Source organism: Sporosarcina sp. G11-34 (assembly GCF_026931025.1).
Genome location: NZ_JAHNZW010000003.1, coordinates 346029 through 403699, shown reverse-complemented (window position 1 = coordinate 403699; position 57671 = coordinate 346029). Strand labels below are relative to the sequence as shown.

The following is a 57671-nucleotide window of genomic DNA, read 5'->3' as shown; positions in this document are numbered from 1 at the left end:
TTTGTTCCCATAGCTTGATTCTATTTTGTTAACTTCCATTCAATCCGCCCGGCCAAAACTCTTGCTGATTAAAGGTGTAATTGTATTTCATACTTACATTAAATACACATCATCCTTCCTATTTTTTTAAACAAAAAAGAGCGTAAATTAATACGCTCTTCGTTAAATTTCTTTACATGTAACCTTTTTCTTTAAGTGATATAAACTGATGATTCCCTATAATCACATGGTCCAACAACTCTACGCCCATCATACTACCTGCCTCAGCCAGTCTTTTCGTCACTTCAATATCTTCCGTTGAAGGATTGGGCTGACCGCTAGGGTGATTATGTACACAAATTATAGATGCCGCACTATGTTTCACAGCTTCCTTGTACACTTCCCTTGGATGAACTATTGATGAATTTAACGAACCTATGAAAATGGTCTTTTTATGAAGCACTTCATTTTTCACATTTAGATACAAGACTACAAAATGCTCCTGTGTTAATGATGTCATTTCTGCCATCATATACGACGCTGCGTCCTCCGGGGATCTAATCGTATAACGGGTTTCATTCTTGCCAACGTTCCGTACCTTTTTAGCGAGAAGCATTCCCGAATGAACTTTCAAAGCTTCATTATGCGTCATACCTTCCTTTTCAAATTCCGAAACTGTCATTTCTACTAATGTCCTCAAGCCATGTCCTGCTAAACGGCCTGTAAATTCAGGTGTTGAAGATGGTCCGATTAAGACAGCAAAAATGTCTTGTAGCTCTATGACCGCTTCTGAACCAATTGCATTATATGTTGCGACTGCTTCACGAGCAGATGTAATATATTTTTTAGTATTCATTTTAATTGTCCCTTCTCACACAAAGCTAGCGCCGAGTGGCACTAGCTTTCATGTGCCACTCTTTCCTACCCGGTGGAGGGTTTTTTATGATATAATTAACCTACATTGTTTTAAAGATTTACTTTTTGCGAGACGAGAATCTTCTTGTCTCTTTTTTTTCGCCCATTTTTTCTACAACTGCATCATCCCAGCCCAATTTCCTTAGATTAGAAGCTTTAATGTTTAATAATTTCCATGGATTAACGCCTTCAAGTACCATGTTCTGCGCTAGTTCTTTAAGTCCCTCCTCATTGAAACTCCATGATGCGGATATGCTGTAATCCCAAATCACATCACCAGTATCAACAGAGCCGTTTACATCAACGAAAGACTTCAATTCAGCTTTCATTGCTTTCAATGCTGCTTCAACCCGTTCAATTTCTTTACCTAAGCTTATTGCGTGATCCATGCTTTTAACTTCTTCTGTTTTTGCGAGTACCATAATTAAACTCCTCCTTTAGATTCCTATATTTCCGCTTCCAATAACCTTTACATCACCTTTTTCAATGGCTAAGAAAATGTCCTGAATATCGGTAAGCAAATCTAGCTTTTCAACTTCTCCTTTACCATCCAGTTGGTAGATACCGCCAAACTTAAAGACAAGGAATTTCCTCTCCTTCTTTTCATCTACATAACAGATGAATGATTTCTTTATACTGCCTGTTTTAACATTGGAAATAAGACTTTCTAAATGTTTTCCAACCATTTCAATCACTCCATTTCCTTTTTATTTTTGAAAACAAAAAAAGCCGACGTCATCCCGAAGGAATCAATCAGCTTTTAATATATATCACGCAAAAATGCGGAAATACCCATATGAATATGCTCGAAAGCAATTTTGTGACGTACAATTACATCTGCCTATCTTTTCCCGAAACGAGAATGCAAAGGCTGAACATTTGTGTCGAATCTCCTTTTGTAAATTGAAAAGGCATTACGACTTTCATCAAAATACGATGACTTGGGAACTAATAAAATATATCTTAAGTTTATCAAATCAAAGTAGGCGTCGCAACACTTTGGGAAACGTGTATATAATCAGTCCGTTTTTTCAGAAATGGAGTTTCATGGTAACTCTGATATACTAAATTTAGAATAAGTATTTGAATAGTTGTGGTAAGCGAACGAAACGCAATGAACTGAAAACTCTCTTAAAAGCAATCCTAATGTAAAGGGGTATATAAAATGAGCCAAAAACTAAAAAATAAAATTGAAGCATCCGACACAACGATAAATAGTTTAATGAAAGATCAAAAGTTTACGATTGACTATTTTCAACGTGAATATCGTTGGCAATCAAAACATATTAAACTTTTAATAGAAGACTTAACATCCACATTTTTAAAATCCTATAGTCCAGAAGATAAAAGAAAAGACGTTGTTAATTATCAAAGTTATTATTTAGGTCCAGTAGTTTTCAGTATTAGCCCGGATAGTGGTAAAAAATCAATTGTAGATGGACAGCAATGCATTACATCTATTACGCTGTTGTTGATTTATTTAAACCACCTGCAAAAAAACAGTGATCATAAAGTTTCTATAAGCGAACTCATATTTTCAGAGAAATTTGGGGAGAAGTCTTTTAATATGACTGATAAAATGAGAGAACCATGCTTAAAATCATTGTTTGAAACAGGTGAATATACATTAAGTGAAAATGATGATGAGACTGTTCAGAATATGTTAAATCGATATGAGGATATTCAACAAACGTTTCCAGATGAATTAACCCGTGAGATATTGCCGTTTTTCATTGACTGGTTAATAGAAAATGTGGTTATTGTTGAAATAATAGCCTATTCAAATGAAAATGCATACACTATTTTTGAAACGATGAATGATCGGGGCTTAAACTTAACGGCGACAGAAATGCTTAAAGGATACGTTTTATCTAATATTGAAAATAAAAACCAACGATCAGAAATAAACGATTTATGGAAAAGAGAAATTCAAAAGCTCCACCAATATAATGACAATGCAGACTTAGGATTTTTTCAAGCTTGGTTTAGAGGTAAGTACGCTGTATCAATAAGACCAGGAAAAGTAGGATCTATTGATCAAGATTTCGAGCTAATTGGGTCACGTTTTCATAACTGGTTTAAGGACAATCATAGAACATTACTAAATTTAAACTCATCGGATGAGTTTTACAATTACTTCAAAAATGAATTTCCCTTTATGGTTAAATGGTATCTAAAGATGTGGGACGCGCAAATAAAATATACCCCTACAATCCCTCATGCAACCTATATTAATAACTGGGGCATCGCAGAATCATTACAAGATCCCTTGTTATTAGCATCTATTAATTTCGGGGACACAGATGCTACAATTATGAAGAAAATTGATTTCGTTTCCAGATATATAGAAACGTTTACAGTTAGACGCGCCATTAACTATCGCAAATTTGGACAAACATCTATAAAATATACAATGTTTAATATTATTAAGCTGATCAGGGGCAATAATCTCGATTTATTAGGACAAAATTTAACTAATGAAGTTAATAAAATTCAGGAAGACTGGCAAGGCGTTCTGGAGTTTGGACTACATGGACAAAACAGGAAGTTTGTAAAACACTTACTTTCACGAATATCTAGTTATATAGATAATATAGTAGGCAAAGATACTACTTATGTGTCATACCATCATCCTAGCGGTAAACAATTTGAAATTGAACACATTTGGGCGAATAAGTTCCAAGAGCATTCTGATGAGTTTGATCAAGAAAATGACTTTCAAAGGTGGAGAAATTTAGTAGGTGCACTCATTCTTTTACCTTCTGGAACAAATCAATCCTTTAGTAGTGATAAATACGATGATAAAGTGAAGCATTACATCAAAGAAAATACGTATGCACAGACATTAAATTCAGCTTATTATGCTAAGAACCCTAATTTTTTAAAATCGGAAATTATCAAGGATTTAAATTTCAAAGCCCATAATGATTTTAAAAAAGATGATATTGAAGATAGGCAGCAACTTGTTCAACGCATTTGTGAAAAGCTATGGTCTGTTGATTACTTTAATAACTAATATCTACAACTTTTCTCAATCCCTTATAAAATAAAGAAGAATTAGACGGCCGTCAGTTCTAATAACTCAATTCAGTTAAGTGATAGAAAAAGTTGAACATTAAAAGAGACCTAATTCGCATATGAATTAGATTTCTTCGTTTTGTCTATGAAAAATTCATTCTTCAAAGACCTTGTGCAAATGAAGGGCAACTTTTTTGCCATAACTGCACCTGATGTCAATTAAATGAAAATAAAGTTTCAAATAACAATATATAAATATTAGTTTGATTTACCTTTGGTTAGTAACTCTAATGCTGCTTTTCTAATTTCGGGGCTTTTAACTAAAGCTACACCACTTACACCTACTCCAACCAAAGCAATCATCCATTTTTTGTATTCAGTATCTTTTTGATAAGATTTTTCAACCATACGCTCAATTCGATCATTAAGTTTATCTCTATATTCTTCACTTAAATTTGGGTTCTTTAGTTGATCAGCAAATATATCTATTGCCTTTTGAATTGTGCTATATGCTTTTTCTTGAGATTTCAAACCCAACTCTCCTATACCATTAATTGCATTTATGATTCCAGGAGTATATTTTAGTAAGTTTTCATATTCTGCTGGATTAAATTGAGTTAGGTCATAATTTTCCCTCTTAAGTTTTATTAAGTTTTTTGAAATATCTTCTTTTTCATTCATGGCTACACCCCTAATTTGGATATTTTATATTGCTTGCTTTATGATAAATGAGATTTTAAATATTGTATTTTGATAGAGTTTTTTTATTAAACCAATCCACTTCATTAACTTCAATAGATTCAAAGAAATTACGGAACAATAAATCGTGCTAATTGTTGAACTGTGAGCTTAAAATCACCTTACCAATAGTATAGCAGAATTATTCCTGAAATTTTTTGAAAAATCAAATGACACTTTTAAATCTAATGCCATTCGAAGTTCTAATTCGATGTTAATTAGTTTGTTATTTCAGCTTTTGAACTACACGATGTAGCTGTTGTCTAGTTTTCTTCGTATTTTATGACTCAAAACCGAAAGTCTAGGTTCTTTACTCAAAGTGTATTTGCCTTCCTTCCTTGATTTAACCCAACCAAATAAGACAGAATAGCAATGCCGCCACCTGTACCTATAATTGCGACTGCTTCCATTATTGTTAACAATTTCTACAGACTTTAGTTTTGAAAAACACTTTGTCGCTTCCCCCTTCCGTAAAAAAGGCAAGAAAAATAACACGTTTCATTCAACGGTTGAATGAAACGTGTTTTGTGTGATTATAAACAAAGTTATTTTATTTGGTCTCTAAAATAGCAACAATGTTGTTTACATACTAAATCGTTGTACAAGTAAAGCACCCGTCAGTGCAATAAGTTCAAATGAATAAAGGGTTATTTTTTCTTACAAATGCGTAAATGTCTTTTCTCAGCTGCACTCAATATAAATAATGTGGCAATACCAAAAACAATGCCCTCTATAATCACCGCGGTCCAAATACCAATAGGGAACAAAAGTGAATACAAGAATAACAATAATCCAATAGCTAATATTAAAGTTAAACCTATAGCGAATGCTACCTTTTCAGGCAATGCTTTAATTTTATCTAACATTATTTTCCCCCTTCCTGGTTCTTTGAATGACAAAAGTACTTTTTTCTTACTCCTTGTTTTTATACCAGAATTACTTTGAGGTTCTTATCAAATAATCCTGCCACTTTAGTTGAGGAAGTATTTATAACTCTATTATAAATTAAATACCGTAAATGGTAATTTGATAACCTAATTATCAAAAATTATTCTCTTTATAAACAACGAGATCAAATGGAGCATGCTCAGTAAGTGGATTCAATATTAAATAGCCCTTTTGATGTAAATCGACTTGGGCTTTTAAAACTCCTAAATCGCCCTTATTCTTAGTGTGATGATACAATGTTGTTCACCTCTTCCCTATAACTATACTAACGTCGAAATTTTTTTATTTTCCATCTAAGGGTTCATTGGACATAAAACAAGGAAAATTATCAAGCACATAACAATCAGTCCCCAATTAGAAGTATATCTATTATGAATGATTGGAATAAATATCTCCAACCTTAACAAATAATCTACCAATCGGAACTTCTATCAAAACATAATTCTCTAACTCATTAACTAGCGAATCGTGTGTAAAATTTGTGTATTTACTTTTCAAAATCAGTCCATTTTAATCAAATTCTCTACAACACAAAAACACCCAAAACGTTGAAGTGACAACGTTTTGGGTGTTTTAAACAAACCTAACTTATTCCAACTTTGTTACATTACGTCCCAGGCAGGATTCGAACCTGCGACCGACGGCTTAGCTTACCACCATGGCTTTCGCCACCAGTAAAGTACTGTTTGTAGTCTGGACTATAACTTCACCATTTCAGGTGCGACACGTTTAGTCTCTACGGAACCTCACGATAATCAAATGATTATGTTTCGGATATTCTACCCTCAATTTACATTGAGCCTTCGTACATCCTAAATCTTTATGTAACTAAAGATCGTAAGTTTCCTCGGTATTGCCATCAGCATTATCTGTTAAGGTTTCACCGATACGGTGTCGTTCACTTTATAAGTTCTCTTTCCTCATAAAGGCTCCTATTGTTGAAGGCCGTTGCTCTATCCAGCTGAGCTACTGAGACATGCTCTAGAATCAATCACTTGTATGTGACGACAGTTATTAGTATAGAACGGATTGGTAAAAATGTCAACACTATTTCTAAACATTTTTTATTTCTATTGAATCCACCACTTCACGGCCCATGTTTTTAAACGTTACACGTATCGTTTCATCCCACTCAACTACAGCGTACGTAGGCTTTTTTCCGCCCCTCGGCTGTTTTGTACTGCCCGGATTAACGAATAAAATTCCATCAATTATTTCGGCGCCGTATAGATGTGTATGGCCAAATAGCACAATATTTGCATGTTTTTCCATTGCACTATACTGAAGAGACATAAGTGATTGGTTTACGTTATGCTCATGCCCATGTACCGCCAAAATCGTTTTACCTTTCACATTTGCAAGTACCTCATTTGGAAAACTTGAATCTATATCGCAATTTCCACGAACTTTATACATGTCCCCAAAAATCGCGTCGTTAAATAATAGTTCGCTATCTCCACAATGAAAAATTGCATCGCCGGATTGTGAAGAAACGGTTTTCACCGTTTCCAAATCTCCGTGCGAATCACTCATAACAAGTATTCTCATTCTACATTCCCCACTTCTGTTACTAATTGAGGAAGTTTCGCTTGTAGTTTAACAAGTGCCGCTCCCCGATGAGAAATCGCATTTTTTTCTTCTGCCGATAATTCCGCTAGCGTACATTCTTTTTCAGCAACATAAAATATAGGATCATATCCAAATCCATTTTTTCCGTGTCGCTCATTCGTAATTCGTCCTTCACAACTACCAGAAAACGTTTCGGTTTTAATATTTGGTCCCGCTACAGCTAAGACACATCTAAAACGCGCTGTGCGCTCTTGTTCAGGCACGGCGTTCAATTCCGCCAACACTTTATCGATATTCGCTTCATCGCTCTTATTAGCGCCTGCAAAGCGTGCCGAGTAGACCCCAGGCGCACCTTGCAACGCATCAATTTCAAGTCCGCTATCATCAGCGATTACGACTTTACCAAGTAATGCCGCGACAGTTTCTGCTTTCAAAATTGCGTTCTCTTCAAATGTCTCGCCTGTTTCTTCGACGTCGATGTCACCTTCTATATCATTCAATGACAAGACGTTAAATCCAAGTGGTTTAAGAAGTGTTATAAAATCATTTACTTTACCGGCATTTTTTGTTGCGATAAGTATTTCTTTCATAAAGAATCGCCTTCGTCTGTCCCGATTAACCCTGCAATATCTCCTAGTGCTTCTGTTTGCATCTTGAATAACTCTTCAATTCCAACTTCTGCAAGCGATACGAGATTATTCATTTCATCGCGCGTAAATGTCGCTTCTTCACCAGATCCTTGCAATTCAACGAATGCACCTTCTCCTGTCATGACAACGTTCATATCGACAGCTGCTGAAGAGTCTTCGATATAATTCAAGTCAACAATTAGCTCGTCCTCTATTGTTTTACCTACACTTGTTGCAGCAAGGAATGTAGAAATGGGAAACTTTTCAAACGGTTTTTCAGTGTGGAGTTTTGCTATCGCAAGCGTCATCGCGACAAATGCACCTGTAATCGATGCCGTTCTTGTCCCACCGTCTGCTTGAATGACATCACAGTCAATCCAAATTGTGCGTTCACCAAGTGCTTCTAAGTTCACTACAGCACGTAGCGCTCGTCCAATAAGACGTTGAATTTCCATTGTACGACCGCCAACTTTACCTCGTGTAGCCTCACGTTGTGTTCTTTGACCCGTTGCACGCGGTAACATCGAATACTCAGCTGTTACCCAACCTTTTCCGCTTCCCCTTAAGAAATGCGGCACACGCTCTTCTACAGTAGCTGTACAAATTACTTTCGTATCACCAACTGAAATAAGTACAGAACCTTCCGGGTGTATTAAATACGCTGTTTCTATCATTACAGGTCTAATCATATCATTCGTTCTTCCATCGTTTCTCATATAGGATACCCTCCACAATTCTAATTCCGCATTCATCTTATCATAACCCATTTAACATACGCAAAAACCCAGAATGTCTTTATCCGACATTCTAGGTTCTTTACAATTCGATATGCCTTACATCAGGTTCTTCGATTGACAACCAATCGACAACAATTTCAAGAAAGTCTTCAGGCGATCCTGTCGTAAAAAAAACAGGTTTCTTATGGCTTTTCGAAAGATTTCCAATCCCATTAACGAGCAATGTCTGCTCTACATCGCGCGCTGTCTCTATAGCAGATGAAATGATTTTCACATGATCCGGCAAATGGGTCTGAATGTAACTTTCCAACAGCGGATAATGCGTACACCCTAATATCGCAGCGTCAAAATCCTTATCTACAATTGCATGAAGTGTGCGTTTAACAACTTCACTTGCAAATTCCGATTTATATTGACCGCTTTCGACAATAGGAACAAATTCAGGGCATGCGAGTGGAATTATTGTTGCATCGGGTAATAGATTCAACACTTCTTTATCATACGCACTGCTTTTTATTGTACCGATTGTACCAAGAACAGCAATTTTACCCGTTTTAGTCGCATTGACTGCCGCACGTGCCCCAGGGGTAATAACACCGATGATTGGAAAACTAAAAAGCTTTCGAACCTCTTCAAGTGCTACTGCTGTCGCTGTATTACAAGCGATCACAAGCATTTTTATGCCCATTTTGGAAAGTGCCGTAGCCATTTCTATCGTATACTCTCGAACTTCTTCAGCTGGCCGCGGCCCATATGGACAGCGTTCCCGATCTCCAATATAAATAACTGATTCTGTCGGTAGCCGTTGCAAAATTTCCTTCGCTACAGTTAAACCACCTACACCCGAATCGATAATACCAATTGAACCACGCAATTTAATCCCTCAATCCTCTTTCATCTCTCTATGCAGCTTCGTCAATAGATAAGAAAAGTTCTTTTTTTCATCTTGATCAAAATCAGACAACACCGTATTTAAGTAGTCGCGACGTTTCTCGATTACTTCTTCAATTACACGTTCCCCTTCGCTTAGAAGATGGATACGAACGACACGACGATCTTGCTCATCTCTTACTCGTTTAACAAGATTGTTTTTCTCCATTCGGTCGACAAGGTCTGTCGTTGTGCTGAATGCGAGATACATTCGGTTCGACAAGTCACCGATTGTCATGTCTCCATGTTCAAATAACCACTGCAGCGCAATGAATTGTGGTGGGGTTATTGTATAATTCTTTAGAATTCTCCGCCCTTGTTGCTTGATAAGCGCGGAAATATATCTTAGTTCTTTCTCCATATGCGCAACATCATCATGTTTTTCTGGCGTCGTATGGTCTGTCAAGTCGATCAGCTCCCTGAAAACAATTACTACTTTCTATTGTCCCCCTTTTCACTGAGTAAGGCAATATCTTTTTAGCGCAACTTTAACTCGTCAAGCCGTAATAACTCGATAATCGCTTGCGCTCTACCCGATACCCCAAGCTTCTGGATGGTGTTTGAGATATGATTTCGGACAGTTTTCTCGCTAATACCGAGCCGTCCTGCGATATCTTTAGTCGTGTTATCGTCAACGAGCAGATTAAAAATTTCTCGCTCCCTTACCGTAAGCAATGAACGGTGTTTTGATTCATCTGTCAAGACGCGCCCCTCCTATCACTTTCACCTTAAAATATGTGAACGAGGCGAAAGCTGTGACGGCTACTTAACGAATTCATTGACAAAAAACGACTTTTCTTCCTCCGTCCATGGTTCCCCTTTTCCAGTGACCTTATTAATTTGTACAATTGAACCACGACCCGTGAAGACAATTTCGTCTTTGGCGTCGGTCGCCATATAATGAATATCACCAGAAGAAGTCCCAACAGACGCCATTTTCACATTGATTCTTAATGATTCATCGAAGAATACTTGCTTCAAAAAATCACATTGTAAGTCTGCCACAACTACCATTTTCTCGCTGCTTTCGTGCAACCAATTATTCATTAGCCCCAAATGTTTTAAATATTCAATTCGGGCGAATTCGAAATAAGTAAACGGCACCGTATTATTCAAATGTCCAAACATATCTGTTTCCGAAAACCGAACCGTCACCGGAACTGAAAAACTAAATTCGGATGCCCACGTCGATGCTTCTGTTATGTAATTTGCTCTCATAATTATCCCCCACCATTCCCTATATTTAAATGAATAACTATTCACATCTTCATAATACCAAAGATTTCCGTGAAAATGAAATACTTATTCTGATTGACAACGAAAAAATCCTGCCCATGCACTAATGCAAGGACAGGATTTTTTAGACTAATTAGTCTACCATATGGTCGCTTCCGAAGAAGTTTTTGAACAGTTGAACAGATGTCGCACGGTTCATAGCAGCAATTGAAGTTGTTAGTGGAATTCCTTTTGGACAGGCAACTACACAGTTTTGTGAGTTCCCACATTCCGCAATTCCGCCGTCAGTCATCAATGTAGCTAGACGCTCGTCTTTGTTCATCGCTCCTGTTGGATGCGTGTTGAATAGACGTACTTGTGAAAGAAGTGCAGGACCCATGAAGTTTGTCTTGTCGTTAACGTTTGGACAAGCTTCTAGGCACACACCACAAGTCATACATTTTGAAAGTTCGTAAGCCCATTGGCGTTTGCGTTCTGGCATACGAGGACCTTCACCAAGATCATACGTACCGTCAATCGGAACCCATGCTTTAATCTTTTTCAGCGAGTCAAACATAAACTCTCTGTCAACGATCAAGTCACGGACGACAGGGAATGTTTTCATTGGCTCAAGGCGAATCGGTTGTGTGAACTGATCCACTAACGCTGTACACGACTGGCGCGGACGACCGTTAATAACCATTGAACATGCTCCACAAACTTCCTCAAGACAGCTCATGTCCCAGTTAACTGGAGTTGTTTTCTGTCCTTCAGCATTCACCGGGTTACGGCGAATTTCCATCAGGGCAGAAATAACGTTCATATTTGGTCTGTATTCGATTTCAAATTTCTCCCAGTATGAATCTGAACTGGATGAGTTTTGACGAAGAATTTCAAATTTGACAGTCTTTTGCGCAGTAATATTTTCGCTCATTTACGTCAATCTCCTTTCTTCGCGGAGTAATCGCGTTTACGTGGCGGAATTAGAGAAACGTCAATGTCTTCATAATGGAAGATTGGTGCTGACTTTCCGTCAAATTTCGCCATCGTTGTTTTCATAAAGTTCTTATCATCACGTTCCGGGAAATCCGGTTTGTAGTGTGCGCCCCGACTTTCGTTTCGGTTTAGAGCACCCAAAGTGATTACCCTTGCTAAGTATAACATGTTTTTAAACTGACGAGTAAACGTTGCACCTTGGTTAGACCAAAGTTGTGTATCGTTAATGTTAATGTTTTCGTATCTTTCAAGAAGTTCAAGAATTTTTTCGTCTGTTTTTTCCAAACGATCGTTGTAACGAACAACTGTAACGTTATCCGTCATCCATTCGCCAAGTTCTCTGTGCAATACGTACGCATTTTCATTTCCGTCCATTTTCAGTGTATTATCCCACTTCTCTTGCTCTTCTTTAATAGCAGAGTCAAAGATTGATGAAGGAAGATCTTCTACAGAACGTTTTAAGCCTTTCATATAATTAACGGCATTCGGTCCTGCGACCATTCCACCGTAAATAGCTGAAAGAAGTGAGTTTGCACCAAGTCGGTTTGCACCATGCTGTGAATAATCAACTTCACCTGCTGCAAAGAGTCCTGGAATATTCGTATGCTGATCATAGTCTACCCATAGTCCACCCATTGAATAGTGAACTGCCGGGAAGATTTTCATTGGAACTTTACGTGGATCGTCACCCATGAACTTCTCATAGATTTCAATAATTCCACCAAGTTTAATGTCTAGTTCTTTAGGATCTTTATGTGAAAGGTCAAGATATACCATGTTTTCCCCGTTAATACCAAGCTTTTGGTTAACACACACATCAAAGATTTCACGTGTTGCAACGTCGCGTGGTACAAGGTTTCCGTAAGCCGGATACTTTTCTTCAAGGAAATACCAAGGTTTTCCGTCTTTATATGTCCAAACACGGCCACCTTCACCACGTGCAGATTCACTCATGAGGCGAAGTTTGTCATCCCCAGGAATTGCAGTCGGGTGAATTTGTATGAACTCACCGTTTGCGTAGTATCCACCTTGTTGGTAAACGATAGATGCAGCAGAACCTGTATTAATAACAGAGTTTGTTGACTTACCGAAAATAATTCCAGGTCCGCCTGTTGCCATAATTACTGCGTCGCCTTTGAATGCTTGAATTTCCATCGTATGAAGGTTTTGGGCTTTAATACCACGACAAACACCTTCATCATCAAGAACTACACCAAGGAATTCCCAGTGTTCGTATTTTGTTACAAGTCCGTCAACTTCAAAGCGACGAACTTGTTCGTCAAGTGCATATAGAAGCTGTTGTCCAGTCGTAGCACCTGCAAAAGCCGTACGGTGATGTAATGTTCCTCCGAAACGACGGAAGTCAAGAAGCCCTTCCGGTGTACGGTTAAACATGACACCCATGCGGTCCATTAAGTGAATAATTCCAGGAGCTGCGTCAGTCATTGCTTTAACAGGTGGTTGGTTCGCTAGGAAGTCTCCACCGTATACAGAGTCATCAAAGTGGATTGCAGGCGAGTCGCCCTCCCCTTTTGTATTCACTGCACCGTTGATGCCGCCTTGGGCACATACTGAGTGGGAGCGTTTAACCGGGACAATAGAGAATAAGTCAACCGGCGTACCTTCTTCCGCCGCTTTGATGACTGCCATCAATCCAGCGAGTCCGCCGCCGACAACAATCAATCTGCTTTTCGTCATTATTTGTTCACTCCTCAATTATTAGCTGATCTTTTTAGTACGTTTACAATTCAATTATTTAAAATCAAACAAATGCAAGAAGTGCTTGTACACCGATTACTGAAAGTACTAGGAATACTCCAAGCGAAACATAAGTAACAATTTTTTGTGAACGTGGCGATTGTGAAATTCCCCAAGTTACAAGGAATGACCAAAGTCCGTTTGCCAAGTGGAAAGTAGCTGCGATGACACCAGCCATATAGAATACAAGCATAAATGGACTAGATAGGATGTCAGCCATCATATCGAAGTTCACGTCCGCACCAAAAGCTTTCTGTAATCTAGTTTGGTAGATATGCCATGCGATAAACACAACTAAAAATACACCCGTTATACGTTGGAACATAAACATCCAGTTGCGGAATGTTCCGTAACGTTTAACGTTGTTTTTCGCCGTGAAAGCTATGTAGAGACCGTAAAACGCATGTAGCATTAGTGGGATGTAGATGATGAACCATTCCAAGAATAACACAAATGGCAAATTCCCCATAAAATCGGATGCTGCATTAAACGCCTCTGGTCCGCGTGTTGCAAAGTGGTTAATAACCAAGTGCTGGGCAACAAAAAGCCCAACCGGGATAATACCAAGCAACGAATGAAGACGACGAATATAAAAATCTGATTCTCTCGACAAGTCTTTTACCCTCCCTTATTACTGAGATAGTAGTCAGCGTCCGACATCGTTTTGACACGATAATACCGTTGACGACATACCTCTTCATGGTACAATATTAGAACATGTCTATTGTACTCCTCCATTTTGGGGAGGTCAAGACGAGTATAGTTAAATTGTGAATTCTGATGTCTCAGGAATCCGCAATATCGTTATCTATTATTTCTTCGGAAGGGCTGCATAATCCAGTGGAAAAAGTTACATACGGAACACCGACTCGGTTCGGTTATGAACTACTACGAGATCACGTGTTGCCAAGCATACTTGGGACACATGAAGAAGATATCCTTTATTGGTTAGGGAAAGAACTCGCAAGAAAGTTCCCTATTTTTAGTTTAGACGAGTTGTCATCCTTTTTTGCTGAAGCTGGATGGGGTTTATTGTTAATCGAAAAAACTTCAAAACACGAATCTTTTTATACGTTAAAAGATGATGATGAACATTTGAATATACAAGAAAGAAACTTTCAACTTGAAGCAGGTTTCATCGCCGAACAGCACCAAAAAATCAATGGCGTACTCACCGAATGTTTCGGAGAGAAGCAAGTAAAATCAGCAGGTTCACACGTACTATTCCATGTGAAATGGGATTTAAAATCAAAAATTTAACATACTTGGAAGATGCATGAGCACCATGCATCTTTTTTGTTATTTCTTCGATTGCTCTTCTTCCAAGAAATACTTCGCAACTGACTCCGCAATGGCTATGGGGAGTCCCGCTTCTTGTAGTTCTACCGAAGTGGCTTCACGAATCTTTTTTACAGATTTAAAGTGTTTTAATAGTAGGCTTTTTCGTTTGGGACCTACCCCGGGTAGCCCATCGAGTACGGATAGGAATGTATTCGCCCCACGTTTTTGCCTGTGAAACGTTATCGCAAATCTATGCACCTCATCTTGAATGCGTTGCAATAAATAAAATGCTTCACTCGTCCTTTTTAGCGGAATTGCCTCTATTGGATTGCCATAAAGCAGTTGTGAAGTTTGGTGCTTGTCATCTTTTGCAAGTCCCGCAATCGGGATGGACAATCCAAGTTCATCTTCAACGATTTCACGAGCAACTTCCATATGACCTTTCCCACCATCAATGACGATTAAGTCCGGGAGTGGTAAGTTCTCTCTCAAAACCCTTATATAACGCCTTCTAACTACTTCGCGCATTGCCCCGTAATCGTCATGGGCGGCAGCCGTTTTTGTTTTGTACTTCCGATAATCTTTTCGATTTGGTTTGCCATCGACAAAAGATACCATAGCGGACACCGGATCTGCGCCATGCGTATGTGAATTATCAAAAGCTTCAATACGAAGCGGGATGGAAATATTCATCGCTTCCGCGAGTTCCTCACATGCACCAACAGTTCGGAGTTCTTGACGTTCAACTAAATGAAATTTTTCTTTTAAAGAAATCCCCGCATTTTTACTTGCCAAATTCACAAGGTCTTTCTTTTTTCCCCGCTGCGGAATAAATACGTCCACATTAAGAAGTTGCCGGACAATTTCTGCGTCAATGCCGGGTGGCAATAATATTTCTTGCGGTATTAAATGTTCGGATTTCCCATAAAACTGCCCAATGAATGTTAGCAGTTCTTCTTCCGGATCTTGGTAAAGAGGAAAAATAGACACATCCCGTTCGATTAGCTTCCCTTGCCGAACAAAAAAGACTTGAACACACATCCACCCTTTATCGACCGAATACCCAAAAATATCCCGATCTGTAAAGTCGTTCATGGACATCGATTGTTTTTCCATGACGAGTTCAATATTCGTAATTTGGTCACGGTACTCTTTCGCACGCTCAAACTCTAACGTTTCGGCGGCCGCTAACATTTTCTTTGTTAAGTCGTTTTTCACTTGTTTGTATCCGCCGTTTAAAAACCGGGTAATATCATCAACCATCTTTTTGTATGTAGCATCTTCAATTTCCTTTACACAAGGTGCAAGACATTGACCAAGATGATAATACAGACAGACACGGTCCGGTAATGTGTAACACTTCCGATACGGATAAATCCGGTCAAGTAGTTTTTTTGTTTCACTAGCTGCAAATGAATTTGGATAAGGGCCAAAATACTTCCCTTTGTCTTTTTTCACTTGTCTCGTAATGATAAGTCTTGGATGACGTTCCGCAGTAATCTTCAAATAAGGATACGTTTTATCATCTTTCAGCATAATATTGTACTTCGGATCATGTTGTTTAATTAGATTGAGCTCAAGAATAAGGGCTTCAATATCTGAAGAAGTGATAATTGTTTCAAAATCTTCTATTTCTCCAACAAGACGTTGCGTTTTTCCATCATGGGATCCAGTAAAATAACTTCGAACGCGTTGTTTAAGTACTTTCGCTTTTCCAACATAAATAACCGTTCCTTGCCTATCTTTCATTAAGTAACAACCTGAATCCTCCGATAGGATTGACAATTTCTGTTCGATTAGGTCATTCATCAATTTCACCTGCCAAAAAAACCGGGCGCCAATTAAGGTTCCCGGTTCAGATTAATTTCAATTTACTTACTTATTACGCGTGTTTTTCAATTAGTTGTGAAAGAGCTTCTTTCGGTTGGAAACCAACAACCTTATCAACAATTTCGCCATCTTTGAAAAGAAGAAGTGTAGGGATAGACATTACACCGTATTTTCCAGCTGTTTCCTGGTTATCGTCAACGTCAAGTTTCACAATAGTCGCTTTTCCGTCAACTTCGCCACTTAGTTCTTCAAGAACTGGAGCGATCATTTTACAAGGACCACACCACGGTGCCCAAAAGTCCACAAGTACTACGCCTTCTTTAATGTTTTCAGCAAAATCTTTATCAGTTGCATTAATAATTGTCATTGAATAATTTCCTCCTTAATAAATAACTATGTTCATATTGTACCATGCACCTAAACCTTCAGCGAAAAATATGCTTATGAACCTCCCACGACTAAAGTCACGGGTGTTCTCGGCTTAATCATAAAGACGGGCAAAGTAAAGCCCCCTTAAAAGGGGGCTTTACTTTGCTAAATTAGTTTGCTTGAATTTTTTTAACTTCTTCAATCATCATCGGGATGACTTCGAACAAGTCTCCTACAATACCGTAGTCAGCTACTTTGAAAATGTTCGCTTCTGGGTCTTTGTTAATGGCAACGATAATTTTCGAGTTAGACATTCCAGCCATATGTTGGATTGCCCCCGAAATACCGACCCCAATATAAAGGTCAGGTGTAATTACTTTACCCGTTTGTCCAATTTGTAGTGAATAGTCACAGTAATCCGCGTCACAAGCACCACGAGAAGCACCAATCGCTCCACCTAATAGGTTGGCAAGCTCTTGGAGTGGTTCGAAACCTTCCGCACTTTTCACGCCACGCCCACCCGCAATAACAACTTTCGCTTCGGACATATCAACACCTTCAGTCGTTTTACGAACGACTTCAGAAATGATTGTGCGCAGATTTGTAATGTCTACTTGTACTGAAGAAACATCACCTGTGCGACTTGCATCTTGTTCGAGCGTCGCGATATTGTTTGGACGTACTGTGATAAATAGTAAGCCATCTTTGTTTTTCACTTTTTCAAATGCTTTTCCAGAATAGATTGGGCGGATGAATAATGCGTCATCGCCTTCTCCATCAATATCTGTCACGTCGGAAATTAGACCCGATGCAAGTTTGCTAGCAATTTTTGGTGAAAGGTCCTTACCAAGTGCCGTATGTCCAAAGACAATCGCTTCTGGTTTTTCCTGTTCAACAATTGCCATAAACCCTTGACCAAAACCGTCAGATGTATATTGTTTCAAGTGTGGATGCTCGACTGTAAGTACACGGTCTGCTCCATACTGAATCATTGTTTCTCCGAAAGATTGAACCGAATCGCCAAGCAATACGCCGACGACTTCTCCACCTCCGGAAACTTTTTTCGCTGCTGCAATCGCTTCAAACGAAACGTTACGTAACGCACCTTCACGAACTTCACCAAGTACCAATACTTTCTTAGACATGAATTGTCCCTCCTAATATACGATATCGATTTAGATTACTTTAGCTTCATTTTTTAGCAAGTTAATAAGTTCTGTTACTTGATCAGCAATGTCGCCTTCTAGAACACGACCAGCTGCTTTTGTTGGTGGCAAATAAATATCAACTGTTTCTGTTTTTGCTTCTACATCGTCTTCGTCAATGTCTAAGTCATCAAGCTCAAGCTCTTCAAGAGGCTTTTTACGAGCTTTCATGATACCTGGTAGCGATGGATAACGCGGTTCGTTAAGACCTTGCTGTGCAGTTACTAGAAGCGGTAGTGACGTTTCGATAGACTCTGAATCGCCTTCCACATCACGCACAATTTTAACGTTCGTTCCGTCGATTTCTAGTTTTGTAATTGTAGTTACATAGTTTATGTTTAGAAGTTCGGCAACACGTGGTCCTACTTGTCCAGAACCTCCGTCGATTGCAACGTTACCAGCAAGAATTAGATCTGCATCTTTGTCTTTCAAATATTCAGCGATAATTTTCGCTGCTGTAAATTCGTCCATCTCATCCAAATCATCTTCGGTGTTAATAAGTACTGCTTTGTCTGCACCCATTGCTAGTGCTGTGCGAAGTTGCTTTTCGGCTTCTTCATCACCAAGTGTAATAACAGTTACTTCGCCACCGTGTGCATCACGTACTTGAATTGCTTCCTCAATCGCGTATTCATCATATGGGTTAATAATAAATTCTGCACCATCGTCGGCAATCTTTCCACCACTAACAGTAATTTTCTCTTCTGTATCAAATGTACGTTTCACTAAAACATAAATATTCATAATACAAACCTCCTCGACTTTTTTAATTATTTCCCTTTAAAATTAGGTTCGCGCTTTTCTAGGAATGCTTGGATTCCTTCTTTCGCGTCCTCGGAGACGAAAACTTCTCCAAATGAATCTGATTCTGCTTTCACACCTTCATAATACGAAGATGGTTTAGAATATTGAAGCATTTCAAGAGCTGCTTTTACCGCAACAGGACCTTTTTTCGCAATTTTCTTAGCAAGTTCCATCGTTTTCGGGAAAAGTTCCTCTTCACTATATGCTTTGTTTGCAAGACCGCAGCGTACTGCTTCTTCACCAGATATCGGCTCGCTTGTAAGTAGCATTTCCGCCGCTTTCGGCATACCGACATATCGTGGAAGACGTTGCGTTCCCGCAAAACCTGGAATCAATCCAAGTTGTAATTCTGGCAAACCAAGTTTTGCATTTTCTGTAACAAGCCTCATATGGCATCCCATCGCAAGTTCAAGGCCCCCACCGAGTGCTGCACCATGAATGGAAGCAATTACAGGTTTACTAAAGCGTTCCAGGCGTTCGAAAACTGCCTGACCACTTGCGGAAAGTTTTGAAAACTCTTCACCCGAAGTGACTGAAGTAAATTCTTTAATATCAGCACCCGCGGAGAAAAACCTTCCCTCGCCACGTAAAACGATTACACGAACAGAGTCATCATTTTCCACTTGATCCATAAGTTCATCGACTTCTAAAATCAACGCTCGTGATAACGCATTTGCAGGTGGCCTATTTATTGTTGCAATAGCTACACCATCTTCAATTGATACGTTAAGAAAATCCATCTTTTCCCACTCCCCGTCTAGCTTCTATACTTATAATCGGTCCCCTTTTGTACATACTCTACTAAGCTTTTAATCCATTCATCAAAAGTCTATGTATTTCTGGCGACAACTTCATTAAATCATACTTTTGATCATTCATCACCCATGAAGTGATTGTTTCGTCAATTGTACCAAACACCATTTGACGTGCCAAACGAATATCGAGGTCTTTTTCTAGCTCTCCATTTTCAATACCTTCTTTTAAAATAGCATCTAGGAGCCCGAGATATTCTTTCAAAACTTCGTTAATTTGTAGTCTTAGTTCTTTGCCCGATTGTCTTAGTTCAAGCTGGGTAACAATTGCAAGATGTCGGTCGTTCTGAAGAACTTTGAAATGGTTATCAATCATCTTAAATAGTTTTTCAGATGACGTTATATCTTTTTCAACAACTTCACGTAGCTTGTCTACAAATATCGCCATTTTCTCGCGAAAAACAGACACTAAAATATCTTCTTTATTTTTAAAATAAAGATAAATGGTACCGTCAGCGACACCGGCTTCTTTTGCAATTTTTGAAACTTGCGCTTGGTGGTAGCCATTTTCTGCGATGACGATTACTGCCGCATCAACAATTTGTTTATACTTCGGCTTATCGCGTTTCACTATTTTTATCACCACCACAATTAAAAAGAATATGAATGATGTCTCATTCATATTCTTATGTTATTATTAAATTACTATTTAGTCAAGCTTAATATTCTGAACTAACTAACTGATTCTTGTTCTTCTTCCTTTTTCTCTTCTGCAATAAGTGTACGGCGTAATATTTTCCCGATTGCAGTTTTCGGAAGTTCGTTTCGGAATTCATAATGTCGTGGAACTTTAAATGCAGCTAATTCTGTACGGCAAAACGTATCAAGTTCCTTTTCTGTTACAGAAGCGCCTTCTTTAAGTACGATATAGGCCTTTACAGTTTCTCCCCTATACGCATCTGGAATTCCAGCAACAACACATTCTTGAATTGCTTCGTGTTCGTAAAGCACTTCTTCAATTTCCCTAGGGTAAATATTAAATCCACCCGCGATAATCATATCTTTTTTCCGATCGACGACATAAAAATAACCCAACTCATCCATATAACCAAGATCGCCAGTTAAAAACCATCCATCACGAAATGTTTTTTCCGTCTCTTCTGGCTTGTTCCAGTAGCCCTTCATCACTTGGGGGCCTTTTACTGCAATTTCGCCAATTTCACCTGGCTTCATCGGTTCGGATGATTCTGGACCTAAAATGCAAGAGTCCGTGTCAGGCCATGGTACGCCGACTGAACCTTTTACACGATTTTCTGCCCAAACAAAGTTCGCATGTGTCACCGGGGATGTTTCGGTCAGCCCATATCCTTCGACAAGTCTACCACCAGTAACCCGTTCAAACTTTTCTTGAATTTCAGCAGGTAGTGGTGCTGACCCACTCAGGCACGCCTTAATCGACGACAAATCATATTTCGTCAAGTCTGGATGATTCAGAAGTCCAATATAAATTGTAGGTGCTCCCGGAAAAAGCGTCGGCTTTTGCTTATCGATTGTTTTCAATGCAGTTTCAATATCAAACTTCGGTAAAAGTATCATCTTGTTAGCTAACATAACCGAAAGAATAAGGACAGTTGTCATACCATAAACGTGAAAGAATGGCAGAATACCAAGCATTGTTTCTTCGCCTTCTTTGGACTTATATAGCCAAGCATCACACATCGCCGTATTTGAAACAAGGTTTTTATGTGTCAGCATTACACCTTTTGGAGGTCCCGTTGTTCCTCCCGTATATTGTAATATAGCAATGTCTTCGTCGAAATCGAAATCATACTTCAGTTTCGCAACATTTGGTTGAGCAATTTTCATCATTTCGGTAAATAAATGATTCACGCCTCGATGTTCTACTTTGACGGACAGACCATTTTCTCGTTTTTGAATAAACGGATAAATTAAGTTCTTCGGGAACGGCAAGTAATCTTTAATCCCTGTAATCATCACATGTTCCAAACTTGTTTTTTTCATTATTTTCGAGACTCTAGGATACAGTAAATCCAATGCAATAATTGCTTTCGCTCCCGAATCAATCATCTGGTACTCCAGTTCTCTTTCGGTGTAAAGCGGATTGGTTTGTACAACAACTGCACCACTATAAAGAATACCGTAAAACGCAATGGCACCTTGCGGACAATTGGGCAGCATAATCGCTACTCGATCACCTTTTACTATCCCAATTGACTTTAGGTAATTGGCAAATTTAACGGCAGAGTCGTGAAATTCTTGAAATGAAATTTCTTTACCTAAAAAGTGGATTGCGGTTTTGTTAGGATACTTCATACTCGCCCTTGTAAGGTATTCCTGTAACGGAATCCTTTCGTAGTTAAGCGTCTTTGGAATTTCGACTGGGTACTGATTCAACCACGGTTTATTCGTCATCAAAAGACCCCTTTCTCACTAACATTATAATTATTTGAATATTCCTACTCCTAATTATAGTATTAAATGAACCCTCTTACAAACACTAATATTAAATAAATAAAAAAAGCGCCAGAAAAAGGCACTTTTTATTGCTTAAATAACCAATAGATTCCTACAAGTACAAATAACGCACACACACCAAATAATATCTTTGATAATTTCTCCATTTTTACACTCCTATGAAATACTAGCCCCAATTACGTAGGAAAGTCCTACTGAGATCGTTAGGGATATAAAACCTACCGATCGGTTATCTTTCTCAATCTCCGCATCTACTTGAAATTTCGGTGTTAGAAATTCAAAAAGTAAATAGGCAAAAACAAGTAAAATAAAGCCGTATAATCCCCAAGCAATCATTTCGGGTAATGAGTTATGTCTTTCAATCGAATAGCGAAAGATATTGCAAACCCCAAAAATTTTACCCCCTGTTGCCATGGCCACTGAAAGATTACCTTTTTTAATTTGTTCCCAGTTTTTATATTTCGTAACAAGTTCAAATAACACCATCGAAACAATAAGACAAAGGACAACTACACTAAAATACCCGGCAGCTTCGACAAATGGATTGGTCCAAAAAGCAGTTTTCGTCATAAGAAAGGCTCCTTTAATAGTTAGTCATTCTTACCTATACGGATACCGGGTAGAAAGGTTTCATTTTCTTTCACTATTTCAATTCAACTACTGTTACACCATGTCCTCCTTCACTGGATTCACCAAATCGATAAGTTTTTACGCGCGAATGATTTTTCAAATACTTTTGAACGGCTTGCCTTAACACGCCAGTTCCTTTTCCGTGAATAATGGATACTTGATGATAATTTGAAAGGATTGCATCATCTAGATATTTTTCTGTACGAATGAGTGCATCTTCATACCGTTCTCCTCGTAAGTCAAGCTCCAGTTTAACGTGAGAATCGCGTCCCCTTACAGAAGTAGAAATATAAGTTTGTTTTTCTTTTTCTGGTTTTATATATTGTAGGCCTGATTCATCGAGTTTCATTTTCAAAATCCCGATTTGAACAATCCATTCTTTTGCTGAAACTTTATCAAGAAGCGTACCTTTTTGACCGTAACTAAGTACTTTCACTTCATCTCCAACGGCGAGTGGTCTCGGTCCTTCTTTCGCTTGGATCGCTTTTTTCTTTTCACGATCGGGCGCTGCATTTTCAAGCCGTTTTCTCGCTTCGATGAGCTCATGTTCTTTGACATTTGTTCCTGCATTTAGTTGTAAAGCTCTTAAATCTGAAATAACTGCTTCTGATTCACGTTTTGCATCTTCTACAATTTTTCGAGCCCGTTCTTTCGCTTTTTCTTTAAGAGCACTCTCCGTCTTTTCAAATTCAGTTAGTCTTTCCTCGAGTTCACGTTTCAAACGTTCGGTCTCAAGTAAAACAGCATGCGTTTTTTCCGCATCTTTTTCCGATTGAACCCGGCTATCTTCAAGTGATGCAATCATTGATTCCACTTCGCCGCGGTCTGTCCCGGTAAATGTTTTCGCTCGATCGATGATTCGATCAGATAGGCCGAGACGTTTTGATATTTCAAATGCATTACTACGTCCTGGCACACCAATTAGTAACCGGTAAGTTGGACTTAATGTATCAATATCAAATTCAACGCTGGCGTTGGCAATACCTGGACGATTATAACCGTATGCTTTCAATTCCGGGTAATGTGTCGTTGCAAGTACCCGCGCACCTCTACCGTGAACTTCGTCAAGGATAGAAATTGCAAGTGCCGCTCCTTCTTGTGGATCCGTACCTGAACCAAGCTCATCCAAAATAATGAGTGATTGATCATCGTATTTTTTCAATATATCTATAATATTGACCATGCGAGATGAAAATGTACTCAAACTTTGTTCAATCGATTGTTCATCTCCAATATCGGCGTAAACCGAATCAAACACAGCAATCTCCGACCCATCAAGTGCGGGGATTGGTAATCCGGCTTGCGCCATCAAGACAGACAATCCAACCGTTTTAAGTGTCACAGTCTTCCCACCTGTATTCGGGCCTGTAATGACAATCGTTGTAATATCTTTTCCAAATTCGATATTGTTTGCAACGGCTTCCTCAACGGGTAAAAGTGGATGCCATGCTTGTGACAAACGAATATAACCGTTATTATTCACTTCGGGTTTTGTGTACTTATTAACGGTTCCGTATTTTGCCTTCGCCAAGACAACATCAATCTCAGACAAAATATCAATTAACACGAACAGATCATGTGCAACTTCTTGGACCTTCGCAGACAGTTCCAGAAGAATTTTATCTATTTCTTCTTGTTCTTTTAATTTCAAGTTTCTAATTTCATTATTGGCTTGTACAACAGCATCCGGTTCAATGAATACTGTCTGTCCAGAAGAAGACATGTCATGAATGACGCCTGCGTAATGTGAACGATATTCCGACTTTACCGGGATAACGAATCGATCATTACGTATCGTCACAATCGTGTCAGACAACATTTTTGCCGCGTTGGGTCCTCGGGTATAACTTTCTAGTCTTTCCCTTACACGGGCCTCTTGCATCCGTAATCCGGAGCGTATGGATCGAAGTGCTCCAGAAGCACTGTCAACAACGTGACCATTGTCGTCAATCGCCGAATTGATTTCATGTTCCAATCCTGTCAAAACAGGGATTGCATCTTTTTTCACTATAAAGTGTGGAATTTTAATATCTTCGTCCACTACGACACCTTCGATAAAGTGACGTAAAATACGACTTGCACGAATTGTATTTGACGTTTCCATTAGTTCATATGCGCTTAATAAACCACCCATTTGGGCACGTTTTGCATGCGGTCTAATATCTTTAATGCCACCCATTGGAACATTTCCACGCACACGCAAAATGGCCAAACCTTCATCTGTTTCTTCAAGAAGACGAAGCACTTCCGCGAAATCACTTACTGGTACAAGTTTTTCCATATGGGAACGTCCGACTGATGATGTACAATGTGCTGCAACAAGCTCTCTGATTTTGTCAAACTCAAGTGTTTTTAAGACACGGGTTTCCATTGTCTTACACTACCTTTCATTTTCCCGTAATTTCACGGATGAATTTATCTAACGGCCATGTGTTAACGACCGTTTCTTTTTTCAGCCAAGCCTTCTGGCTGTATTTGACGCCGATTTCCATAACGTCGAGTTGTTCAATTGCGTGTGCATCTGTATTGATGGCAATATGAACGCCCGCTTCTTGGGCCATAATAAGATGTTCTGTCGCAAGATCAAGTCGGTATGGACTACCGTTCAACTCCAAAATCTTACCATATTCCTTCGCCCAACGAATAAGTTGCGGTACATCTACGTTGTATCCTTCCCGCTGCCCAATAATACGGCCTGTTGGATGTGCAATCATATTGACATGTGGATTTTTCATCGCTGTATGCAGTCTATCCATAATTTCCTCTTGTGATTGACTAAAACTTGAATGAATTGAGGCAATAACAAAATCAAGTTCAGACAATAAATCATCATCAAAATCGAGTGTGGCGTTTGGTAGAATATCCATTTCCGTTCCACAAAAGATTTCAATATCATCGTATTCTTTATTTAACAAACGAATTTCTTCTATTTGTTCACGAAGGCGTTCCGGAGTTAACCCGTTCGCTACTTTCAAATAGTGAGAATGATCCGTAATCACGATATGGGAATACCCTTTCGTACGGGCAGCCTCAACCATTTCACGAACAGAATGCGCTCCGTCAGACCATGTGGAGTGCATATGCAAGTCTGAACGAATATCCTCCAATTTAACGAGCCCGGCTAGTTCTTCTGCTCGGTCAAGTTCCGTTCCATTTCTACGAACCGCCGGTGGGATAAACGGCAAATTAAAGTAATTGAAAAACTGTTCTTCTGATTCAAATGTTGTGACTATCCCATCTTGGTCTTCTACACCGTACTCACTAATTTTTAACCCTTTAGATTTGGCGAGTTGACGCATTCGCACATTGTGATCTTTCGAACCCGTGAAATGATGGATTGCAGATGCAAACTGCTCTTCTTTTACGAAACGAAAATCCGCATCGATTGCCTCTTCCAAATCTAACGTGACAGAAAGTTTGGAATCACCTGCTGCAATGGTTGCAACCATAGGTAACGAAGCAAGTAGTTTCTCACGCACAATACTCGGCTCTTCCGTGACGATGATAAAGTCCACATCGCTGCTTTCTTCTTCCGTTCGGCGGTAACTTCCAGCAACGGAAAAACGTTTGATTTCCGGGATAGCTTGTAGTTCTTCTTCAACAAAAGAAACCACTTTTTCCATTTGCCAAATCGGAAACTTTCCGGCTCTCGTTCCTAAAATATCAATTTCAGTTAAGTAATTCTCTTCTGTTTTCTTTCCAAAACCAGGGACTTTGCTAACTCTTCCTTCAACACATGCTAATCGTAAAGATTCAACCGAGTCAATCCCGATTGCATCATGCAATTTTGCAATTCTTTTACCACCTAGACCAGGTATTTTCAATAAAGGAACAAGGCCTTTTGGCACCGTTTCTTCTAGTTCATTAAGAAGATTGGACTCACCTTTTTCAATAAGGTCCGTAATGACCGCCCCTGTCCCTTTTCCGATCCCTTTTAACTTTAAAATATCATCCATTTCAGATAGGCTTCGCGGGTCCAGTTCCAGGACGTTTGCTGCTGTTCTAAATGCAGACACTTTAAAATGGTTTTCCCCAAGTAGCTCCATATATAAAGCGATTTTTTCAAATGTACGTATAATTGTTTTTTTATTCAACATAAACCCTCCCAGTTTTAAAAAGCTCCCCCTCCATTATAGGGGGGAAGCTGTCACTTTGTATAAATATACCACCAGTTTTTCACTGATTCCGACAAAAATGGTGTATGTTCAAATAGTGCTTCTGCAAGTATGGACTTGACCAATAGGTTTTGAAACAGGTCAATCGGTAACATCGCAACAAGATAAAGAACAAGAAAAGTAATAATGTAAAACTCGACCATTCCGAATGCCGCACCGACAATTCTCGAAACGAAACCAAGGACCGGTAAATACTTTAGGGAGTCAAACATCGAGGCAATGAGTTGCAAAGCAAATTTGACGACAAGAAAAATTAAGACAAAAGCAAGCAACCTATAAAATGTCTGATCGAGATCCAATTGCTCTACGGCAAAAGTAAGTTTCGACCCAGCAGTAACACCCGGATAAGGAATCCAAAGGACAAACTTTTCAGCAAGTATTTGATAGTATTTATAAGCAACGACGAGTGCAACAATAAAACCTGTCATATGTATGATTTGTACGATAAGTCCACGCCTAAATCCGGTGATTAATCCAGCAAGGAGCATAATAATAATTAGTAAATCTAGCATATAGTCCGTCAACCCTTCAACTTGTTCAACTCTTCTTCCATTAATTGAACTTTCTCTTGTAACTTCACATAATCATGTACACTGTTAATAGCGGTTAGCACTGCGATTTTTGGAATGTCGAGATTCGGATTACGGGAGCTAATTTCCCTCATCTTGTCATCGACCATCGAGGCGACCAGTCGCATGTGTGTACTGGATTCGGTCCCTACCATCTTATATGTCTGACCGAATATCTCTACTGATATGCGAGTTTTCTGTTCGTCCGCCAATGTCTTGACCTCCCTCATCAAACTCTAATTATAATCATACCATGAAACTCTTTTACTTGGAATAAAGTCGACGAAAGGAAGTTTTAAATTGAGTAACCAAGTCATTATTGTAAATGATCACATGTTAAAAAAAGTAATGAATCACTATTTATCTACAAAAGTTGTCCGTAACGCACCTGGCGTTATTTTTGCGGCTAAACTACCCGATACAGCGATTACTGCATATAAATCCGGGAAGGTACTCTTCCAAGGCGCTGGTGCCGAACGTGAAGCTTCCCTTTGGGGTAAAACAGAAACTAAATCGACTCCATCGGGCTCGACAACAAAAGGGGATGTGCTTCCCGAACGTTTTGCGGAACGGTCTGTCGTCGGTTCCGATGAAACTGGAACGGGCGATTTCTTTGGACCGGTTACGGTTGCGGCGTGTTATGTCCGTGCCGACCAGCTTGAACTTGTACGCGAACTTGGCGTGAAAGATTCCAAACAACTAACAGACGACCTAATGCTGAAAATTGCCCCTGATTTGAAAGCGACACTTATTTATAGTGTATTGACATTGGATAATGATAAATACAATGACGTACAAGCACGCGGTTGGTCACAAGGTAAAATCAAAGCACTCCTTCATAACCAAGCCCTTAAGCATGTGCTTCGAAAAATGGGCGATGAAAAACCCGAATATGTTTTGATAGACCAATTTGCGGCACGTGGTATTTATTATAATCACATTAAAGAAGAATCTGAAATCATACGAGATAATGTCTTATTTTCGACAAAAGCGGAAGGACTTCACCTTTCTGTTGCAGCTGCATCCATCATTGCACGTGTGGCATTCCTCGAGGCAATGGGTACATTAAGTAAAAAGGCCGGCATGACACTTCCGAAAGGAGCAGGTTCGAAAGTAGATGAAGTAGCCGCTAAAATATTATTGAAACACGGGGAAGACAAATTAAAATCGATGACTAAATGGCATTTTGCAAATGCAGGAAAAGCGAAGAAGATTGCGGCAAAGAAAAGAATGTAGCTTATATTTATATAAGCTAAACTAAAAAAATCTTACTTACGACGCTCGACGCTAGGGGATGCCTCAAGTAGTCGCCTTCGCCGGAGATTACGTGGAAATCATAAGTTCAACCTGTATGAGTCGATTTCATAATTCACTATTTTAACTTAAAATACGAATGATAATGGGGTTTAAAGTTTATTGTTCATTAATATAGAAGGCGTTTCGTTGATTGAAGCCGTGCCCACGGAAAGCGTCCGCCCGAAGCGGAAATCAACTTTGTTCGTATTTCAACACTAAATCTTCTATTATGAAATTAACTCATATAGTAACAAACAAAGGCCGCTGCGGGGAAAAATCCCGTTAGCGGCCTTTCTGCTTGTTTATTAAGTTACCCGCGAAGCAGTGCTCCTGCTTCATTCGTTAATGCCGTTAGTACATTTTCATGTGCTTTGACAACTTCTTCGTCTGTTAGTGTACGTTCAGGATTTGCGTAAGTTAGTGAGAAAGCGACGGATTTCTTGCCTTCTTCCACATTGTCTCCTTCGTACAGGTCAAACAGACGAACCTCTTTCAATAATTCCCCACCAGCACCGCGTATGACTGCTTCAAGCGCTCCTGCGGATGTTTCTCTAGAAACAACAAGTGCAATGTCTCTGGAACTCGATGGGAACCTTGGAACAGGTACGTAAAGTAGCTCATCCATTTCGATAGCTAGAACGTTTGCAAGGTTCATTTCCATTACATACGTATTTTTCAAATCACGTTTTTTCTGTTCGGTTGGGTGAACTTGCCCAATTAAGCCGATACGTTCTTCGTTATATAAAATAATCGCTGTACGTCCAGGGTGCATGCCGTCAATTACAGTTTGTTCGAATGACAATCCTTCAACAAGACCAAGGCTATCCATCATTCCTTCAACAATCCCTTTTAAAACGTAGAAATCAACTGATTTCGTTTCCGCTTGCCATGCATGATCTACCCATTTGCCAGTAATAACCGCGGCAACATGTTCCACTTCTTTCGGAAGACCTTCTTCCGTTTCGCCAAGGAAAACAGATCCTGTTTCATACAATGCGACTGAATCATTACGGCGTGCAACGTTATACGTCGCCGCTTCCAGTAGATGCGGAATTAGACTTTGACGAAGTACGCTTCGGTCTTCACTCATCGGCATGAGAAGTTTTGTAAGTGGTGCCGTTTCTAGTGCGTACTTTTGAGCTTGGTCTTTTGATGTTAATGAATACGTCAATGCCTGATAAAGTCCTGCACCTTCAAGGAACGCTCTTACTGTACGGCGCTTCGCCTGATAAGGAGTCAATCCACCCGGTTTTGATTCCGTTACGGGTAGCGTCACTGGAATATGATCATAGCCATATAACCGTGCAATCTCTTCAATAATATCTTCTTCAATACGAAGGTCTTGTCTACGAGTCGGTGCATCAATAACAAGCAAGCCGTTGACCGCTTCTGTATTAATTTTCAACCGTCCCAAGATTGACAACATTTCTTCAAGGGAAATTTTCATCCCAAGGCGATTGTTAATGTAATCCGGTGAAATGATAATACGGGCAGGTGTTTTATCAAGCTCATCGATAATTACAGAACCCGATAATACGTCCCCGCCAGCAAGTTCCGACATAAGTTGTGCTGCACGTTCTGCCGCCGCAATGACTCGTTCCGGATCGACACCTTTTTCAAATCGCGTGCTCGCATCGCTTCGAAGGCCATGCTCTTTTGACGTCTGACGAATCGATGCGGGTGCAAAATATGCAGATTCGATCACAACTGTAGTTGTTCCTTCGTGAACTTCTGAATTTAAACCACCCATAACCCCTGCAATCGCAACCGGTTCTTGTCCATTTGTAATGACAAGTTGGTCTGCTTTCAAGATGCGCTCAGAATCGTCGAGCGTCGTAATTTTCTCGCCTTCTTCTGCTAGGCGAACAGCAATTTCACCTGTTTCTAGACGATCGTAGTCAAATGCGTGTAGAGGTTGACCGTACTCCATTAATACGTAATTCGTTATATCTACAACGTTATTATGTGGACGAATCCCCGCAGCCATCAAACGGTTTTGTAGCCATAACGGCGACTCACCGATTTTGACGTTCTTCACAACTTTTGCTACATACATCGGATTGGCCTCAAGTGCATCTACTCGAAGCGTAAGATAATCCTCCGCTTTTTCACTCGACTCCGTATAAGCAATTTCCGGGAGCACTACTTCGTTTGATAAAATCGCTCCTACCTCATAGGCAACACCTAACATACTTAGTGCATCCGAGCGGTTCGGCGTCAAATCGAATTCAAACACAGTATCATCGAGCCCTAGGAGTGGAAGTGCATTTTCCCCAGGTACGGCACTTTCAGGAAGTACATAAATACCTTCTGCATATGCTTTAGGTACAAGTTTTCCTTCAATCGCAAGTTCCTGAAGCGAGCAAATCATTCCGTTTGATGCTTCACCGCGAAGTTTTGCCTCTTTAATTTTGAAATTACCAGGAAGTACTGCACCAGGTCGCGCAACAATTACTTTTTGTCCTTCCGCAACGTTGGCTGCACCACAAATAATTTGCGTCGTTTCTTCACCAACATCAACTTGACAAATACGTAGTTTGTCTGCCTCTGGATGCTGTACGCATTCCAATACATGCCCAACCACGACATGAGACATCCCTTGTGAACGGTCAATAATCGCATCCACTTCAATACCAGAACGTGTAATTCGCTCTGCAAGGTCTTCTGTTAAAATTCCTTCTATATTTACATATTCACTCAACCATTTTGTAGATACTAACATATTATTCCCTCCTCACGCTTCCGTCCGGTGGAATTGCGATACAAAACGCACGTCATTCGTATAGAAATGACGGATATCTTCCACACCATATTTCAACATTGCAACTCGTTCAGGTCCCATACCAAATGCAAACCCTGTCACGACGGACGGATCATAGCCCGCCATCTTCAACACGTTTGGATGCACCATTCCAGCACCTAATATTTCAATCCAGCCTGTTTTTTTACACACGTTACAGCCGTCTCCACTACATTTAAAGCATGAAATATCCATTTCAACAGACGGTTCTGTGAACGGGAAAAAGCTTGGACGTAGTCGAATTTCACGCTCATCGCCAAACATTTTCTTCGCGAACAAAGAAAGGGTTCCTTTTAAATCACTCATACGAATATTTTCCCCAATGACGAGCCCTTCGATTTGCGTAAACTGGTGTGAATGCGTCGCATCATCGCTGTCGCGTCGGTACACTTTCCCAGGACAAATAATCTTAATTGGTGCTCCGCCTTTTGCTTCCATCGTACGGGCTTGTACAGGTGATGTATGCGTGCGCAACAAGATATCTTCTGAAATGTAAAACGAATCTTGCATATCGCGCGCTGGATGCCCTTTCGGCAAGTTAAGAGCTTCGAAGTTGTAATAATCTTTCTCCACTTCTGGCCCTTCCGCAATTTCATAGCCCATGCTGATGAAGAAATCTTCAATCTCCTCAACGACACGCGTGAGAGGATGATGATTTCCCGTGCGTGCAGGTCGGCCTGGGAGGGTAACGTCAATCGATTCTTTTTCAAGCTGTTCATTGATCGCTTGTTCTTCCAATTTCACCATGCGTTCTTCAAGTACTTCCGTTACCGATTCACGAATGACGTTGACAAGTGCCCCCATTTTCGGACGCTCTTCAGCAGGAAGTTTCCCCATGCCTTTAAGTAAGTCGGTTATAGGACCTTTTCTGCCTAGGTAGGCAACACGAACTTCATTCAAATCTTTTAAGTTTGTCGCTTCTGTAATTCGCTCGAGCACACGCTCTTTTAATTCTTTTAACTGTTGCTCCATACTAAACTGATTCTCCTTTTTCAAAATCTATGGCACCCGCCGAATAAAACAAAAAACCCCGCCCCTTATAAAAGGGACGAGGACGATTTCGCGGTACCACCCTGATTATCACGCCAATACAACCGCGTGATCACTCAAATCGGAATAACGGTCCGGCACCGGCACGCCTTTACAGATTTCTCTGGTCCCGGCGGCAGCTTACGGGTGAACTTCAACAGACACTAGCCATCTGCGCTTTCAGTCTAGGCGCGGACTCCCTTTTGCAACATGTATTGTTTACTTTTCCCGATCAATGCTTTTGATTTAATAACACTGCCATTGATTATACCCGATATATCTTTGTTCTTCAACAATATCGTTAATTTTTAGAATACGTATACAGAAGGATTCCCGTTGCAACCGCAACATTAAGAGATTCTGCTTTTCCGTAAAGTGGAATCATGACCGTTTTATCGGCAAGTGAAAGGAGCTCCGGATTGACACCACTTCCCTCATTTCCAACAATCAATGCGAAATCGGATTGAATGTCCGCCTCTGTATGCGTCACAGCGTTTTGCAAGCCTGTTCCCAATACCGGAATACCGTTCGTTTTCAATCGTTCAACCCACTCCGTAAGTTCTCCCCTAACAACAGGAATATTGAAATGGGATCCTTGACCGGCTCGTACTGTTTTCGGATTATATGGATCCGCTGTCCCTTTTCCTAATATAACAGCTGCCATGCCGGCCGCATCTGCAGTTCGAATCATTGTCCCTACATTCCCGGGATCTTGAACGGAATCTATTAGAAGGACTTTTTTCCAAGATGCATACTGTTCCTCCCCATGCACCGGCTGGCGGCAATGAGCAAATATACCTTGTGAGCGTTCTGTTTCTGCAATTTCTTTTGCAACTGCATTATTTACTTCTACGATATGTACACCTTCAATATTCCAATCGCTTGGAATCTCTACATCATCACGGACGATTAACGCAAGAATTGCTCCGTTATTTTTCAGCGCTTCTTCTACGAGATGAAATCCTTCAACAACGAATTCTCCCGATGTATCACGTTCTTTTCGAGTAAGCACAAGCTTTTTCCAATGTTTCACAAGTGAGTTTTGAACCGATTCAATACGTTTCATTAATTTGTACCGCCTTTTTTCTTTTAGTGTAACAAATGTTAGTATAGTTGGCGATGAATGTGTACAAAATGGAATGGAGGAGGCTGATAAAATGGATTTTCAAATACGTGATGCCATATCGGCAAATATGACAAACAATACAGCAGAGGATATCCGCGGTGTCGTCGAAGATGCTATTAAACGAGGCGAAGAACACCTTCTACCTGGACTTGGTGTCTTTTTCGAAAAACTTTGGAACAGTGCGGGTGAACAAGAAAAGTCAAAAATGGCCGGCGAGTTGGCCCAAGTATTTCAAGCGAGTTGAATAAGTCTAAAGCCGCCCTAGTTATAGGGCGGCTTTTTTGTTTTCAAGAACATCTTCATACGATTATTCCTCCACGATGTACTTCTTAATCTCTATATAATAAATCAAGTACTGCATAAACCCCAAAAACAACAATCCAATAATCATCCACATTTTCCCGATTGGCAATACAATATATAACACCGCTAGAATGGGTATGGCCGATACAAAAAATGTATACACTTTTTTTGTCGCCAGCCCTGTTGCCTGCTGAAATAATTCATCATCTTCTATATACTCCGGTGGCTTCAAATAAAATGGTGAAATTTTTTTTTGTGGATATTGCCGGTTATGTTTCACTAATTTCATGAAAAAGGTGATTAAACTACCAATTAAAAGAACAAATAAACTATAAAAGAAAATTAGATTCGACTCAAAGTTTAAAATAAATGTGACTTCGTCTGTACCCTCTTCAATAACAGCTGTTGTCCCAACTAGATAAACAGTCGCTGCGATTAATAGAATAAAGCACATCATCCATAATGGAAACGTAATTCTCATATCATTTTTCATCTTTCTCCTCCCCTTCCAACCAAAATAATTCATTAATATCACAGGCGAGTGCACGGGCGAGTTTCAATGATAAAGTTACGGACGGTGAAAATTCCCCTTTTTCGATAAAACCAATTGTCTGTCGTGTAACGCCTACTCGTTTCGCAAGTTCAATTTGCGTGTAATCATGGCGTGCTCGTAATTCTTTTAATCGGTTCTTCAGCATCACGACACCTCCTACTCCAAATGTACACAATACTTAACATTAGGTAAAGTATTGTGTACATTATGTTATGTTTAAAGAACAAAAAAAGTCCGGGTATAAGGACCCGAACTTTTTAAAGACGCATTATATTATAGTAAAGATGCAAGTACTGCTTTTTGTGCATGTAGTCGATTTCCCGCTTGTTGGAAGACGTATGAGTTGGGACCATCAATGACCGATGTGGCCACTTCTTCTTCACGATGTGCTGGTAAGCAATGCAAGAACATATAATCTTTCTTTGCATAGGCAACTAATTCGTCGTTAATTTGAAAATCCTTAAATTCTTCAAGGCGTTTTGCCGCTTCTTCTTCCTGCCCCATACTCGTCCAAGTATCTGTGTAGACAACATCCGCATCCGTTACTGCTTCAACTGGGTTTGTTGTTTCAAGGACGCTTCCTTCATTTGCCTCGGCAATCGCTTTCGCTTTTACAAGTAAATTAGGGTTAAATTCATAACCTTGCGGGGTCGCCACCACAACATGCATCCCCATATGCGCCGCAGCAATTACGAGGGAGTGAGCCACATTATTGCCATCGCCCACATACACAAGTTTGTATCCCGCCAATGATCCTTTAACTTCTAAAATTGTTAGTAAATCCGCTAATGCTTGGCATGGGTGATAAATATCTGTTAAGCCGTTAATAATTGGAATTGTCGAATGCTCGGCTAATTCTTTCACCATTTCATGGGAATTCGCGCGAATCATTACCCCATCCAAATACTCCGATAACACATGCCCCGTATCGTAAACAGACTCTCCGCGTCCAATTTGCATATCGCGTGCATTCATGAACATCGCTTGCCCACCAAGTTGGTTCATCCCAACTTCGAACGAGATACGTGTGCGTGTTGAATGTTTCTCAAAAATCATGCCAAGCGTCTTTCCAGCCAGAATAGGCGGCATATCCCCCAACAACATATTCTTTTTCATTTGATTTGCGTAGTTTAATAAATACGAGATTTCCTCACTTGTATAATCTAACAATGTTAATAAATCTCGGCCTTTTAAACCTTTTGCAATTTCACTTGTAGGTATATCACATTTCAACATTCCGCCATCCCCTATCATCGATTTCGATTGTATATATGATTATATGTATGCATAATTATAAAGTCAAGTGCATTATTATAAAAACTAATAAAAAAACTGCCCAGACCTTTTATCGGCCTAAGCAGTTATTCGCGCTTCAATCAAATGTAATTTTATTCACCGTGTCACGGTCCAATTTCTTAATGACCTTAACAATTAGCTTCACTGTATTTTCAAAATCATCTCGGTGCAACATTGCGGCGTGGGAATGAATGTATCTTGTCGGAATACAGATGGCAAGTGACGGCACACCTTTTCCAGAAAGATGGATAGAGCCGGCATCTGTTCCGCCGCCTGGAATCGTTTCGAATTGATAAGGTATTCCATTTTCTTCGGCTGTATCAACAACAAGTTCACGCAATCCTTTATGTGACACCATCGATGCGTCGAATAAAAGGATTTGTGGACCATCACCCATTTTACCAGTTGCTTCTTTCGAAGTAACGCCCGGTGTATCACCCGCAATTCCTACGTCAACCGCAAATCCGATGTCTGGTTGAATTTTTGTCGCTGCCGTTCGTGCACCGCGTAAACCAACTTCTTCTTGTGCAGCACCAACGCCAAATACGATATTTGGATGTGCTTCGTCTTTTAATGCCTTCATTACATCAATTGCAATTGCGCAGCCAATACGGTTGTCCCATGCTTTTGCAAGAAGGTATTTTTCATTGTTCATCACAGTGAATTCGAAATAAGGAACGACCATATCACCAGGTGAAATACCCCATTCCATCGCCTCTTCTTTTGACGTGGCACCGATATCGATGAACATATCTTTTATATCTACTGGCTTTTTACGCGCTTCAGGTGAAAGAATATGCGGTGGTTTCGATCCAATTACGCCTGTCACTGTATCGCCTTTACGCGTTACAATCGTTACACGTTGCGCAAGCATGACTTGCGACCACCAGCCGCCTACTGTTTGGAATGATAGAAATCCTTTGTCGTCTATTTTAGAAATCATAAAACCGACTTCATCGAGGTGACCGGCAAGCATAATTTTCGGTCCGTTTGCCTCACCTGTTTTCTTTGCGATTAATGATCCAAGTCCATCTTGTTCGATTTCATCCGAAAACGGCTCAATATACTTCTTCATCACTTCACGCGGTTCCCGCTCGTTTCCAGGAATTCCTTTTGCGTCTGTGAGCGCTTTCAACATGACTAATGTTTCATCTAATTTCGTCAATTATTTTGGCCTCCTAAATATAAATTACATACAAGTAGTATATGTGAAAGACACACTATTATCAAAATACTCCACTTATTAGCGGGCCTAGCCAGGTTAATTAGCACCTTATATGCATATATCAACGTTCTATATGCATATGAGGCGCTTCAAAGACTTTTATCAGCAAAACAGGTCTTTCTAACAACCCTTAACCCTTACAGCAGCTCTTTCCGCAATTCCGCCGCACTTTTCGGCGACAGTAACCCCGGTGCAATATCAAACACTGTTTTCGCGCCCGCATCTCCATTTTGATTTAATCGGTAAGCTGCACGAGCATATGCCACTAGCACACTCGACGTAAATTCAGGATTGCTTTCAAGCTTTAACGAATACTCCATCACTTGAGCATTACCTGTACCCGTCTTACCGCTTCGAATAACAAATCCGCCATGCGGCATCGCTGAATGATCACGCTTTAATTCTTCTTCAGTAATAAACGTCACCGTCGTATCATAATCTGTAAAATAATCAGGCATCGTTACTATCGTAGTTTTCACTTCATCCGCATTTGCCCCGTCCTCAAGAACGACATAACAGTCACGTGTATGTTTTTCGCGCGTCGTCAGTTCGGGTAGCGAACCGCTTCGTACTTTATCAACCGCATCGGGATTAGGTATTGTATACTGGACCGCCCCTTTAACCCCTTCCACTCTTCTTACCGCATCTGAATGCCCTTGGCTAAGGCCTTTCCCCCAAAATGTGTACGTTTCACCTTCTGAAAGAACAGCTTCACCATATAATCGATTAATGGAGAATAAACCCGGGTCCCAACCAACCGAAATAATTGCGGTCTTACCATTTGGTTTTGCTGAACCGTCAACCGCTTCAAAATACTCTGGAATTTTTGCATGTGTGTCGAAACTGTCCACCGTGTTAAATAAAGCCGCGAGTGCCGGCCCTTGTTCGGGTAGATCATTTTTGGATCCTCCACAAAGAATAAGTACATCGATTGTGTCCGTAAAATCTTGTATGTCTTCCATTTTGTAAACAGGTACATGATTAGTTAGCAATTTCACATCTTCGGGATTTCTTCTTGAGAATACACCAACTAGTTCCATATCTTTATTTTGTCCAATCGCGGATTCAACGCCTCGTCCTAAGTTGCCATATCCGGCAATTCCAACTCTAATTGTCATTGTTTCATTTCCCCTTTCACTAGTTTATCTTCAACAGTTTGTGAGAAATGCAGATCCTGCGATTCTTCACCATTCTGTTAATTATATCTACTACATAATCTTATCGCTCCAGTTCACAAAACGCCAACCAAAAAAGATTGTTCACAACCTATCCTTTTCCACCTAGCAAAAATAGTGGTAAAGTAGTAGCAGTGTACATTTTATGAAAAGAGGCTTTATCATGCGTGGTTTTGTTTATCTCATTGTCTTTTTCTCGTTTTTCGATCTATTTTCACAACTGCCTGTCATGAGTCCCTATGCGCTGTCTCTCGGTGCATCGCCATTTTTAGTTGGACTTGCTGTCGGAATTTATTCTTTTTCAAACACATTCGGAAATATTATTTCTGGATTTATGACGGATCGGCGGGGCCCTTTTGCCATTCTTCTAATTGGTCTCTTTGCTTCAGCCATATCGCTTTTCTTCTATTCTGCCATAGTTGGACCAACATCACTGCTTGGTGTCCGGTTTGTACATGGATTTATGGAAGGACTAATCGTTCCGGCTGCATTTACATTTTTGGCTAATCGTGCAGAAGAGTCCAAGCGTGGAAAAAGTGTCGCAATTTCGGGTGCGTTTGTCGGTCTTGCTGCAATTCTTGGACCTGCATATGGAGGAATTGTTGCGGCGAAAACAAGTACGCCGTTCATTATGGCCATTAACGGTGCGATTATGCTCGTTTTAGCGATTTCGGCTTTCTTTATTCTTCGTTCGTTTACACATGTCCGAAAACGTTCTTCCAAACAAGCGAATAATTTCAAAGTGAACTACTTATTCCGCCACCCGGGTATAGTAAGAGCTTTCTCCGGTGCATTCTTTTTAATGTTCTCACAAGGGGTCCTTGCACTTGTTTTGCCATTGAAAGTAGAGTCCCTTGGATTTGACACAAAAACGTCCGGTCTCTTACTTAGCGCTTTCGGAGTCGTTGCGATCCTTATTTTCCTTTTACCAACGAACCGTATTTTCGATCGTGTTCGCCCTATGGCGACATTGGCTTTCGGAATATCACTTATGGGAGTCAGTATGTTGTTTTTAAGTCAAGTCGAACAATTGCATTACCTATACATTGCGATGGCGATTTACGGAATTGGGTTTGCGTTTCTTTTCCCTTCCATCAATTCACTACTTATCGATTCGTCTTCCGCTGAGTTCCGCGGGAAAGCGTACGGTTACTTTTACGCATTCTTCTCAATTGGAGTCGTAGCTGGATCTGGCCTTATCGGATTCCTCGATTTGGATTTTAGAGGTGCTTTCGTACTGACCGGAATCATCTTGCTTGCCGTTGCCCTTTACGCGCTCGTCGGCATGAAGAAAACAAGGACGGTTGACAAATCATCGTCTGTCGTATAGTGTCAAATACGAAACGAATACCCTGTCCGGGAGAGGTTCATAGCGACCCTCTATAAAAAACTATGGATGACGGAATTTACGCCATATCCATCCGATATGGCTTTTTTTTACGGCTTCTATGGACCTCCCACGACAAATTATACGGGAGGTTTTTTTAATTGGCTGGAAGAGATGAAGCAACATTGACCGACTTAACTTTGCTCGGCAATCAAAACACAAAGTACTTATTTGAGTACAACCCTGACATTTTGGAGTCCGTAGACAATATGCATGTCAACCGGGACTACTTCGTGAAATTTAACTGTCCAGAGTTCACATCACTTTGTCCCATGACAGGACAACCGGATTTCGCAACGATGTACATCAGTTTCATTCCCGATAAAAAACTTGTAGAAAGCAAGTCCCTTAAATTATATCTATTTAGTTTCCGCAATCACGGAGATTTTCATGAGGACTGCGTCAATATTATTATGAACGATTTAATTAAACTGATTGAACCACGCTATATCGAAGTTTGGGGCAAATTCACTCCGCGTGGCGGTTTGTCAATTGACCCTTACTGTAACTACGGAAAACCTGAAACAAAATACGAACAAATGGCCAATCACCGGATGATGAATCACGATATGTATCCGGAAAAGATTGATAATCGATAAGAAAGAGATTCAATAATAAACAGTTAGCCCTTCCTATTTTATCGTTACACATGAACCGGGTAAATGGGGAGCGCAACCAGCTTTAAGAGATGACGGGATCGTAATATATCCACAAGAAAAATAAAGACAGACAACATCCCATCCAAAATGTTGTCTGTCTTTTTTATTCAGTGAACATTTTCCCGCTGATACGCTTTAATTTCTTCCATGAACGCTTCTCCGTATCTTTCCAATTTTGCAAGTCCGACACCATTCACTTCGAGGAAATCCTCTTCTGTAACTGGCATTCTAGATGCCATGTCTCGCAATGTTTTATCTGAGAATACAACAAATGGCGGTACACCCGCTTCTTGCGACAACGTCCGCCTAAGTGCACGAAGTTGCTCGAATAACGGGTCATCATTTGTAATTTGCTTCGTTACGACGGAAACTTTTCTCGATACTTTTACATTGCCCGTCAAAACTTCTTTTCCTCGTTCACTAACGTAAATTGTCGGGAACTGTCCATTTTCAACACCGAGGTAGTTTTCCGAAATAATGAACTCGATAAAATCAGAGACATCTTTTGCACTTTGGCCTTTCATAATGCCGTAAGTCGTTAACTTTTCAAAACCAAAATCCATCATTTTTTTATTTCGAGAACCCGTTAGTACTTGTGCAATCATCGTCTTTCCAAAACGTTGCCCCATCCGAATCACACAAGATAATACTTTTTGAACATCTACTGTTACATCAGTACTTTCTCTTGTGTCTGTACAATTGGCACATCGACCACAAATAGCAACATCCGTTTCTCCAAAGTAAGTAATGATAAACTTCTGAAGGCATACTTCTGTATGACAATAATCAATCATTTGTTGTAACTTCTCAAGTTCAGCAGGTATGCGTGTTTCGTCTTGCGATTGGTCAATTAAAAAGCGTTGCGTCTGAACGTCTTGAGATGAAAATAGCAATGTACAAGCACTATCCAGTCCATCTCTTCCCGCACGTCCAGCTTCTTGGTAATAACTTTCCATATTTCTAGGCATTTGATAATGTATTACGTATCGAATGTTTGATTTATCGATTCCCATACCAAATGCATTCGTCGCTACCATAACCGTTACCTCATCGTTCAAAAAGCGGTCCTGACCCAATTGACGCTCTTCATCTGATAAGCCCGCGTGATATTTAGCTACGGCTACGCCATTTTTTTGTAAAGTATCATGGACTTGATCGACTGCTTTTCGAGTCGCAGCATAAATAATGCCCGCTTCCCCTTCGTTTTTCTTCACGTAATCTTTTACAAACTTTTCTCTGTCTTGCCCTTTTACAACAGAAAATGAAAGATTCGCTCGTTCGAAACCAGTCATGACGGTATTGTCATCCGTAATGCCAAGCTGTGCGCAAATATCTTCACGAACGGTTGGTGTTGCTGTCGCAGTTAATGCCAGAACGACTGGCTTATGTTCGAAATAGGAAATAATATTTTTGATGTTTCGATAACTCGGTCTGAAATCATGTCCCCACTGTGAGATACAGTGTGCCTCGTCAATCGCGACCATCGGAACATTCATCAACTGCAACTGATTGATAAAAGACGCTGAACCAAGTCGTTCGGGTGCGATATATAACAAACGGTACTCCCCGTGAAGGGCCGACTCCATTGTTTGGTGATATTCTTCACCCGTCATTGAACTATTAATGTATGCGGCTGGAATGCCTGCCTCATGGAGTGCATCGACCTGATCTTTCATCAGTGAAATAAGTGGAGAAATAACTAGAACAGTCCCATCCATAACGAGCGATGGAACTTGATAACAAACGGATTTTCCACCGCCCGTCGGCATCACACAAAGCGTATCGGTACCATTAAGCACATTCGTAATTACATTCGCCTGTCCTTGTCGGAATGAGTCATATCCAAAGTAATTGCTTAAAATAGTTGTTGCTTTTTCAATCAACGAAAAGTTCCTCCTTCACGAATAAAAAACGCCTACAACTAGGCGTTTTCACTTTGTTATTTGAAACAGTCAATCAGTAAATAATAACCGTTCCTCATCACGACTATGAATTTCATTAACGACAATAAGTGCGTGGAAACGATGAAGAACACTTGGGCTTAACCCTTCTTCCTTAAGTAAATCTTCAATGTCTTTTACCATAATACGTAGTAAGTCGTGGTCACGGGTAAGCGCAATAATCGCATCTTTCAATTCTGGATGTTGTTCAGAAATCTCTAAGTAAAATCCGCTTTCCTCCGCGTCTGCATGACTAATGATACGTGTCTTCCAAAAGTCGATTAAGTTATCGGCTGCTTTCAACGCAGTTTCAAGTTCACCCTGTTTTAAAAGGTCCATCATATTAGCTGTTTTAATTGTCGCTCCGGAAAGTCCACCTTCATGAATCGAGCGATGAGCCTGGAGTTGCTTGAGTGCAGGTCCTGACATACAAATCATCCTTTCACAAATATATCTAGTCTTAGAATACCAGAATGTAAGATGTTTTGAAATGAAAGCTCACTTAACAATTCTCGCCTTCAAATTGACCCCAAGTTATAACTACCCATCCAAAAATCAAGCTTTTTTCGGTGAACTAAAAAGTAATGCAATGAATAAGCCTGCAATAAATGTAAGCACACTAATTACTAACGCAGTTCCGCCGAGCGGAATCCCGGGATATACAACGAATATCGAACCAAGAATCAGCCCAATTATTATTGCAAATGTTGTATAGGTAAAATTCAACAGTAAATAGCTAATTACTTTACTGCTAACAATGAAACCGATGATAACGCCTGCACCGATGACTGCAATAATTGGGAAGTTTAAATTCGACAGTGCGCCAATTGCGGTTGAATAAACACCTAATAAAAGTAAAATGAAAGAACCGCTAATTCCTGGTAAAAGCATCGCCATACTGCCCGCCCATCCAGCAAAAAAGAGCCCAATTGCGTTCGTCGTCGTAAGTGTAGTGATTGGTGCTGTATCAAGTGGTTTAATAAATGCTGTTAAAGCAAGTGCAGATCCCACTATTACAATAAGCACGACATGTTTCAACCTAAACTTTCTCTTCACATCCGCATGCTTTGCAATAAAGGGCAATACGCCGATAATAAGTCCCATGAAGAAAAACTGTGTAGGTGCATGATGATATTCAAGTAAATACTCAATCACTTTACTAAATAAAAGTAATGTAATACCCATCCCGATACCGAGTGGCAATAAAAACCCAATATGCTTTTTCCAATTTCGACTAAAAAAACCACTTATCGACGCTAATAATTCATCATAAATACCTAAAATAAAAGCAATTGTTCCCCCGCTAACCCCGGGTATTAAATCACTAATCCCCATAAAAAAGCCACGGTACAAATTTTTCCATTGCATAAATGAGTCCATCCTTCCAAATAAATACGAATAAAAACATTATACCATTTTGGAGCTATATTCCTATAAAAACATAACAAAAGACTATACAACACAACTTATCTTTGTATACTCAACTTGACATATTGTATAGCCAAGTATACATTTGAAGTATAAATAATTAAGGAGGAGGCCGCTGTGTTAAAAAACAAAGTGAAGGAGCTTCGGGCAAGATTTACTCTAACACAAGGAGAGCTAGCCGAACGCGTCGGGGTAACAAGACAGACGATTGTTGCACTCGAAAAAGGAAGCTATACCCCTTCTCTCCTACTTGCAATGAATATCGCTGAAGAGTTTAGGATGCCAATTGAAGAGATTTTTTCGAAGGAGGAGAAGTGAAAAATGAGTATGTATGTCACGGTTTTTTTGAGGATCATGCTTTTTGTATCCTTAGCAGTCATGGTTTTTGATTTTTTAAGAGTGGAGCAGTTATTTATTCAAATGGAAAGGGGTTATATAGACGGATTTACTGTAGATATAATTACATGGCCTGGTTATGTTGTGATTGCTGTAATGACAATTTTTTTCATTGCAAACATCATCCAATTGATTCTAGTAAAGAAAAATAAAAATGCAAACAAGTATGCTTTTTTGACCATTGAATACGATGTTTCAGATGAACGGGCAGTAGAAAATACTCGCAAAGCGGTGAGTTGGGCGTTTGTCATCATTCTTACATATTCGTTTTTAATCCTCGGCTCCTATATGTTTGTACCTAATTATTTTGTAGATTATATTTGGTATCCATTATTCACAACCGCTTCCATTCCAATTGTCGGACTGCTGACGTATTTGATTACATATAAAGTGCATCAATTTAAATAAAACCGTATGGGCAGAAGTGTGAACCTGCCCATACGGTTTTATTTCATTATGAAACATGCGTTTCGTTTCTATGTTTTTCGATTGCTTCCATACGTTCGTCGTATTCTGCGACTGTCATATCATGTTCAATGAAGTAACGATTGCGTGGATGAACACGGCACTCGTCCGTACAACTGCGCATATAAAGATGTTCGTTTTCTTCTGAACAAATAATTTGTGCATTGCAGATTGGGTTCGCACAGTTTACATAGCGCTCGCAAGGCTCGCCGTCGAAGTGATCGCGCCCAACGATGACATGCTCTACTTGATTGACAGGAACGACAAGGCGCTCATCAAATACATAGCATTGACCGTCCCAAAGTTCGCCTTTTACAACAGGATCTTTACCATAAGTAACGATTCCCCCGTGCAATTGACCAACATCTTCAAATCCTTCTCGAACAAGCCATCCAGAGAACTTTTCGCAACGAATTCCGCCCGTACAATACGTCAGGACTTTCTTCCCTTCGAATTGTTCTTTGTTATCGCGGATCCACTGCGGCAGATCACGGAAGTTTGCAATATCTGGGCGAATTGCGCCGCGGAAATGACCGACATCAAATTCGTAATCATTTCTTGCATCGATTACAACTGTATCCTCTTCTTGCATTTGTTTGAAGAACTCTTCAGGACTTAAATATTTACCTGTCAGTTCATTCGGGTTCACATCGTCTTCAAGACTCATGTTAACGATTTCTTCACGTGCTCGAACGTGCATTTTCTTGAATGCATGTCCATCCGCTTCGTCGATTTTGAAAACAATATCTTTAAAGCGATCATCACTTTGCAACATGTTCATATATGCATCTGTTTGTTCGACCGTTCCTGAACATGTTCCGTTAATCCCTTCAGTACCGACGAGGATTCGTCCTTTTAGTCCAATTTCTTTACAACTTTTTAAATGTTCAGCAGCAAATGTTTCAGGATCTTCAATCGTTACATATTTATAATAAAGAAGAATCCTATGCGTACCTTTTTCCAATTTTCCAACCACCTTGTTTTTATAATTGCAGGTTATAGTCACAACCTGATCGGATGATTTACTTGTAATTGTAAACATACAAAACCTAACGGCATATGCAAAATCCGAGACGTTGACATTATAACATAATTCATGAATGAGAAAAAGGATTTTTCATCCATCAAAATGATTATATAAAAGTTATCGGTCGTTCTTCCTATTTTTCAAATAAAAGTAGATAAAGAGTTTTAAAGTCTTGGTATAGTTACACTCTCAATGTATACTTATAGATAATCATGAAATCGATACTTTTCGACAATAATTTTTATTTTTTTCGATATTATACGAGTTTCTTGACCGCCTACTATACTAAAAGGGAGAAACATATATATGAAACGTAAAAGAAATAAACACCGCTCGCCTTGGATATATACGACATTTTCTATTGCCATACTGACACTTGTAATTATTGGTGCTACTTTAATCTTTCTTTCTATGAAAAATGAAGCCGCTATAGCTACTGAAAAGAAAAAAAGTACGGCTCCACCCCCGACTACTATAAAAACTATCGAATCTAAGTATCCAGGTATTCAAATTGTAAACGAATCTTCAAATGATCCAGCAACTCCTTTTAAAATTCAATATCCTAAAAGTATACATAATTCATTCAACACAATGATCGCCGAATATATTGAGGTCTTAAAACAAACATATTTTGATGCTCTTGCTGAAAAAGCACAAGGCAGTGATACATCACCTAGTGAATTAACTAGTTCGTTTGAGATTTTCCCACATCACTCAAGCAATTACTCCTTTGTTTTTGAAACTACTACCTTTGTAAAAGATTCAAAGGAAACAAGTATTCAATCGTTTCAGTTGAATACGGAGACAGGAAAAAGCATTGCAATTCAAGACGTTTTTGAATACGACGAAGAACGACTTAAAGTTTTGTCTAATACAGTCCGTACAAAATTATTCGAAGACACCGCCTTATCGGAAACAATCACTTCAGATCAAGCAACTTTGCATACGGAACCACTTTGGGAAAACTTTAAGAATTTCGCATTAACTGATGAAGAAATTGTTTTTCACTTTGAAAAATCTACGATTGCTTCCGACAAAGTAAGTGTAACAATCTCTCTAGATGAGCTCGACGATATTCTTGCTACTAATTTCAAAGTCGTTAAAAAAGAAAATGTCCCAGAAGAACCTACTAAAAATGGATTAACCGATAAGGACATAATGAACCAACAAACTGAAACCGCTAAAAATCAAACGGATCAACCAACAAAAACGGATGAATTACAAGTTGCACTTACATTTGATGATGGTCCCGATCCGAAAGTGACAATGGATATCCTTGAAACGTTAGAAAAGTATAGTGCAAAAGCTACATTTTTCATGCTTGGAAGCCAAGTAGAGAAGTTTCCCGAAATCGCCAAAAATGTAAGCGATGCAGGCCACGAGCTTGCCAACCATTCGTGGAGCCACCCCGATTTAAGAAAGTTAAATATCGAAGGAATAAAAGATGAAATTCTTAATACGACAGAAGTGATTGAAAGTGCGACTGGAAGTAAAGTGACGGGAGGATTTCGACCACCCTATGGCGCTTTTAATGATACAGTGCGCGCACAAACAGACATGCCCATTATCCTTTGGGATGTTGACACACTTGACTGGCAACATAGGAATCCAAATCAACTGCTAACCCACGTAAAAAACCAAACGAGAGACCGTAGCATAATTTTAATGCATGATATTCACCAATCAACAGCCGATGGACTTGATGCTGTACTTAGCTTTTTGAAAGACGAAGGCTATACATTCGTCACTATATCCGAACTCGACTAAAACGAAAAGCCTTCCCAACCATTTTTTTGGTTGGGAAGGCTTTTGTTATAGAAGTATTAGAGCAAACTTGTTATAATAGAGCTAGAACAGAATCTGTGTCCAACGATAAAGGAGGTTTTCTGGTGTTCATTAAAATTGAAACGGATTCCGATATTCCAATATATACTCAGTTAGCAAATGGGCTTATTGAAGGGGTGGCAAATGGTTCTCTTCAGCCCGGTGATCAGCTGCCATCCGTTCGTTCGCTAGCCGCAGATCTTGGTGTAAACATGCATACTGTAAATAAGGCCTACCGGGAACTGGATGGAAAAGGAATTGTCAAGATCATTCCAAAATCAGGGGCTGTTGTCAATGTCCCCTTACAAGCTAAGGCAGCACGTAGCCGAATTGAAGAATACATGAAGCCCGTTATCGCGGAAGCCCTTGCCGTCGGAACCCCTGATGAAGAAATAATTTTAATGGTGCGGGAACTGATTAACACTATTAAGGAGGTACAAGAATGACTATTTCTATTTTTCTTTTTATAGGTTTATTTATTGTTTCGATTCAAGCCGCCGTGCCCTATTTGTTGAAACGGAACATCGTATTTGGCGTCACGATTCCGAATACCTATACGGACGAATCTACACTTTCTTCCTACAAACGCTCCTATTCCCTTATCATCGCAAGTACTGGAATCATTGCGATGGGCGCTTTTGCACTATGGGCACTGTCGACCAATGCCGGGGAAGAGAAAGTCGTTTTGACAGGTACCGCAATCCAATTCGGAATTCTCCTGTTGAGCATGGCTCTTTATTTTTTGTTTCATGCAAAAATATCGCGCTTGAAACATCAGAATCATTGGGGGACGGATTTAAAACAAGTACGAATCACGGATCTTGCCATTCGAACGGCTGATGAAATGTTACCGTGGACGATTTATCTATTACCTATGCTGATCACTATTGGCCTTATCGCTTATACAGTGACTCAATATGCAAACTTGCCCGAATTGATTCCTACCCATTGGGGAATTGATGGCCAACCAGATGCTTTTAGTAAAAAAACACCTTTTTCTTCAATTGCCCTATTGCTTATCCTTTTTATCATGCAAGGGATGATGCTCGCTATCAATGAATTTACAAAACGATCTGGCATCAAAATAAGTGCAACTAATAAGAAGAAATCGCGTGCACAGCAACTATCCTTTCGTAAATACTCGAGCTGGTTTTTGTTTGCAATTGTTCTACTCATGACTGTGCTATTCGGCTTCCTACAACTTGGAACCATTCATGAAGATATCGGGAATCCCGCTTTGCTATTTGCTTTACCGATTGGTTTTCTCGTCATCATATTTATTTTGACGGGTATTTATGCATTTAAAGTCGGTCAAGGTGGAACGCGACTAGACGTTGATATTATCGATGAGGACGTTGAGGGAATTACAGATTATGATGACGACCGTTATTGGAAAGGCGGCATCATTTATTTCAATAAAAATGATCCTTCCATTTTCGTTGAGAAACGCTTCGGCGTCGGATGGAGTTTGAATTTCGGCCACCCTATTGGATATTTCATCTTATTTGGTCCGATTCTTCTTATCCTAGCTATTTCATTTTTTATGTAGAAATAAAAAAGAGACAATTCGTTCGGTTTCGAACGAATTGTCTCTTTCTTTTACTATATAAGTTAATTTCATAACAGAAGACTTAGTGTTGAAATACGAACAAAGTTGATTTTCGCTTCGGGCGGACGCTTTCCGTGGGCACGGCTTCAATCTCCTTGTCACTGCGTTCCTGCGGGGCTTTCAGCTCGCGCTGTTCCCACTGGAGTCGCCGCCCTCCGCTCCAATCAACGAAACGCCTTCTATATTAATGAACAATAGAACTTAAAACCCCATTATCATTCGTATTTTAAGTTGAAATAGGGAATTATGAAATCGACTCATATATATCTGTATTTGAATAACTTGGGATACCTAGTGAAGTGACTTCGTAGGTATTCTTTATTTCAACATTTATAGTTAACTAAATACGCTTGTGCTGTGAAGTGGCTGGATTCTTGCTTTGGGGTCAATATATGACTTGGCGTGGTTCACCGCAATAGGTGCTTCGCCGAGACCTACAGCAATTAGTTTTACCTTGCCGTCAAACGTTGTAACGTCTCCTGCCGCATAAATCCCTTCAATATTCGTTTCCATTCGTGTATTCACTTTAATGGAGTTGCGATCCATTTCAAGTCCCCACTCTTTAATATTTCCTAGGGACGAGATGTTTCCGTAGTTGACGATCAAATGGTCAATCGAAACAACTTCTTCCGTACCGTCTTTTTCCGCAAGAACGATGCCACTTACATTGCCGTCCTCACCTTCAATCGATTTCACCGCGCGTGACGTCTTCACGATTACTTTGGAATCCAGTAGCTGATTGACACTCGTTTCATGAGCAGTGAATCGTTCACGTCGGTGAACTAATGTAACGTTTGAAGCAATATTTTCTAACATAAGCGCCCAGTCAACAGCGGAGTCTCCCCCACCGCAAATAAGCACTTCTTTATCTTCGAAAATCGTTAAATCTTTAATGCCGTAATGAAGTGTTTTTTCTTCAAAATTCACTTCTTCTTTCAAACCAATCTTTCTTGGACGGAATGCACCGATTCCAGCAGTTAAAAGAATTGTTCGTGTCAAATGCACACCTTTGTCCGTTTCAAGAATAAAATGGTCTCCGTCCCGGGTTGCTGTCAGTGCTGTTTCCCCTAAAAGAATTTCAGGTTTCGCATAATGTGCTTGCGTCACTAGGTTTGCAACGAAGTCTTTTGCAAGAATTTTAGGAAAGCCGCCTACGTCATATATATATTTATCTGGGTAAAGCTCAATCAGTTGTCCTCCAAGTTGAGGTAAGCTGTCGATAATTTTTACCGACATTTCCCTCATACCTGCGTAAAATGAAGCGAATAGACCCGTTGGCCCTCCACCAATAATTGTAATATCAACGATTTCTTTGTTCATATATAACACTCCAATGTAAGTAATCTATTATGGACCCACTTCTACTAAGTAAATCACTTGCCCTATTTATTATCATACAACTTAACGAAAAAAACACCTAATTTGTTTTATATGCCAGGAATATCTTTTACATATAACAAAAGGCTATACACATTTTTGTGCATAGCCTTTTGTTATATATTAATCTTCAAGATGCGTTTGACAAAATTCAAGAATTTGGTTTTCTTCTTCTTCCTCAAGACCAAAATCGAGCGCTTTTTCAGTTGCACGTTCAAAGAAATGATAAGTTACAATTCGTCCGACTTCATTATCATCGACCGCAAAAATAGCTCTTATGCCAATTCCCGCCTCGGAATATAGCTCGTCATCCTCATCCAATGTAATATAAAGTTTGTACTCATAACGTTCTCCCGCCAAGATTCCGGTAGGATCGTTCATCTTATTCACTGTAAATTCATTTATTTCCATAACATCAATCACCTTTCAAGTACCTGTTATTTTTTCGGTTCTATTCAATAATTAAGTATAACACAAAAAATAAGCATGATAGGCATCTCAAGTTTTCATATACAGTTATCCACATGAATAAATTTGACTCCTTTAAATTTATTGTTGCAATCTTCCTTCCTATAATTAACAATAGAAATATAGTGTTTTGTAATAAGTATTATTAAGGGGGATGGGAATGGTTACGTTTAATGAGTATACCTATAAGAGACCTATCATTGAGCAAATAAAAGAAGAATTTTCTTCTCTTCTTACTGATTTTAAATCAGCAGACTCGTACGAAGAACAAAACAAAGTTATCGAAAAAATTAATGCTATTGGAAGCGACTACTCAACACAAGAAAACCTTGCATATATTCGAGCATCCATTGATACGAATGATGAATTTTATCAAAAAGAGCGTGATTACTTCGATGAAGTCGGACCGGAGTATCAAGCACTGGAAACGGCTTACTATAAGGAACTTATAACTACCCCATTTAGAGTAAAGCTTGAAAAGAAATGGGGTTCACAATTATTTGCACTTGCAGATCATTCAATTAAAGCATTTTCACCAGCAATTGTCCCTTTACTCCAAAAGGAAAATAAGCTTTCATCCGATTATTCAAAACTTGTCGCATCTGCACAAATTGAATTTGACGGAAAGACGTTGACCCTAGCACAAATGGGTCCATATTCTGAATCGAAAGACCGGGAAGTAAGAAAAGCAGCTTCCACTGAAGTCGCTAACTTCTTCTCTAAAAATGGAGATCATTTCGATGACCTTTACAATCAACTTGTAAAGATCCGCCATGAAATCGCAACGACGCTTGGTTACAAAAACTTCGTCGAACTTGGCTATATTCGCATGAACCGCATCGATTATGATGCTACAATGGTAAAAACGTTCCGTGACCAAGTTCGCGATCACATCGTTCCCCTTGCAAACAAACTCTATGAACGACAAGCAAAAAGGATTGGAGTCGATCATCTGAAGTTTTATGATGAGTCATTTAAATTCCTAACAGGAAACGCGACTCCACAAGGACCTCCCGAATGGATTATTGAAAATGGGAAAAAGATGTACGAAGAACTCTCACCTGAAACTGGTGAATTTTTTCAATTCATGATGGACCGCGGGCTCATGGATATCGAGGCAAAAACAGGAAAAGAAGCAGGTGGATATTGTACGTTTATCGATAATTATGACTCTCCTTTCATATTCTCAAACTTCAATGGAACATCAGCTGACATCGATGTACTTACCCATGAGGCGGGTCACGCATTCCAAGTATATTGTAGTCGTGATATCGGCATCCCAGAGTATATTTGGCCAACCCACGAGGGAGCCGAAATTCACTCGATGAGTATGGAGTTTCTCACTTGGCCTTGGATGGAATTGTTCTTTAACGAGCAAACCGAAAAATATAAGTTTGCTCATTTAAGCAGTGCATTATTGTTCTTACCGTACGGTGTTGCAGTCGATGAATTCCAACATATTGTCTACGAAAATCCATCTATGACTCCTATGGAACGAAAAGCCGCGTGGAAAGAAATTGAAGCTACGTACATGCCTTCACGTGATTATGATGGTGTTGAGTATTTGGAAGTTGGCGGTGTATGGCAGCGTCAAATTCATATTTATTCGGATCCATTTTATTACATCGATTACGCACTTGCCCAAATTTGCGCATTTCAATTTTGGAAACGGTCATTAGAAGAACAGAAAGAAGCGTGGAAAGATTACTTACACCTTTGCACACTTGGGGGTTCAAAATCGTTCACAAAGCTTATTGAAGAAGCGAATCTAATTTCACCATTCGAAGACAATTGTCTAGAGTCGATTATCGGTACGATTGAAGAATACCTAAATTCAATCGATGACCAAGCTTTATGAAAAACAGTAAAACGGGCCTATCTAAGAATTGAACAATTCTTAGATAGGGCCCGTTCTTTCATTGATAAAGTCTCAATTTACGCACGTAGATTATATTAGACCGACAGCGTTCCCTTCCTTATCTACATCCATATTAAGTGCAGCAGGATATTTTGGAAGGCCCGGCATCGTCATAATATCTCCTGTTAAACAGACGAGGAAACCGGCTCCGATTTTCGGAATAATCTTTCTAACCGTTATAGAAAAGCCTATCGGTCGTCCAATTAATTTTGGATCATCGGAAAGTGAATATTGTGTTTTAGCCATACAAATCGGTAGAACATCCCAACCATTTTTTTCGATACTTTCCATATCCTTTAAAGCTTCATCGGTAAATAATACATCGTCCCCGCCATACACATTGCGAACAATTTTACGGATCTTTTCTCCAATGGAATCGTCTATGTTATAAAGTGGAGCAAAATTATTTGGCTTGTTGATCAGATTGATTACTTCTTTTCCAAGAGCCATTCCGCCCGCTCCACCTTTTTCCCAAACATCCGTAAGCGCAACTGCCACACCATTCGTTTGGCACCATGTCAAAATTGCATCTAACTCTGTCTTTGAATCGGTTACGAAGCGATTTAATGCGACGACAGGTTCCACTCCAAATGTACGAATCGTTTCGATATGTTTGTCTAAGTTAAAAATACCGTTCATAACCGCTTTGGTATTTTCTAAGGCAAGCTGATTTTTCGGAACGCCGCCATGCATTTTCAACGCGCGAACTGTTGCAACGATAACAACTGCATCAGGAGCGAATTTCCCTTGTCTGGCCTTAATGTTCATGAACTTTTCCGCACCTAAATCTGAACCGAATCCTGCTTCTGTCACAACAATATCTGCTAACTCGCGCGCTGTGTTTGTTGCAATAAGCGAGTTACATCCATGTGCAATATTCGCGAAAGGACCTCCATGAATAAGTGCAGGTGTCCCTTCAATCGTTTGAACGAGGTTTGGTTTAAATGCTTCTTTCAGTAACAATGTAAGAGCGCCTTGAACACCAAGATCACGTACAGTTATTGGTTCTTTGTTATATGTATAGCCAATTACAATACGTGCAAGTCGTTCTTTCAAGTCCTCTATATCTAGAGCCAGACAAAAAATCGCCATAATTTCAGATGCCACCGTAATATCGAAACCATCTTCTCTAGGAACACCTTGTGCTGGGCCGCCGAGTCCGATTGTAATATTACGAAGTGCACGGTCATTCATATCAAGTACCCTTTTCCATGTAATTCTACGAGGGTCGATTTGAAGTTCATTGCCTCGATGTAAATGGTTATCGATTAGCGCGCTAAGGGCATTGTTTGCCGTTGTAATCGCGTGAAGGTCTCCGTTGAAATGTAGGTTGATTTCTTCCATTGGCAACACTTGTGCATACCCACCGCCCGTTGCGCCGCCTTTCAGCCCCATAACAGGACCTAATGACGGTTCACGTAATGCAATCATCGTTTTTTCTCCAAGTCTTGTTAACGCATCGGCAAGTCCGACTGTAACGGTTGACTTCCCTTCCCCCGCTGGTGTTGGGCTAATTGCAGTGACAAGTACAACTTTAGCTTTCTTTGTACTTTTGGGTAATTTCATTACATCAATTTTCGCTTTATATCTACCAAATGGTTCAACAGCATCTTCGGGAATTCCAGCCTTTTTTGCAATATCCCAAATGGGTTGCATCGTTGAATTCTTTGCAATTTGTAAATCTGTAAGTGGTGGTAAAAGGGTTTCAGTCATTTTGAATTCTCACTTTCTTTTTTTACTCTAGTATATCGTACAAACAGTAACCAGTTCCAAGATATTATGACTTATCGTCAACAATTTATACAACTTTTTTATAAATAAGGAAAACTTCAAACTACCGAGTAATTGAAAAGGTTTTACCCGGCATATATAAGTTATATAGAGTGAGACTATATCTAAAGGGGTTGACGGAAGTGAATAGAAGAACCGCTGAACCATATAAGATTAAAAGCGTTGAAACGCTCGCTATGCTCTCCTACGAAGAACGAAAGGATTCATTGAATCGTGCGGGATATAATACATTCCTAATCGATTCTGAAGATGTGTATATCGACTTACTCACAGATAGCGGTACGACTGCTATGAGCGATAAGCAATGGGGTGCGATTATGACAGGCGACGAAGCATATGCCGGTAGCAAGAGTTGGAAAAAACTTGAGGCGACGGTACGTGATGTGTACGGCTATAAGTATGTTCTACCTACACACCAAGGGCGTGGGGCCGAAAATATATTATCTCAATTGAAAATTAAAAAAGGTGATTTCGTCCCAGGGAATATGTACTTTACTACAACTCGTGCGCACCAAGAAATGAATGGCGCAACGTTTGTAGATGTCATCATCGACGAAGCACATGATCCAGTTGCCGAACATCCCTTTAAAGGGAATGTTGATCTAAATAAGCTGAAGACATTAATAGACAAAGTTGGCCCTAATAATATTCCTTACGTCTGTTTGGCTGTCACGGTCAATCTTGCAGGCGGTCAACCCGTTAGTATGCAAAATATGCGGGAAGTCCATGAACTATGCTCGTTGCATAAGATTGACGTGTTCTTTGACGCGACTCGCTGTGTTGAAAACGCTTATTTTATTAAAGAGCGGGAAGTTGGCTACGCGGGGAAATTGATCGCGGATATTTTAAAGGAAATGCTTTCTTATTCCGATGGATGCACAATGAGTGGAAAGAAAGACTGCCTCGTCAATATTGGTGGTTTTCTCGCGATGAATGACGAAGGGCTTTATATTCGCTCCCGCGAACTTGTTGTCGTCTATGAAGGGATGCCTTCTTACGGAGGGATGGCAGGACGTGATATGGAGGCAATGGCCATTGGTATACGTGAAGCAATCGATGATCATTACATCGAGCACCGGATTAGCCAAGTTCGACATCTTGGTAGCCAACTTGTAGAAGCGGGTGTTCCTATCGTTCTTCCCATTGGAGGTCATGCGGTTTTTCTCGATGCACAGGCATTTCTTCCCCACTTATCGCAAGATGAATTTCCCGCGCAAGCATTAGCCGCTGCATTGTATCTCGATTCAGGGGTGCGAAGCATGGAGCGTGGAATTATTTCAGCGGGTCGGAATATTGATACAGGTGAAAATAATAGACCGAAACTTGAACTTGTTAGGCTTACGATTCCACGACGCGTCTATACGAATAATCATATGAATGTTGTGGTCGATTCAATTATTGATCTGTACAAAAAACGTGACACGATTAGCGGGCTCCGTATGGATTATGAACCACCAACCCTTCGATTTTTTAACGCTCGATTTGCTCCGCTATCAGAAAGTGGGGAGTTGCTTAACTGAAGGCCCCGCTAAATAATATTGTTGATAATCCAGTCAACTCCCCTTCACTTATCGATCTTTCGGTCTGATTGAAGTGCAGGCGCTGTAAAAGTTCTGAATGGACAGGAACGACCGGCCTGATTTGGCGGTACAACCGCAAAGCCTTACCAACATTGGCGAAGGGTAACCAACTCAAATAATGGTCGAGGCATTTTGTAGCCACGCCATTATTTGAGTTGTATCCCACCTTTTAAGCGGCTTTTACAATTATTCATATTTTGGATGTGGTAGATATCTCTTACTCGCTTATTTCCATCTGATTTGAAGCAATGCTCCACACCTTTGTTATTCGCTTATTCGTAAAGCTACTTTCCCAAACTGCTGACTCGTTTCAACATATTCAAATGCTTCTACTGCATCGTCTAGATTGAACGTCTTATCTACAATCGGGTTCGTTTCATATTTTTCAATATGTGCAATCATTTCGCGAAGCTCTTCCCTACTCCCCATTGTCGAACCAATCAGCTGATGCTGATTATAGAAAAAGTTTCGTAGATTTAAATCGACTGTATCCTCAGTTGTTGCTCCGAAAACGACAATACGCCCACCTTTTTTCAACACTTCTAACGAACGATTAAATGTGGCGCGCCCTACGCTTTCAATAACGAGATCAATCGTTTCCCCTTCTAACTCTTTCTTCCAATCACCCGCTGTATCGAGCGCTACATCCGCTCCTAATTTAAGGGCCTGCTTGCGCTTTTCTTCACTTCGAGATGTAACAATAACACGGGCCCCTATATTTTTTGCGAATGAAATAAGGTATGTCGCCACACCACTTCCCGCACCCGGGATGAAAACAGTATCTGTTTCTTTTAAATTACCTTTCGTAAATAACGCACGATACCCCGTCAAAGCTGACAACGACAAAACTGCTGCTTCTTCCCACGATAAGAATTCAGGCTTTTTTTCCAACTGCTCCGCAGAAATTACAATCTTTTCAGCGAACGTACCATTATCAGGCATCCCCAAAATATCAAATGCTTCAGGAGGTGCAACGCTATTTTCGAACCAACGAAGTGCCGGATTAATAATGACTTCATCTCCAACTGAAAATTGAGTAACACCTTCGCCAATAGACTCCACTATTCCCGCGCCGTCAGAACCGATAACAAGCGCCTCAGCAGCATCGCCCCTGCGCGCAGGTATGTACAAATCCCGACGGTTAATACCCGCCGTACGGATAGCTACAACGACTTCACCAGCTAAAGCAACTGGATTATCTACCCTACTGACTTTCAACGTCCCAAATTCATGAACAAATGCCTTCAAATTCCTCATCCCCCTAAGAAACTACTAGTGAACTACATCTCCATGACACTGGAGAACTATAAGTTCTACATATAACTTTTCATTTATATAAATAGTATATCAAACGGCCATATGAATAACTATTAAGAATCATTCTATAGTTATTAGCCCGACAAACAACAAGAAACCGTGTGAATTTCACGCGGTTTCTTGTTGTTAAGTTTCTTTT

At 39.9% G+C, this 57671-nt stretch carries 57 protein-coding genes, 2 pseudogenes, 1 riboswitch and 1 other annotated feature (1 of these 61 only partly in view); of the genes and pseudogenes, 13 read left to right on the top strand and 46 right to left on the bottom strand.

Annotated features, from left to right (window positions below; all coding sequences use genetic code 11):
- Positions 1 to 172: 172 nt before the first annotated feature.
- The 3 genes from radC to KSU66_RS06170 all read right to left on the bottom strand — a co-directional run bounded on the left by radC (position 173) and on the right by KSU66_RS06170 (position 1580).
- Positions 173 to 835, bottom strand: coding sequence for a RadC family protein (radC, locus tag KSU66_RS06180; protein WP_269050541.1), 663 nt, complete (start codon positions 833 to 835; stop codon positions 173 to 175).
- Between the two features lie 118 nt (positions 836 to 953).
- Positions 954 to 1316, bottom strand: a complete 363-nt coding sequence (locus tag KSU66_RS06175) for a hypothetical protein (RefSeq protein ID WP_269050540.1) — start codon at positions 1314 to 1316, stop codon at positions 954 to 956.
- A gap of 15 nt (positions 1317 to 1331) precedes the next feature.
- The gene (locus tag KSU66_RS06170; protein WP_269050539.1) at positions 1332 to 1580 is read right to left on the bottom strand and encodes a hypothetical protein; all 249 of its coding nucleotides are present in this window, start codon (positions 1578 to 1580) and stop codon (positions 1332 to 1334) included.
- A 479-nt stretch (positions 1581 to 2059) separates the two neighbouring features.
- Here KSU66_RS06170 and KSU66_RS06165 point away from each other — a divergent pair, with 479 nt between their 5' ends.
- Entirely contained in the window at positions 2060 to 3910 is a 1851-nt protein-coding gene (locus tag KSU66_RS06165; RefSeq protein ID WP_269050538.1) for a DUF262 domain-containing protein, read from the top strand.
- 260 nt (positions 3911 to 4170) lie between these two features.
- Here KSU66_RS06165 and KSU66_RS06160 read toward each other — a convergent pair whose 3' ends face one another.
- The 13 genes and pseudogenes from KSU66_RS06160 to KSU66_RS06100 all read right to left on the bottom strand — a co-directional run bounded on the left by KSU66_RS06160 (position 4171) and on the right by KSU66_RS06100 (position 14045).
- Complete coding sequence (locus tag KSU66_RS06160; RefSeq protein ID WP_269050537.1) at positions 4171 to 4593, bottom strand: hypothetical protein; 423 nt, start codon at positions 4591 to 4593, stop codon at positions 4171 to 4173.
- Between the two features lie 704 nt (positions 4594 to 5297).
- Positions 5298 to 5516 (bottom strand): hypothetical protein, encoded by a 219-nt coding sequence (locus tag KSU66_RS06155; protein WP_269050536.1) that lies wholly within the window; start codon positions 5514 to 5516, stop codon positions 5298 to 5300.
- Between the two features lie 178 nt (positions 5517 to 5694).
- Positions 5695 to 5835: pseudogene (locus tag KSU66_RS06150) on the bottom strand (group I intron-associated PD-(D/E)XK endonuclease); the annotation flags it as partial.
- 816 nt (positions 5836 to 6651) lie between these two features.
- Positions 6652 to 7146, bottom strand: a complete 495-nt coding sequence (locus tag KSU66_RS06145; protein ID WP_269050534.1) for a metallophosphoesterase — start codon at positions 7144 to 7146, stop codon at positions 6652 to 6654.
- The gene (locus tag KSU66_RS06140) at positions 7143 to 7757 is read right to left on the bottom strand and encodes an XTP/dITP diphosphatase (RefSeq protein ID WP_269050533.1); all 615 of its coding nucleotides are present in this window, start codon (positions 7755 to 7757) and stop codon (positions 7143 to 7145) included. Before KSU66_RS06140 ends, KSU66_RS06145 begins: the two co-directional genes overlap by 4 nt.
- Complete coding sequence (gene rph / locus KSU66_RS06135) at positions 7754 to 8512, bottom strand: ribonuclease PH (protein ID WP_269050532.1); 759 nt, start codon at positions 8510 to 8512, stop codon at positions 7754 to 7756. Before rph ends, KSU66_RS06140 begins: the two co-directional genes overlap by 4 nt.
- Positions 8513 to 8612: 100 nt before the next feature.
- Positions 8613 to 9407, bottom strand: a complete 795-nt coding sequence (racE, locus tag KSU66_RS06130; RefSeq protein ID WP_269050531.1) for a glutamate racemase — start codon at positions 9405 to 9407, stop codon at positions 8613 to 8615.
- Between the two features lie 9 nt (positions 9408 to 9416).
- Entirely contained in the window at positions 9417 to 9824 is a 408-nt protein-coding gene (locus KSU66_RS06125; RefSeq protein WP_269050574.1) for a MarR family winged helix-turn-helix transcriptional regulator, read from the bottom strand.
- A gap of 116 nt (positions 9825 to 9940) precedes the next feature.
- A complete protein-coding gene (locus tag KSU66_RS06120; protein ID WP_269050530.1) occupies positions 9941 to 10165 on the bottom strand; it encodes a helix-turn-helix domain-containing protein in 225 nt (74 codons plus the stop codon).
- Positions 10166 to 10225: 60 nt separating this feature from the next.
- Positions 10226 to 10681 (bottom strand): acyl-CoA thioesterase, encoded by a 456-nt coding sequence (locus KSU66_RS06115; protein ID WP_269050529.1) that lies wholly within the window; start codon positions 10679 to 10681, stop codon positions 10226 to 10228.
- A 151-nt stretch (positions 10682 to 10832) separates the two neighbouring features.
- On the bottom strand, positions 10833 to 11612 hold the full coding sequence (gene sdhB / locus KSU66_RS06110; RefSeq protein ID WP_269050528.1) for a succinate dehydrogenase iron-sulfur subunit: 780 nt from the start codon (positions 11610 to 11612) through the stop codon (positions 10833 to 10835).
- 5 nt (positions 11613 to 11617) lie between these two features.
- Positions 11618 to 13372, bottom strand: a complete 1755-nt coding sequence (gene sdhA / locus KSU66_RS06105) for a succinate dehydrogenase flavoprotein subunit (protein ID WP_269050527.1) — start codon at positions 13370 to 13372, stop codon at positions 11618 to 11620.
- A 64-nt stretch (positions 13373 to 13436) separates the two neighbouring features.
- Entirely contained in the window at positions 13437 to 14045 is a 609-nt protein-coding gene (locus tag KSU66_RS06100; RefSeq protein ID WP_269050526.1) for a succinate dehydrogenase cytochrome b558 subunit, read from the bottom strand.
- 227 nt (positions 14046 to 14272) lie between these two features.
- Here KSU66_RS06100 and KSU66_RS06095 point away from each other — a divergent pair, with 227 nt between their 5' ends.
- Positions 14273 to 14692 carry a DUF2507 domain-containing protein gene (locus KSU66_RS06095; RefSeq protein WP_269050525.1) on the top strand — a complete coding sequence of 140 codons (420 nt, stop codon included), beginning with the start codon at positions 14273 to 14275 and terminating at the stop codon, positions 14690 to 14692.
- 39 nt (positions 14693 to 14731) lie between these two features.
- Here KSU66_RS06095 and uvrC read toward each other — a convergent pair whose 3' ends face one another.
- The 12 genes from uvrC to zapA form a co-directional block, all read right to left on the bottom strand.
- Positions 14732 to 16522 carry an excinuclease ABC subunit UvrC gene (uvrC, locus tag KSU66_RS06090; protein WP_269050524.1) on the bottom strand — a complete coding sequence of 597 codons (1791 nt, stop codon included), beginning with the start codon at positions 16520 to 16522 and terminating at the stop codon, positions 14732 to 14734.
- Positions 16523 to 16595: 73 nt separating this feature from the next.
- A complete protein-coding gene (gene trxA / locus KSU66_RS06085; protein ID WP_269050523.1) occupies positions 16596 to 16910 on the bottom strand; it encodes a thioredoxin in 315 nt (104 codons plus the stop codon).
- Between the two features lie 172 nt (positions 16911 to 17082).
- A complete protein-coding gene (locus tag KSU66_RS06080; RefSeq protein ID WP_269050522.1) occupies positions 17083 to 18057 on the bottom strand; it encodes an electron transfer flavoprotein subunit alpha/FixB family protein in 975 nt (324 codons plus the stop codon).
- A gap of 30 nt (positions 18058 to 18087) precedes the next feature.
- Positions 18088 to 18861 carry an electron transfer flavoprotein subunit beta/FixA family protein gene (locus KSU66_RS06075; RefSeq protein ID WP_269050521.1) on the bottom strand — a complete coding sequence of 258 codons (774 nt, stop codon included), beginning with the start codon at positions 18859 to 18861 and terminating at the stop codon, positions 18088 to 18090.
- 26 nt (positions 18862 to 18887) lie between these two features.
- On the bottom strand, positions 18888 to 19661 hold the full coding sequence (locus KSU66_RS06070) for an enoyl-CoA hydratase (protein ID WP_269050520.1): 774 nt from the start codon (positions 19659 to 19661) through the stop codon (positions 18888 to 18890).
- 61 nt (positions 19662 to 19722) lie between these two features.
- Positions 19723 to 20304 (bottom strand): TetR/AcrR family transcriptional regulator, encoded by a 582-nt coding sequence (locus KSU66_RS06065; protein ID WP_269050519.1) that lies wholly within the window; start codon positions 20302 to 20304, stop codon positions 19723 to 19725.
- A 101-nt stretch (positions 20305 to 20405) separates the two neighbouring features.
- The gene (locus KSU66_RS06060) at positions 20406 to 22106 is read right to left on the bottom strand and encodes an AMP-binding protein (protein ID WP_329958780.1); all 1701 of its coding nucleotides are present in this window, start codon (positions 22104 to 22106) and stop codon (positions 20406 to 20408) included.
- A 219-nt stretch (positions 22107 to 22325) separates the two neighbouring features.
- Positions 22326 to 22739 carry a DUF350 domain-containing protein gene (locus KSU66_RS06055; RefSeq protein ID WP_269050517.1) on the bottom strand — a complete coding sequence of 138 codons (414 nt, stop codon included), beginning with the start codon at positions 22737 to 22739 and terminating at the stop codon, positions 22326 to 22328.
- Between the two features lie 73 nt (positions 22740 to 22812).
- Complete coding sequence (locus tag KSU66_RS06050; protein ID WP_269050516.1) at positions 22813 to 25170, bottom strand: endonuclease MutS2; 2358 nt, start codon at positions 25168 to 25170, stop codon at positions 22813 to 22815.
- A 16-nt stretch (positions 25171 to 25186) separates the two neighbouring features.
- Entirely contained in the window at positions 25187 to 26896 is a 1710-nt protein-coding gene (gene polX, locus KSU66_RS06045; RefSeq protein WP_269050515.1) for a DNA polymerase/3'-5' exonuclease PolX, read from the bottom strand.
- 50 nt (positions 26897 to 26946) lie between these two features.
- On the bottom strand, positions 26947 to 27486 hold the full coding sequence (locus KSU66_RS06040) for a CvpA family protein (protein WP_269050514.1): 540 nt from the start codon (positions 27484 to 27486) through the stop codon (positions 26947 to 26949).
- Between the two features lie 8 nt (positions 27487 to 27494).
- The gene (gene zapA / locus KSU66_RS06035; RefSeq protein ID WP_269050513.1) at positions 27495 to 27755 is read right to left on the bottom strand and encodes a cell division protein ZapA; all 261 of its coding nucleotides are present in this window, start codon (positions 27753 to 27755) and stop codon (positions 27495 to 27497) included.
- Between the two features lie 88 nt (positions 27756 to 27843).
- Here zapA and rnhC point away from each other — a divergent pair, with 88 nt between their 5' ends.
- Complete coding sequence (gene rnhC / locus KSU66_RS06030) at positions 27844 to 28779, top strand: ribonuclease HIII (protein WP_269050512.1); 936 nt, start codon at positions 27844 to 27846, stop codon at positions 28777 to 28779.
- 370 nt (positions 28780 to 29149) lie between these two features.
- Here the strand turns inward: rnhC and pheT are convergent, their stop codons facing one another.
- The 3 genes from pheT to KSU66_RS06015 form a co-directional block, all read right to left on the bottom strand.
- Entirely contained in the window at positions 29150 to 31561 is a 2412-nt protein-coding gene (pheT, locus tag KSU66_RS06025; RefSeq protein ID WP_269050511.1) for a phenylalanine--tRNA ligase subunit beta, read from the bottom strand.
- A 12-nt stretch (positions 31562 to 31573) separates the two neighbouring features.
- Positions 31574 to 32611, bottom strand: a complete 1038-nt coding sequence (gene pheS / locus KSU66_RS06020) for a phenylalanine--tRNA ligase subunit alpha (protein ID WP_269050573.1) — start codon at positions 32609 to 32611, stop codon at positions 31574 to 31576.
- 69 nt (positions 32612 to 32680) lie between these two features.
- Positions 32681 to 32913: a binding site (T-box leader), on the bottom strand.
- Positions 32914 to 32969: 56 nt separating this feature from the next.
- Positions 32970 to 33734 (bottom strand): TrmH family RNA methyltransferase, encoded by a 765-nt coding sequence (locus KSU66_RS06015; protein ID WP_269050510.1) that lies wholly within the window; start codon positions 33732 to 33734, stop codon positions 32970 to 32972.
- A gap of 91 nt (positions 33735 to 33825) precedes the next feature.
- On the opposite strand from KSU66_RS06015, the gene sspI reads away from it, so the two are divergent.
- Entirely contained in the window at positions 33826 to 34038 is a 213-nt protein-coding gene (gene sspI, locus KSU66_RS06010) for a small acid-soluble spore protein SspI (RefSeq protein ID WP_269050509.1), read from the top strand.
- Positions 34039 to 34101: 63 nt separating this feature from the next.
- Here sspI and KSU66_RS06005 read toward each other — a convergent pair whose 3' ends face one another.
- The 5 genes from KSU66_RS06005 to KSU66_RS05985 form a co-directional block, all read right to left on the bottom strand.
- Positions 34102 to 34590, bottom strand: a complete 489-nt coding sequence (locus KSU66_RS06005) for a hypothetical protein (RefSeq protein WP_269050508.1) — start codon at positions 34588 to 34590, stop codon at positions 34102 to 34104.
- Positions 34580 to 34795: a helix-turn-helix transcriptional regulator gene (locus KSU66_RS06000; RefSeq protein WP_269050507.1), complete on the bottom strand. Its 216-nt coding sequence runs from the start codon at positions 34793 to 34795 to the stop codon at positions 34580 to 34582. Before KSU66_RS06000 ends, KSU66_RS06005 begins: the two co-directional genes overlap by 11 nt.
- Before the next feature lie 128 nt (positions 34796 to 34923).
- Positions 34924 to 35886, bottom strand: a complete 963-nt coding sequence (gene argF, locus KSU66_RS05995; protein WP_269050506.1) for an ornithine carbamoyltransferase — start codon at positions 35884 to 35886, stop codon at positions 34924 to 34926.
- A 136-nt stretch (positions 35887 to 36022) separates the two neighbouring features.
- A complete protein-coding gene (locus KSU66_RS05990; protein WP_269050505.1) occupies positions 36023 to 37111 on the bottom strand; it encodes a M42 family metallopeptidase in 1089 nt (362 codons plus the stop codon).
- Between the two features lie 197 nt (positions 37112 to 37308).
- Positions 37309 to 38289 carry a diaminopimelate dehydrogenase gene (locus KSU66_RS05985; protein ID WP_269050504.1) on the bottom strand — a complete coding sequence of 327 codons (981 nt, stop codon included), beginning with the start codon at positions 38287 to 38289 and terminating at the stop codon, positions 37309 to 37311.
- A 220-nt stretch (positions 38290 to 38509) separates the two neighbouring features.
- Here KSU66_RS05985 and KSU66_RS05980 point away from each other — a divergent pair, with 220 nt between their 5' ends.
- Positions 38510 to 39676 carry an MFS transporter gene (locus tag KSU66_RS05980; protein WP_269050503.1) on the top strand — a complete coding sequence of 389 codons (1167 nt, stop codon included), beginning with the start codon at positions 38510 to 38512 and terminating at the stop codon, positions 39674 to 39676.
- A gap of 26 nt (positions 39677 to 39702) precedes the next feature.
- Positions 39703 to 39746: riboswitch (PreQ1 riboswitch) on the top strand.
- A gap of 88 nt (positions 39747 to 39834) precedes the next feature.
- A complete protein-coding gene (gene queF, locus KSU66_RS05975) occupies positions 39835 to 40332 on the top strand; it encodes a preQ(1) synthase (RefSeq protein WP_269050502.1) in 498 nt (165 codons plus the stop codon).
- A gap of 167 nt (positions 40333 to 40499) precedes the next feature.
- On the opposite strand, the gene recQ is transcribed toward queF, so the two are convergent.
- The 3 genes from recQ to KSU66_RS05960 form a co-directional block, all read right to left on the bottom strand.
- Entirely contained in the window at positions 40500 to 42275 is a 1776-nt protein-coding gene (recQ, locus tag KSU66_RS05970; protein WP_269050501.1) for a DNA helicase RecQ, read from the bottom strand.
- Between the two features lie 69 nt (positions 42276 to 42344).
- Positions 42345 to 42761 (bottom strand): hemerythrin domain-containing protein, encoded by a 417-nt coding sequence (locus tag KSU66_RS05965; RefSeq protein WP_269050500.1) that lies wholly within the window; start codon positions 42759 to 42761, stop codon positions 42345 to 42347.
- Between the two features lie 126 nt (positions 42762 to 42887).
- A complete protein-coding gene (locus KSU66_RS05960) occupies positions 42888 to 43700 on the bottom strand; it encodes a DUF368 domain-containing protein (protein ID WP_269050499.1) in 813 nt (270 codons plus the stop codon).
- Positions 43701 to 43877: 177 nt separating this feature from the next.
- On the opposite strand from KSU66_RS05960, the gene KSU66_RS05955 reads away from it, so the two are divergent.
- Positions 43878 to 44078: a helix-turn-helix transcriptional regulator gene (locus KSU66_RS05955; protein WP_269050498.1), complete on the top strand. Its 201-nt coding sequence runs from the start codon at positions 43878 to 43880 to the stop codon at positions 44076 to 44078.
- A gap of 3 nt (positions 44079 to 44081) precedes the next feature.
- The gene (locus tag KSU66_RS05950; RefSeq protein WP_269050497.1) at positions 44082 to 44564 is read left to right on the top strand and encodes a hypothetical protein; all 483 of its coding nucleotides are present in this window, start codon (positions 44082 to 44084) and stop codon (positions 44562 to 44564) included.
- A gap of 46 nt (positions 44565 to 44610) precedes the next feature.
- Here KSU66_RS05950 and trhO read toward each other — a convergent pair whose 3' ends face one another.
- Entirely contained in the window at positions 44611 to 45585 is a 975-nt protein-coding gene (gene trhO / locus KSU66_RS05945) for an oxygen-dependent tRNA uridine(34) hydroxylase TrhO (protein ID WP_269050496.1), read from the bottom strand.
- Positions 45586 to 45954: 369 nt separating this feature from the next.
- On the opposite strand from trhO, the gene KSU66_RS05940 reads away from it, so the two are divergent.
- The 3 genes from KSU66_RS05940 to KSU66_RS05930 all read left to right on the top strand — a co-directional run bounded on the left by KSU66_RS05940 (position 45955) and on the right by KSU66_RS05930 (position 49021).
- A complete protein-coding gene (locus KSU66_RS05940) occupies positions 45955 to 47415 on the top strand; it encodes a polysaccharide deacetylase family protein (protein ID WP_269050495.1) in 1461 nt (486 codons plus the stop codon).
- A 122-nt stretch (positions 47416 to 47537) separates the two neighbouring features.
- A complete protein-coding gene (locus tag KSU66_RS05935; protein ID WP_269050494.1) occupies positions 47538 to 47918 on the top strand; it encodes a GntR family transcriptional regulator in 381 nt (126 codons plus the stop codon).
- The gene (locus KSU66_RS05930; RefSeq protein WP_269050493.1) at positions 47915 to 49021 is read left to right on the top strand and encodes a DUF1648 domain-containing protein; all 1107 of its coding nucleotides are present in this window, start codon (positions 47915 to 47917) and stop codon (positions 49019 to 49021) included. Before KSU66_RS05935 ends, KSU66_RS05930 begins: the two co-directional genes overlap by 4 nt.
- A gap of 396 nt (positions 49022 to 49417) precedes the next feature.
- On the opposite strand, the gene KSU66_RS05925 is transcribed toward KSU66_RS05930, so the two are convergent.
- Together KSU66_RS05925 and KSU66_RS05920 are read right to left on the bottom strand one after the other, a co-directional pair.
- Positions 49418 to 50401 carry an NAD(P)/FAD-dependent oxidoreductase gene (locus KSU66_RS05925; protein WP_269050492.1) on the bottom strand — a complete coding sequence of 328 codons (984 nt, stop codon included), beginning with the start codon at positions 50399 to 50401 and terminating at the stop codon, positions 49418 to 49420.
- Positions 50402 to 50581: 180 nt separating this feature from the next.
- Positions 50582 to 50869: a DUF6509 family protein gene (locus KSU66_RS05920; RefSeq protein ID WP_269050491.1), complete on the bottom strand. Its 288-nt coding sequence runs from the start codon at positions 50867 to 50869 to the stop codon at positions 50582 to 50584.
- 217 nt (positions 50870 to 51086) lie between these two features.
- On the opposite strand from KSU66_RS05920, the gene KSU66_RS05915 reads away from it, so the two are divergent.
- Positions 51087 to 52784 (top strand): M3 family oligoendopeptidase, encoded by a 1698-nt coding sequence (locus KSU66_RS05915; RefSeq protein WP_269050490.1) that lies wholly within the window; start codon positions 51087 to 51089, stop codon positions 52782 to 52784.
- 90 nt (positions 52785 to 52874) lie between these two features.
- On the opposite strand, the gene KSU66_RS05910 is transcribed toward KSU66_RS05915, so the two are convergent.
- Positions 52875 to 54557 carry a formate--tetrahydrofolate ligase gene (locus tag KSU66_RS05910; protein ID WP_269050489.1) on the bottom strand — a complete coding sequence of 561 codons (1683 nt, stop codon included), beginning with the start codon at positions 54555 to 54557 and terminating at the stop codon, positions 52875 to 52877.
- 200 nt (positions 54558 to 54757) lie between these two features.
- Between KSU66_RS05910 and KSU66_RS05905 the strand changes: the two genes are divergently transcribed.
- Entirely contained in the window at positions 54758 to 56155 is a 1398-nt protein-coding gene (locus KSU66_RS05905; protein WP_269050488.1) for a tyrosine phenol-lyase, read from the top strand.
- A 142-nt stretch (positions 56156 to 56297) separates the two neighbouring features.
- On the opposite strand, the pseudogene KSU66_RS05900 reads toward KSU66_RS05905, so the two are convergent.
- From KSU66_RS05900 to KSU66_RS05890, 3 genes and pseudogenes are all read right to left on the bottom strand, one after another.
- Positions 56298 to 56487 (bottom strand): annotated as a pseudogene (locus KSU66_RS05900) (IS1595 family transposase); the annotation flags it as partial.
- Positions 56480 to 57463 carry a zinc-binding dehydrogenase gene (locus KSU66_RS05895; protein ID WP_269050487.1) on the bottom strand — a complete coding sequence of 328 codons (984 nt, stop codon included), beginning with the start codon at positions 57461 to 57463 and terminating at the stop codon, positions 56480 to 56482. The gene KSU66_RS05895 and the pseudogene KSU66_RS05900, both read right to left, overlap by 8 nt.
- 195 nt (positions 57464 to 57658) lie before the next feature.
- Positions 57659 to 57671, bottom strand: partial view of a metallophosphoesterase gene (locus KSU66_RS05890; RefSeq protein WP_269050486.1) — the 3' end only. 824 nt of this gene lie beyond the right edge of the window; the window shows 13 of its 837 coding nt (coding positions 825-837); its start codon lies off the right edge, out of view — the gene reads right to left on this strand; the stop codon is at positions 57659 to 57661.

What these genes read in the sequence shown, in the direction of transcription:
- radC (WP_269050541.1), bottom strand. Translation starts at nt 835, where the DNA reads ATGAATACTAAAAAATATATTACATCTGCTCGTGAAGCAGTCGCAACA.
- KSU66_RS06175 (WP_269050540.1), bottom strand. Translation starts at nt 1,316, where the DNA reads ATGGTACTCGCAAAAACAGAAGAAGTTAAAAGCATGGATCACGCAATA.
- KSU66_RS06170 (WP_269050539.1), bottom strand. Translation starts at nt 1,580, where the DNA reads ATGGTTGGAAAACATTTAGAAAGTCTTATTTCCAATGTTAAAACAGGC.
- KSU66_RS06165 (WP_269050538.1), top strand. Translation starts at nt 2,060, where the DNA reads ATGAGCCAAAAACTAAAAAATAAAATTGAAGCATCCGACACAACGATA.
- KSU66_RS06160 (WP_269050537.1), bottom strand. Translation starts at nt 4,593, where the DNA reads ATGAATGAAAAAGAAGATATTTCAAAAAACTTAATAAAACTTAAGAGG.
- KSU66_RS06155 (WP_269050536.1), bottom strand. Translation starts at nt 5,516, where the DNA reads ATGTTAGATAAAATTAAAGCATTGCCTGAAAAGGTAGCATTCGCTATA.
- KSU66_RS06145 (WP_269050534.1), bottom strand. Translation starts at nt 7,146, where the DNA reads ATGAGAATACTTGTTATGAGTGATTCGCACGGAGATTTGGAAACGGTG.
- KSU66_RS06140 (WP_269050533.1), bottom strand. Translation starts at nt 7,757, where the DNA reads ATGAAAGAAATACTTATCGCAACAAAAAATGCCGGTAAAGTAAATGAT.
- rph (WP_269050532.1), bottom strand. Translation starts at nt 8,512, where the DNA reads ATGAGAAACGATGGAAGAACGAATGATATGATTAGACCTGTAATGATA.
- KSU66_RS06125 (WP_269050574.1), bottom strand. Translation starts at nt 9,824, where the DNA reads ATGGAGAAAGAACTAAGATATATTTCCGCGCTTATCAAGCAACAAGGG.
- KSU66_RS06115 (WP_269050529.1), bottom strand. Translation starts at nt 10,681, where the DNA reads ATGAGAGCAAATTACATAACAGAAGCATCGACGTGGGCATCCGAATTT.
- sdhB (WP_269050528.1), bottom strand. Translation starts at nt 11,612, where the DNA reads ATGAGCGAAAATATTACTGCGCAAAAGACTGTCAAATTTGAAATTCTT.
- sdhA (WP_269050527.1), bottom strand. Translation starts at nt 13,372, where the DNA reads ATGACGAAAAGCAGATTGATTGTTGTCGGCGGCGGACTCGCTGGATTG.
- uvrC (WP_269050524.1), bottom strand. Translation starts at nt 16,522, where the DNA reads ATGAATGACCTAATCGAACAGAAATTGTCAATCCTATCGGAGGATTCA.
- trxA (WP_269050523.1), bottom strand. Translation starts at nt 16,910, where the DNA reads ATGACAATTATTAATGCAACTGATAAAGATTTTGCTGAAAACATTAAA.
- KSU66_RS06080 (WP_269050522.1), bottom strand. Translation starts at nt 18,057, where the DNA reads ATGTCTAAGAAAGTATTGGTACTTGGTGAAGTTCGTGAAGGTGCGTTA.
- KSU66_RS06075 (WP_269050521.1), bottom strand. Translation starts at nt 18,861, where the DNA reads ATGAATATTTATGTTTTAGTGAAACGTACATTTGATACAGAAGAGAAA.
- KSU66_RS06070 (WP_269050520.1), bottom strand. Translation starts at nt 19,661, where the DNA reads ATGGATTTTCTTAACGTATCAATTGAAGATGGTGTAGCTATTGCAACA.
- KSU66_RS06060 (WP_329958780.1), bottom strand. Translation starts at nt 22,106, where the DNA reads ATGACGAATAAACCGTGGTTGAATCAGTACCCAGTCGAAATTCCAAAG.
- KSU66_RS06055 (WP_269050517.1), bottom strand. Translation starts at nt 22,739, where the DNA reads ATGACGAAAACTGCTTTTTGGACCAATCCATTTGTCGAAGCTGCCGGG.
- KSU66_RS06050 (WP_269050516.1), bottom strand. Translation starts at nt 25,170, where the DNA reads ATGGAAACCCGTGTCTTAAAAACACTTGAGTTTGACAAAATCAGAGAG.
- polX (WP_269050515.1), bottom strand. Translation starts at nt 26,896, where the DNA reads ATGTTGAATAAAAAAACAATTATACGTACATTTGAAAAAATCGCTTTA.
- KSU66_RS06040 (WP_269050514.1), bottom strand. Translation starts at nt 27,486, where the DNA reads ATGCTAGATTTACTAATTATTATTATGCTCCTTGCTGGATTAATCACC.
- pheT (WP_269050511.1), bottom strand. Translation starts at nt 31,561, where the DNA reads ATGTTAGTATCTACAAAATGGTTGAGTGAATATGTAAATATAGAAGGA.
- pheS (WP_269050573.1), bottom strand. Translation starts at nt 32,611, where the DNA reads ATGGAGCAACAGTTAAAAGAATTAAAAGAGCGTGTGCTCGAGCGAATT.
- KSU66_RS06015 (WP_269050510.1), bottom strand. Translation starts at nt 33,734, where the DNA reads ATGAAACGTATTGAATCGGTTCAAAACTCACTTGTGAAACATTGGAAA.
- sspI (WP_269050509.1), top strand. Translation starts at nt 33,826, where the DNA reads ATGGATTTTCAAATACGTGATGCCATATCGGCAAATATGACAAACAAT.
- KSU66_RS06005 (WP_269050508.1), bottom strand. Translation starts at nt 34,590, where the DNA reads ATGAAAAATGATATGAGAATTACGTTTCCATTATGGATGATGTGCTTT.
- KSU66_RS06000 (WP_269050507.1), bottom strand. Translation starts at nt 34,795, where the DNA reads ATGCTGAAGAACCGATTAAAAGAATTACGAGCACGCCATGATTACACG.
- argF (WP_269050506.1), bottom strand. Translation starts at nt 35,886, where the DNA reads ATGTTGAAATGTGATATACCTACAAGTGAAATTGCAAAAGGTTTAAAA.
- KSU66_RS05985 (WP_269050504.1), bottom strand. Translation starts at nt 38,289, where the DNA reads ATGACAATTAGAGTTGGAATTGCCGGATATGGCAACTTAGGACGAGGC.
- KSU66_RS05980 (WP_269050503.1), top strand. Translation starts at nt 38,510, where the DNA reads ATGCGTGGTTTTGTTTATCTCATTGTCTTTTTCTCGTTTTTCGATCTA.
- KSU66_RS05965 (WP_269050500.1), bottom strand. Translation starts at nt 42,761, where the DNA reads ATGTCAGGACCTGCACTCAAGCAACTCCAGGCTCATCGCTCGATTCAT.
- KSU66_RS05960 (WP_269050499.1), bottom strand. Translation starts at nt 43,700, where the DNA reads ATGCAATGGAAAAATTTGTACCGTGGCTTTTTTATGGGGATTAGTGAT.
- KSU66_RS05950 (WP_269050497.1), top strand. Translation starts at nt 44,082, where the DNA reads ATGAGTATGTATGTCACGGTTTTTTTGAGGATCATGCTTTTTGTATCC.
- KSU66_RS05940 (WP_269050495.1), top strand. Translation starts at nt 45,955, where the DNA reads ATGAAACGTAAAAGAAATAAACACCGCTCGCCTTGGATATATACGACA.
- KSU66_RS05930 (WP_269050493.1), top strand. Translation starts at nt 47,915, where the DNA reads ATGACTATTTCTATTTTTCTTTTTATAGGTTTATTTATTGTTTCGATT.
- KSU66_RS05925 (WP_269050492.1), bottom strand. Translation starts at nt 50,401, where the DNA reads ATGAACAAAGAAATCGTTGATATTACAATTATTGGTGGAGGGCCAACG.
- KSU66_RS05920 (WP_269050491.1), bottom strand. Translation starts at nt 50,869, where the DNA reads ATGGAAATAAATGAATTTACAGTGAATAAGATGAACGATCCTACCGGA.
- KSU66_RS05915 (WP_269050490.1), top strand. Translation starts at nt 51,087, where the DNA reads ATGGTTACGTTTAATGAGTATACCTATAAGAGACCTATCATTGAGCAA.
- KSU66_RS05910 (WP_269050489.1), bottom strand. Translation starts at nt 54,557, where the DNA reads ATGACTGAAACCCTTTTACCACCACTTACAGATTTACAAATTGCAAAG.